The organism is Pseudodesulfovibrio senegalensis (genome assembly GCF_008830225.1).
In the GTDB taxonomy this organism is placed as follows: Bacteria; Desulfobacterota; Desulfovibrionia; order Desulfovibrionales; family Desulfovibrionaceae; genus Pseudodesulfovibrio; species Pseudodesulfovibrio senegalensis.
The window spans coordinates 1,194,769-1,252,439 of the sequence record NZ_WAIE01000001.1; the positions used below are offsets into that span (position 1 = coordinate 1,194,769).

56 protein-coding genes and 1 tRNA gene (2 of these 57 only partly in view) are annotated in these 57,671 nt (G+C 51.6%); 28 read left to right on the forward strand and 29 right to left on the reverse strand.

The annotated features are described in order from the left end of the window. Positions 1–221: the 3' portion of a dGTP triphosphohydrolase gene (gene dgt, locus F8A88_RS05640; protein WP_151150090.1), read on the forward strand. The gene continues 1,060 nt to the left of window position 1, outside the view; only the last 221 of its 1,281 coding nucleotides appear in the window; its start codon lies beyond the left edge, outside the window; its stop codon occupies positions 219–221. Here dgt and F8A88_RS05645 read toward each other — a convergent pair. Genes F8A88_RS05645 through F8A88_RS05665 form a run of 5 tightly spaced genes read right to left on the reverse strand, consistent with a single transcriptional unit; the run spans position 201 to position 5,132 of the window. Further along, complete coding sequence (locus F8A88_RS05645; protein ID WP_151150091.1) at positions 201–1,007, reverse strand: amidohydrolase family protein; 807 nt, start codon at positions 1,005–1,007, stop codon at positions 201–203. The two genes, dgt and F8A88_RS05645, sit on opposite strands and share 21 nt — an antisense overlap. 9 nt (positions 1,008–1,016) lie before the next feature. Beyond that, positions 1,017–1,439 (reverse strand): acyl-CoA thioesterase, encoded by a 423-nt coding sequence (locus F8A88_RS05650; protein ID WP_151150092.1) that lies wholly within the window; start codon positions 1,437–1,439, stop codon positions 1,017–1,019. After that, complete coding sequence (locus tag F8A88_RS05655) at positions 1,439–2,629, reverse strand: cofactor-independent phosphoglycerate mutase (protein ID WP_151150093.1); 1,191 nt, start codon at positions 2,627–2,629, stop codon at positions 1,439–1,441. The genes F8A88_RS05650 and F8A88_RS05655 overlap by 1 nt, the downstream gene beginning before the upstream one ends. 12 nt (positions 2,630–2,641) lie before the next feature. Continuing rightward, entirely contained in the window at positions 2,642–3,952 is a 1,311-nt protein-coding gene (locus tag F8A88_RS05660) for a homoserine dehydrogenase (protein ID WP_151150094.1), read from the reverse strand. Positions 3,953–3,956: 4 nt separating this feature from the next. Continuing rightward, positions 3,957–5,132 (reverse strand): aminotransferase class I/II-fold pyridoxal phosphate-dependent enzyme, encoded by a 1,176-nt coding sequence (locus tag F8A88_RS05665; RefSeq protein WP_151150095.1) that lies wholly within the window; start codon positions 5,130–5,132, stop codon positions 3,957–3,959. A gap of 188 nt (positions 5,133–5,320) precedes the next feature. Here F8A88_RS05665 and F8A88_RS05670 point away from each other — a divergent pair, with 188 nt between their 5' ends. From F8A88_RS05670 to ettA, 8 genes are all read left to right on the forward strand, one after another. Beyond that, positions 5,321–6,247: a branched-chain amino acid transaminase gene (locus F8A88_RS05670; protein ID WP_151150096.1), complete on the forward strand. Its 927-nt coding sequence runs from the start codon at positions 5,321–5,323 to the stop codon at positions 6,245–6,247. A gap of 108 nt (positions 6,248–6,355) precedes the next feature. Continuing rightward, complete coding sequence (dnaX, locus tag F8A88_RS05675; protein WP_151150097.1) at positions 6,356–8,305, forward strand: DNA polymerase III subunit gamma/tau; 1,950 nt, start codon at positions 6,356–6,358, stop codon at positions 8,303–8,305. A 25-nt stretch (positions 8,306–8,330) separates the two neighbouring features. Further along, entirely contained in the window at positions 8,331–8,642 is a 312-nt protein-coding gene (locus F8A88_RS05680) for a YbaB/EbfC family nucleoid-associated protein (RefSeq protein ID WP_151150098.1), read from the forward strand. 8 nt (positions 8,643–8,650) lie between these two features. Further along, complete coding sequence (gene recR / locus F8A88_RS05685) at positions 8,651–9,256, forward strand: recombination mediator RecR (protein ID WP_151150099.1); 606 nt, start codon at positions 8,651–8,653, stop codon at positions 9,254–9,256. 29 nt (positions 9,257–9,285) lie between these two features. Beyond that, the gene (gene recD2, locus F8A88_RS05690; protein WP_151150100.1) at positions 9,286–11,493 is read left to right on the forward strand and encodes an SF1B family DNA helicase RecD2; all 2,208 of its coding nucleotides are present in this window, start codon (positions 9,286–9,288) and stop codon (positions 11,491–11,493) included. Positions 11,494–11,612: 119 nt separating this feature from the next. Continuing rightward, a complete protein-coding gene (locus F8A88_RS05695; RefSeq protein ID WP_151150101.1) occupies positions 11,613–12,116 on the forward strand; it encodes a ferritin in 504 nt (167 codons plus the stop codon). A 9-nt stretch (positions 12,117–12,125) separates the two neighbouring features. After that, positions 12,126–12,473: a DsrE family protein gene (locus F8A88_RS05700; RefSeq protein ID WP_151150102.1), complete on the forward strand. Its 348-nt coding sequence runs from the start codon at positions 12,126–12,128 to the stop codon at positions 12,471–12,473. A 134-nt stretch (positions 12,474–12,607) separates the two neighbouring features. Beyond that, entirely contained in the window at positions 12,608–14,290 is a 1,683-nt protein-coding gene (gene ettA / locus F8A88_RS05705) for an energy-dependent translational throttle protein EttA (RefSeq protein ID WP_151150103.1), read from the forward strand. A gap of 45 nt (positions 14,291–14,335) precedes the next feature. On the opposite strand, the gene F8A88_RS05710 is transcribed toward ettA, so the two are convergent. The 3 genes from F8A88_RS05710 to F8A88_RS05720 all read right to left on the reverse strand — a co-directional run bounded on the left by F8A88_RS05710 (position 14,336) and on the right by F8A88_RS05720 (position 20,482). Beyond that, a complete protein-coding gene (locus F8A88_RS05710) occupies positions 14,336–16,636 on the reverse strand; it encodes a GGDEF domain-containing protein (protein ID WP_241667351.1) in 2,301 nt (766 codons plus the stop codon). 181 nt (positions 16,637–16,817) lie between these two features. Beyond that, a complete protein-coding gene (locus tag F8A88_RS05715; RefSeq protein ID WP_151150104.1) occupies positions 16,818–19,055 on the reverse strand; it encodes a carboxyl transferase domain-containing protein in 2,238 nt (745 codons plus the stop codon). Positions 19,056–19,063: 8 nt separating this feature from the next. Further along, on the reverse strand, positions 19,064–20,482 hold the full coding sequence (locus F8A88_RS05720; protein ID WP_151150105.1) for a biotin carboxylase N-terminal domain-containing protein: 1,419 nt from the start codon (positions 20,480–20,482) through the stop codon (positions 19,064–19,066). A gap of 246 nt (positions 20,483–20,728) precedes the next feature. Between F8A88_RS05720 and F8A88_RS05725 the strand changes: the two genes are divergently transcribed. After that, on the forward strand, positions 20,729–21,991 hold the full coding sequence (locus F8A88_RS05725) for an NAD(P)/FAD-dependent oxidoreductase (protein ID WP_151150106.1): 1,263 nt from the start codon (positions 20,729–20,731) through the stop codon (positions 21,989–21,991). Between the two features lie 51 nt (positions 21,992–22,042). Here F8A88_RS05725 and F8A88_RS05730 read toward each other — a convergent pair whose 3' ends face one another. Together F8A88_RS05730 and F8A88_RS05735 are read right to left on the reverse strand one after the other, a co-directional pair. Continuing rightward, complete coding sequence (locus F8A88_RS05730; protein WP_151150107.1) at positions 22,043–24,247, reverse strand: CHASE2 domain-containing protein; 2,205 nt, start codon at positions 24,245–24,247, stop codon at positions 22,043–22,045. A gap of 87 nt (positions 24,248–24,334) precedes the next feature. Then, on the reverse strand, positions 24,335–25,060 hold the full coding sequence (locus F8A88_RS05735; protein ID WP_151150108.1) for a sulfite exporter TauE/SafE family protein: 726 nt from the start codon (positions 25,058–25,060) through the stop codon (positions 24,335–24,337). Positions 25,061–25,208: 148 nt separating this feature from the next. Here F8A88_RS05735 and F8A88_RS05740 point away from each other — a divergent pair, with 148 nt between their 5' ends. Further along, positions 25,209–25,391: a ferredoxin gene (locus F8A88_RS05740; protein ID WP_151150109.1), complete on the forward strand. Its 183-nt coding sequence runs from the start codon at positions 25,209–25,211 to the stop codon at positions 25,389–25,391. A 6-nt stretch (positions 25,392–25,397) separates the two neighbouring features. After that, entirely contained in the window at positions 25,398–27,428 is a 2,031-nt protein-coding gene (locus F8A88_RS05745) for a cache domain-containing protein (RefSeq protein ID WP_161598344.1), read from the forward strand. A 114-nt stretch (positions 27,429–27,542) separates the two neighbouring features. Here F8A88_RS05745 and F8A88_RS05750 read toward each other — a convergent pair whose 3' ends face one another. Further along, positions 27,543–27,896, reverse strand: a complete 354-nt coding sequence (locus tag F8A88_RS05750) for a NifB/NifX family molybdenum-iron cluster-binding protein (RefSeq protein WP_151150111.1) — start codon at positions 27,894–27,896, stop codon at positions 27,543–27,545. A gap of 159 nt (positions 27,897–28,055) precedes the next feature. Here F8A88_RS05750 and F8A88_RS05755 point away from each other — a divergent pair, with 159 nt between their 5' ends. Further along, the gene (locus F8A88_RS05755) at positions 28,056–28,496 is read left to right on the forward strand and encodes an alanyl-tRNA editing protein (RefSeq protein ID WP_151150112.1); all 441 of its coding nucleotides are present in this window, start codon (positions 28,056–28,058) and stop codon (positions 28,494–28,496) included. Between the two features lie 484 nt (positions 28,497–28,980). On the opposite strand, the gene F8A88_RS05760 is transcribed toward F8A88_RS05755, so the two are convergent. From F8A88_RS05760 to F8A88_RS05815, 12 genes are all read right to left on the reverse strand, one after another. Continuing rightward, complete coding sequence (locus F8A88_RS05760) at positions 28,981–29,877, reverse strand: hypothetical protein (RefSeq protein ID WP_151150113.1); 897 nt, start codon at positions 29,875–29,877, stop codon at positions 28,981–28,983. Between the two features lie 635 nt (positions 29,878–30,512). Then, on the reverse strand, positions 30,513–31,121 hold the full coding sequence (locus F8A88_RS05765) for a BglII/BstYI family type II restriction endonuclease (RefSeq protein ID WP_151150114.1): 609 nt from the start codon (positions 31,119–31,121) through the stop codon (positions 30,513–30,515). A gap of 1 nt (position 31,122) precedes the next feature. Continuing rightward, complete coding sequence (locus tag F8A88_RS05770; RefSeq protein WP_151150115.1) at positions 31,123–32,724, reverse strand: DNA cytosine methyltransferase; 1,602 nt, start codon at positions 32,722–32,724, stop codon at positions 31,123–31,125. Between the two features lie 262 nt (positions 32,725–32,986). Continuing rightward, positions 32,987–33,544 (reverse strand): recombinase family protein, encoded by a 558-nt coding sequence (locus tag F8A88_RS05775; RefSeq protein WP_151150116.1) that lies wholly within the window; start codon positions 33,542–33,544, stop codon positions 32,987–32,989. Positions 33,545–34,000: 456 nt separating this feature from the next. Further along, positions 34,001–34,276: a KilA-N domain-containing protein gene (locus F8A88_RS16115; RefSeq protein WP_421958081.1), complete on the reverse strand. Its 276-nt coding sequence runs from the start codon at positions 34,274–34,276 to the stop codon at positions 34,001–34,003. Next, positions 34,243–34,551, reverse strand: coding sequence for a KilA-N domain-containing protein (locus tag F8A88_RS15960; protein ID WP_338325283.1), 309 nt, complete (start codon positions 34,549–34,551; stop codon positions 34,243–34,245). Before F8A88_RS15960 ends, F8A88_RS16115 begins: the two co-directional genes overlap by 34 nt. Positions 34,552–34,743: 192 nt before the next feature. After that, positions 34,744–35,373, reverse strand: a complete 630-nt coding sequence (locus tag F8A88_RS05790; RefSeq protein WP_151150118.1) for a virion core protein, T7 gp14 family — start codon at positions 35,371–35,373, stop codon at positions 34,744–34,746. A 220-nt stretch (positions 35,374–35,593) separates the two neighbouring features. Further along, positions 35,594–35,821 carry a hypothetical protein gene (locus tag F8A88_RS05795; RefSeq protein WP_151150119.1) on the reverse strand — a complete coding sequence of 76 codons (228 nt, stop codon included), beginning with the start codon at positions 35,819–35,821 and terminating at the stop codon, positions 35,594–35,596. Positions 35,822–36,711: 890 nt separating this feature from the next. Further along, positions 36,712–38,379: a site-specific integrase gene (locus tag F8A88_RS05800; RefSeq protein ID WP_151150120.1), complete on the reverse strand. Its 1,668-nt coding sequence runs from the start codon at positions 38,377–38,379 to the stop codon at positions 36,712–36,714. A gap of 92 nt (positions 38,380–38,471) precedes the next feature. Then, positions 38,472–38,567, reverse strand: a tRNA-Ser gene (locus F8A88_RS05805). 79 nt (positions 38,568–38,646) lie between these two features. Then, positions 38,647–39,147 carry a nucleoside deaminase gene (locus tag F8A88_RS05810; protein WP_151150121.1) on the reverse strand — a complete coding sequence of 167 codons (501 nt, stop codon included), beginning with the start codon at positions 39,145–39,147 and terminating at the stop codon, positions 38,647–38,649. Positions 39,148–39,150: 3 nt separating this feature from the next. After that, on the reverse strand, positions 39,151–39,963 hold the full coding sequence (locus F8A88_RS05815) for a phosphoribosylformylglycinamidine synthase subunit PurQ (protein WP_151150122.1): 813 nt from the start codon (positions 39,961–39,963) through the stop codon (positions 39,151–39,153). Between the two features lie 175 nt (positions 39,964–40,138). On the opposite strand from F8A88_RS05815, the gene F8A88_RS05820 reads away from it, so the two are divergent. The 15 genes from F8A88_RS05820 to F8A88_RS05890 all read left to right on the forward strand — a co-directional run bounded on the left by F8A88_RS05820 (position 40,139) and on the right by F8A88_RS05890 (position 53,141). Beyond that, positions 40,139–41,776, forward strand: coding sequence for a CTP synthase (locus F8A88_RS05820; protein WP_151150123.1), 1,638 nt, complete (start codon positions 40,139–40,141; stop codon positions 41,774–41,776). A gap of 5 nt (positions 41,777–41,781) precedes the next feature. Then, a complete protein-coding gene (gene kdsA, locus F8A88_RS05825; protein ID WP_151150124.1) occupies positions 41,782–42,591 on the forward strand; it encodes a 3-deoxy-8-phosphooctulonate synthase in 810 nt (269 codons plus the stop codon). Next, positions 42,584–43,108 carry a KdsC family phosphatase gene (locus tag F8A88_RS05830; protein ID WP_151150125.1) on the forward strand — a complete coding sequence of 175 codons (525 nt, stop codon included), beginning with the start codon at positions 42,584–42,586 and terminating at the stop codon, positions 43,106–43,108. Before kdsA ends, F8A88_RS05830 begins: the two co-directional genes overlap by 8 nt. A gap of 39 nt (positions 43,109–43,147) precedes the next feature. After that, the gene (lptC, locus tag F8A88_RS05835) at positions 43,148–43,720 is read left to right on the forward strand and encodes an LPS export ABC transporter periplasmic protein LptC (RefSeq protein ID WP_241667352.1); all 573 of its coding nucleotides are present in this window, start codon (positions 43,148–43,150) and stop codon (positions 43,718–43,720) included. A 2-nt stretch (positions 43,721–43,722) separates the two neighbouring features. After that, a complete protein-coding gene (locus F8A88_RS05840; protein ID WP_151150127.1) occupies positions 43,723–44,661 on the forward strand; it encodes an LptA/OstA family protein in 939 nt (312 codons plus the stop codon). A gap of 1 nt (position 44,662) precedes the next feature. Continuing rightward, positions 44,663–45,385, forward strand: a complete 723-nt coding sequence (lptB, locus tag F8A88_RS05845) for an LPS export ABC transporter ATP-binding protein (RefSeq protein WP_151150128.1) — start codon at positions 44,663–44,665, stop codon at positions 45,383–45,385. A gap of 266 nt (positions 45,386–45,651) precedes the next feature. Then, complete coding sequence (gene rpoN / locus F8A88_RS05850) at positions 45,652–47,064, forward strand: RNA polymerase factor sigma-54 (RefSeq protein ID WP_151150129.1); 1,413 nt, start codon at positions 45,652–45,654, stop codon at positions 47,062–47,064. 40 nt (positions 47,065–47,104) lie between these two features. Beyond that, entirely contained in the window at positions 47,105–47,653 is a 549-nt protein-coding gene (gene hpf / locus F8A88_RS05855; RefSeq protein WP_151150130.1) for a ribosome hibernation-promoting factor, HPF/YfiA family, read from the forward strand. A 2-nt stretch (positions 47,654–47,655) separates the two neighbouring features. Continuing rightward, on the forward strand, positions 47,656–48,105 hold the full coding sequence (locus tag F8A88_RS05860) for a PTS sugar transporter subunit IIA (RefSeq protein ID WP_151150131.1): 450 nt from the start codon (positions 47,656–47,658) through the stop codon (positions 48,103–48,105). Beyond that, positions 48,081–48,998 carry an RNase adapter RapZ gene (rapZ, locus tag F8A88_RS05865; RefSeq protein WP_241667353.1) on the forward strand — a complete coding sequence of 306 codons (918 nt, stop codon included), beginning with the start codon at positions 48,081–48,083 and terminating at the stop codon, positions 48,996–48,998. The genes F8A88_RS05860 and rapZ overlap by 25 nt, the downstream gene beginning before the upstream one ends. A gap of 3 nt (positions 48,999–49,001) precedes the next feature. Next, positions 49,002–49,430, forward strand: a complete 429-nt coding sequence (locus F8A88_RS05870) for a PTS sugar transporter subunit IIA (protein ID WP_151150132.1) — start codon at positions 49,002–49,004, stop codon at positions 49,428–49,430. 11 nt (positions 49,431–49,441) lie between these two features. Further along, a complete protein-coding gene (locus F8A88_RS05875) occupies positions 49,442–49,891 on the forward strand; it encodes a PTS sugar transporter subunit IIB (protein WP_151150133.1) in 450 nt (149 codons plus the stop codon). An 8-nt stretch (positions 49,892–49,899) separates the two neighbouring features. Continuing rightward, positions 49,900–50,601, forward strand: a complete 702-nt coding sequence (locus F8A88_RS05880; protein WP_241667354.1) for a PTS sugar transporter subunit IIC — start codon at positions 49,900–49,902, stop codon at positions 50,599–50,601. A 79-nt stretch (positions 50,602–50,680) separates the two neighbouring features. Next, entirely contained in the window at positions 50,681–51,601 is a 921-nt protein-coding gene (locus tag F8A88_RS05885; protein ID WP_151150134.1) for a manganese-dependent inorganic pyrophosphatase, read from the forward strand. 169 nt (positions 51,602–51,770) lie between these two features. Further along, entirely contained in the window at positions 51,771–53,141 is a 1,371-nt protein-coding gene (locus F8A88_RS05890; protein WP_151150135.1) for a bacteriohemerythrin, read from the forward strand. 65 nt (positions 53,142–53,206) lie between these two features. Here F8A88_RS05890 and dapA read toward each other — a convergent pair whose 3' ends face one another. The 6 genes from dapA to prfB form a co-directional block, all read right to left on the reverse strand. Further along, the gene (gene dapA, locus F8A88_RS05895) at positions 53,207–54,085 is read right to left on the reverse strand and encodes a 4-hydroxy-tetrahydrodipicolinate synthase (RefSeq protein WP_151150136.1); all 879 of its coding nucleotides are present in this window, start codon (positions 54,083–54,085) and stop codon (positions 53,207–53,209) included. Positions 54,086–54,098: 13 nt separating this feature from the next. Next, complete coding sequence (locus tag F8A88_RS05900) at positions 54,099–54,980, reverse strand: UshA-like (seleno)protein family 2 (protein WP_420705231.1); 882 nt, start codon at positions 54,978–54,980, stop codon at positions 54,099–54,101. A gap of 1 nt (position 54,981) precedes the next feature. Further along, on the reverse strand, positions 54,982–55,257 hold the full coding sequence (locus F8A88_RS05905; protein WP_151150138.1) for an HU family DNA-binding protein: 276 nt from the start codon (positions 55,255–55,257) through the stop codon (positions 54,982–54,984). A gap of 118 nt (positions 55,258–55,375) precedes the next feature. Then, on the reverse strand, positions 55,376–56,197 hold the full coding sequence (locus tag F8A88_RS05910; protein WP_151150139.1) for a MinD/ParA family protein: 822 nt from the start codon (positions 56,195–56,197) through the stop codon (positions 55,376–55,378). A gap of 2 nt (positions 56,198–56,199) precedes the next feature. Beyond that, entirely contained in the window at positions 56,200–57,015 is an 816-nt protein-coding gene (locus tag F8A88_RS05915) for a GGDEF domain-containing protein (protein WP_241667355.1), read from the reverse strand. A 25-nt stretch (positions 57,016–57,040) separates the two neighbouring features. Continuing rightward, positions 57,041–57,671 (reverse strand): peptide chain release factor 2 gene (gene prfB, locus F8A88_RS05920; RefSeq protein WP_194163271.1) (it continues 486 nt past the right edge of the window). Within the gene, positions 57,041–57,671 belong to an annotated coding region that runs on past the window's edge; the region does not span the whole gene.

The window sequence follows — 57,671 nt, forward strand, 5'->3', positions numbered from 1 at the left end:
GCGATTTGTTCGGTGCGTTCGTCGAGGAATATGTGAACAAGGAAAAACCGGATTTCTGCCTGTTGCCGCCCCATTATGCCGACGCAATCAGCAGGGCAGGGCGTGCGAAACGTTTCCGCATCATTTGTGACTACATTTCCGGCATGACGGACGGGTTTGTGGTGCGTACCTACAAACGGTTGTTTGATCCGGATTTCGGATCAATCATCGACCTTGTCTGATTGCGGGAAAAGAACGGTTGCAGCCCCAAGCATCTGTTCGATGCGAGCTTCGCTCAGCTTGGCCTTATCTCGTAGCAGGGCCATCTCTTCCTGAGGGTCAAAGATCGGATAATCGCTGCCGAACAGGACCTGTTGCCTGTCGTGTCGATTGATGAAATCTCGAAACATTTTTCCGGAAATATGTTGAAGCGTGCTGGATGTGTCCACATGGATGTTCAGCCCGGCAATGTGTTCCAGCGCTTCTGTCCAGCGCCGGATACCTCCCAGGTGCGCCGCAATCATCGTCGGTTTGGGAAACATGCGGCGCAGGGCGGCCATTTTCATGGGATTGGACGGGTTGTGTTCAATCGGCAAGTCCCCGCCAAGATGAAACATCATGATGAAACGGTCTCCAGCCATTTCCATGAGTTCAAAAAGTCGGGGATCATCCATGGACACGTTCTGAAAGTCCGGGTGAAATTTCAACCCCCGAATTCCCTTTCTTTCAAGGCGATTCAGTTCTTCTTCATTGCGGTCAAAGTCCGGATGCACTGATCCGAAAGCAATCAGTTGCGGATGGTCGGCCTGAAGGCTGATTGTCCAATTGTTGGCGGGAATGACCTGAGCCCCGGTGGTGGCAGAGGTGTGCACGACAGCCCGGTCCAGATCGCACACTTCCATGCGTAGCAACAGTTCTTCAACGGTCCCCTTGCCGCGAACAGCAATGCCGTGGGTCTGCAGGAGATATTCGGCAACCCTGGGGGCGATTTTCGGATGAAAGGCGTGGGTGTGGACGTCGATACGCATGGAACGCGATCAGGAAAACATGTCCTTGAGCCATTGCGGCACCCGAAACAATTTGCCGTCCCTGTCGATGCAGGCGTGTTCGGTCATGCCTGTGGCATGCAGTACGGACTTGTCCGTATTGTATAGCTCGTAGACAAAGGTTACCGAAACCCGTTTGAATTCGCTGATGGCCACACGGATATAGATTTCGTCGTCATAACGGACGGGGACGCGATAACGACACTGGGCCTCTCGTACCGGAAGAATGACGCCGCGGTTTTCCACCTCTGCGTAGCTGATGCCTTGCTGACGTATCAGGTGTCCTCTGGCTCGTTCAAAAAGGTGCAGATACTCCGCATAGTACAACACGCCCATGGTGTCGGTTTCGCCATACGAAACAAAATGGTGATACCATGCATCCGGTGAAGGAAAATCCGTGTTTTTTGCCGCCATTACTGCAGTCCTGCCTTTTCAAGTGCAAATCGTATCAACTCATGCCCTTCGTCAATGGTCAGTCCGGTGGAGTCGGCCGTTTTTTCCGTGAAGACGGATAAACCGGAAGCTTCCACTCCCGGAGCGTTGACGATGAAAGGAACCGGGTCCGTGGTATGTGTTCGCTCCTTGATGGGGGTATAGTGGTCGCAACAAATGATCCACAGCACGTCCTCATTGCCCAAGGCTTTGCGGAGCGGGCCGACCACCCGTGAATCGAAGCGGGCTATGGCTTCAGTCTTTTCCTCGGCGTTGCCGCCATGCCCGCACTCGTCCGGCCCTTCGAGATGAACGAATGCAAATTCTCCGTTTTCAAGGTACTCAAGCGCTGCCTGTACTTTGCCTTCATAGTTGGTGTCCAGAAGCCCGGTAGCACCGTCCACGTCCACAACGGTCATGCCCGAGGCAAACCCGAGCCCCTTTATCAGATCCACAGCTGATATCACCGCGCCACGCAGCCCGAAATGCTCCCTGAAGTCGGGCAGGGCCAAAGGGCTGCCTTGTCCCCATGGCCAGATGGAGTTGGCCTTGGTGGGATTGTCTTCGGACAAGATGTCGTGCGCTTCAAAAATAACGTCCCACAATTCGGGATTGCGGGAAAACGCCCGTAGATCGCTCTTAATGGGTTTGTCCGTGATGTCGTGTGGCGGATTGATTGCCAGTTGAGCGTCATCGGTCTGTACGCCGTCTTTCTGGATGAGAAGATGCCGGTACTGGATTCCGGGCACGAAGGTGTATGTGTCCCCGCCCATTGTTTTCTGCAGGCGTTCCACCAGAGGACGCGATTGTTCCGTTTCGATATGGCCGGATGAGTAATCCAGCATCAGTCCATCTTTGTCCAGCTGCGAAACCGTAACCAGATTCAAGCGCCAGACAAGGTCGTTTTCATCCAGTTCTAGGCCTTGGGCTGCCGCTTCGATGGGTCCGCGTCCAGTGTGATAGCGGGCCGGATCGAATCCCAGCAGCGACATGTTGGCCACGTCCGATCCCGGGGCCATGCCCAGGGGGATTGTAGAGCAGCGGCCAACCATGCCGGTATTGGCCAGTTGGTCCATATTCGGGGTGTGCGCAGCTTCCAGAGGAGTCTTTCCGCCCAGTTCATCAACGGGCCAGTCCCCCATGCCGTCGGCTACAAGAAAAAGTACCTTCATATCGGTTTCCCGTTAGAGGATTCTGAAACGGACGCACGGTTCCAGTGAAAAGTCCATGGCATCGATTTCTTTGGCAACGGCTTGTGCTGCCCGGGCTTCCGTGGTGTGCGTGATGATCACCAGCGGCACGGCATCAAGATCGGGTTCACCCTTTTGCACGGCCTGGGCAATGGATACGCCGTGATCGGCCATGGAGCGGGTTATGGCGGCCATGACACCGGTTTTGTCTGCCACCATGAAGCGGAAATAATACCGGGACATGGTTTTTTCCGGCGGCATGATTTGGGCCTGTTTTAGAGGAGCATTGCCGAAGCCGGTGTTGTCAGGGATGAACCCTGAATCCGCTCCACACTGGGTAAGGTGCCTGACAATGCACAGTATGTCGGCAAGAACCGCGCTGCCCGTGGGCCTGTCTCCGGCCCCCTGGCCATGCAACATGACCGGACCGACGGCATTGCCTTCAATGCGTACGGCATTGTAATTGCCGCCCACACGGGCCAACAGGTAGGTATATGGTACAAGCGCCGGATGAACTCCGGCCTCCACCCCATGGTCGCTGCTATTGGCATGAGCGATCAGCTTGACCCGGTAACCGAATTCGCGGGCAAACTCGATATCGAGCGGCGTGACACTCGTAATGCCTTGAATCGGTAGCATGTTCAGGGGATAATCCACACCAAAGGCAAGGCGAATGAGTACGCACAGCTTGTGTGCGGTATCAAAGCCTTCGATGTCGAACGTGGGGTCTGCCTCGGCATAGCCCAGATCCTGTGCCTGTTGCAGGGCTGTCTCGAAATCCATTCCCTTGGTGGTCATTTCCGAGAGAATATAGTTGGCTGTGCCGTTCAGGATGCCGAGCATCCCTTCGATGCGGTCGCCTGCAAGGCTTTCCCGCAGGGTTTGCACCACGGGGATCCCCCCGGCGCAACTGGCCTCGTAGGAAAGAAAACAGTTGTTTTCACGGGCCAGTGCAAACAACTCCGGGCCGTGTTCGGCCAAAAGATGCTTGTTTGCACTGACCACGTGTTTTCCTGCTGCAAGAGCTTTGGAGATGAGCGTTCTGGCGGCTTCCAACCCTCCCATCAATTCGACAACAATGTCGATTTCCGGGTCGTTGACAAGCTTGTCCAGATCGGTAGTCAACTCGGTAGTCTCGGCAAGGGCATGCCCACGCGGCTTGTCCAGATTGCGGACGGCAACGGTCTTGATCTCGATAGTTCGTCCAAGACGCTTTTCGAGCATCGTCCGATTTTCCGACATGATGTCGGCCAATCCCGTTCCCACAGTGCCGAAGCCGGCTATTCCGAGTTTGACTGCTTCCATTCATCTACCCCTTTGCAAAGAATTTTCGCATGTTTCGAATCGCCTGATTTGTTCTTTGTCTGTTTTCCACAAAGGCGAAACGCACATGGTCGTCGCCGTATTGGCCGAAGCCGAGTCCCGGAGATACCGCCACTTCCGCCTCCCGCAGCAGGAGTTTGGAAAATTCGACGGATCCGAGATGTTTGAATTCATCGGGAATTTCAGCCCAAAGGAACATGGTCGCCTGAGGCGGTTCCACGGTCCAGCCGATGCGATTCAACCCTTCACACAGGGCGTCGCGCCGATCCTTGTAGATATCCATGATTTTGCTGACACAGTCCTGCGGACCGTTCAGAGCCTGTGTGGCCGCCACCTGAATGGGGGTGTATATGCCGTAGTCCAGATAGCTCTTGATGCGCGTCAGCGCCTGAACCATGTCGCGATTGCCGCAGCAGAACCCGACCCGCATACCGGCCATGGAATAGCTTTTGGTCATGGAAAAGAATTCCACACCAACGTCTCGCGCGCCGTCAGCCTGCAAAAAGCTCGGGGCCTCGTAACCGTCAAAGGTGAAGTCCGCGTAGGCGAGGTCGTGTATGACGTAGAGGTTGTTTTCCTTGGCGAAATCAACGATGCGCTGGAAAAAGGCCACATCCACGCACTCGGTGGTCGGGTTGTGCGGGTAGTTGATGATAAGCAATTTGGGCCGGGGCCATGTATGTTTTACGGCTGTGGCCATGTCCTCGAAGAAATCGCGACCCTTGCCGATGGGGATTCGGCGCACGTCAGCGCCCGCGATGATGGAGGCGTAGGGGTGGATCGGGTAGGCCGGGTCTGGTGCAAGGACAACGTCACCGGGCGTGAGCATGACCAATGCGAGGTGTGCAAGCCCTTCCTTGGCCCCCATGGTCACACAGACATCCTGATCCATATCCAGAGATACCGAGTAGCGGCGGTCATACCAGTCCGCTATGGCCCGGCGAAGCCCCTTGATGCCTTTGGACGCCGAATATCGGGAGTTCCCCGGCTTGTATGCCGCTTCCGCCAGCTTGTCGAGAATGTGTTTGGGCGTGGGAACATCAGGGTTTCCCATACCCAGGTCGATGATATCTGCGCCCTGATGACGCATTTCCATCTTGAGTTCATTCACCTGGGCGAACACATAAGGTGGAAGCCGGTGAACTCGAGCAAACTGGTGCATGATTGCCTACTCCTGGGGTTGTAGTGGATTCGTAAAGACATTTTGAATAGCTGGGCTGGGTTTTCCTGTCAAAAAGTAATTGTATTGTTCGCTGCATCTTGACCGGAAAGGTCGATTAAACTATTTTTCCGGTTTGATGGAAACGGCATCGATCACGAGCACTGAAAACGATACATGAGGAGAAATTCATGGTTCAGCAATCTGAAACCATATGGTTTGACGGCAAACTGGTTCCCTGGGCTGATGCGAACGTTCACGTCCTTACCCACGCCCTGCACTATGGAACCGGTGTATTCGAAGGAATTCGCGCCTACGAGTGCAGTGACGGCACCTCCGAAGTTTTCCGCCTTCGTGAGCACATGGAAAGGCTGGTGGATTCTGCCAAGATCTTAGGTTTGGGCATGCCGTACAGCGCGGAAGAACTTGTTGCCGCTGCGGAAGAGGTCCTTGTGGCCAACAACCTGAAGGGGGCTTACATCCGCCCGCTGGTGTTCGTTGGCGAAGGCGCTATGGGCGTGCATCCCGGCGACAACCCGATCCGCGTCTGCATCGCGGCATGGTTCTGGGGAGCCTATCTCGGTGAAGACGCTCTGGAGAAGGGCATCAAGGTCCGTGTCTCCTCGTACAACCGCCACCACGTCAACGTGATGATGACCAAGTCCAAGGCTTGCGGCAACTACGTGAACTCCGTGCTGGCCAAAATGGAAGCTGTTCGCGACGGATATGCTGAAGCCGTCATGCTGGACACCACCGGCCATGTTTCCGAAGGCACGGGCGAGAATATTTTCATGGTTCGCGACGATGTCATCTATACGCCGCCGGCTTCCGGCGTGCTCGGCGGGCTGACCCGCGATTCGATCATTACTCTTGCGGGCGACCTCGGCTATGAAGTCCGTGAAACTCCCATTGGTCGCGATATGCTTTATGTCGCCGACGAGGTGTTTTTCACGGGCACTGCCGCAGAACTGACCCCTGTTCGCGAAATCGATTCGCGCCAGATCGGTGAAGGTAAGGCTGGTCCTGTGGCAAAATTGCTGCAAACCGAGTTCTTCAAGATCGTCAAGGGCGAAAACCCCGATTATGAGCAGTGGATGCATCGCTACGAGGTGAAGTAGAAATCCTGCCCAGAAAATGAAAAAGGGGAGTCCGGCACGCTTGTCCGGGCTCCCCTTGTGTTGTATAGCTTTGCTGCCCTTATTTGATAGAAAACAAGCACGGTATCCATGAGCACATCCAGCCTTACCGCCAAATATCGCCCGCAGACCTTTGACGAAGTCGCCGGGCAACAGGCCATCAAGACCATTCTTTCCCGTGCTGCGGCACAGGACAAGGTTGCCCCTGCATACCTTTTCAGCGGCACCCGCGGCGTGGGCAAGACCACCATTGCCAGAATTTTTGCCAAGGCGCTTAACTGCGTCGAGGCTCCCACCGGAGAACCCTGCAACAAGTGCGACCGTTGTCGTCAGATCACTGCCGGGGTTGCCGTTGATGTGGTGGAGATTGACGGCGCATCCAACCGGGGCATCGACGACGCCCGGCGGCTCAAGGAAGACATCGGCTACGCGCCGCTGGAATGCCGCTATAAGGTCTTCATCATTGACGAAGCCCATATGCTGACCAAGGAAGCCTTCAATGCGCTGCTCAAGACGCTTGAAGAGCCGCCGCCGCGGGTCACGTTCATCATGGCCACCACTGAACCGCACAAATTTCCGGCCACCATCATCAGCCGTTGCCAGCATTATACATACAAAATGCTTACACAGGTCGAGCTTGTGACTCATCTGGAAAGCATTTTGGAAAAGGAAGGCATTTCCTATGATCCTGCCGCACTTCAGATAATAGCCAAGCGCGGTGCGGGCAGTGTCCGCGACTCCATGTCGCTGCTGGGACAGGCGTTGGCTCTTGGAGAAGATTCTCTCAAGGAAGAAGATGTACGTACATTCCTTGGGCTTGCGGGGCAGGACGTGTTTTTCCGGCTCATGGAATCCATTCACAGCCAGAATCTTGTTGGGGTAGGCCAAACCCTTCGTGAGGTGTTGGACCAAGGTCTTGATCTGGGATTTTTCTTGCGGGAAATGACGAGTTGCTGGCGCAACATGTTTCTCCTGCGTCAGGCGGGCAAGGCGGCCCTGCCATTGCTGGGATTTTCCGGCGAAGAGGCCGATACGTGGTTGCAATGGGCAAACAAATTCAGCCCCGCGCATATACATGCCTGCTGGCAGATGACCCTTGACGGTCAACGTCGGGTCATGACCTCGCTGGAACCGGCCATGGCGCTTGAATTGCTTTTGCTGAACATGGCATCCCTGCCGGAACTGCTCAACCTTGAATCCGTGGGAAATCCTGCTGCGCCGGTTGCGCCTGCTACGGGAAACAGAAGCGGTGCACCGCAGGGGGGAGGCCCCGGCAGATCTGAGGGAGGCTTTCAGTCTCGTCCAGCAAATAGCCGCCAATTCATTCCTCAAGGTACGCCTTCCGGGCAGGGAAACAGTGCGGCACAACCTGCCATGCGACAGCATTCCGGCCAACCGCAAGTGCAGGGGCAATCTCCTGCCCAATCTGTTTCTCCTGCTTCGGCGGGCAATGTTCATTCCGGAAATCAGACGCAAAATGTTCCACCTCGGCAACAGGGACATCAGACACCCGCGGGACAGTTCTCTTCGGACAACGCCATGCAGTCGGGTTCGTCGGGCCAGCGTCCCAAGGCTTCGGTGGGAAGCGGTGAAGACGCCCCTGCGCCGCCTTCGGAGGTTGAACCACCCGTCAGCACCGCAAATGCCGTACTTGATCTTCCGACACCTCCCAACGGGCCGAAAAGCTGGCAGGGATTCTTGGAGTATGTGCAGGCGTGCAACGGAAAAAGTCATGTCAATTTTCACCATTTGCGCCAAGCCTCGGGAGAATTGCGTGGCAATGTGCTGTTCGTGACTTGTTCCAGCTCGTTTTTGCATAAGCAGCTTACCGCCGGGCAGGGAGTTTTCGAGCTCGAGCAGGTTGCAGGACTCTACTGGGGTATGGATATTTCGGTACGGATTGAAACAGGCCAGCTCAAGGCCGTGAAATCCGAGAAAAGGATGCGTGAAGAAGCGGAAACGAATTCCAGCGTTGAGAAGGTTATGGATGCCTTCGGTGCGTTGATCGTTGGCGTTTCCCCGCGCGATCAACAACATTAATGAAAAATTCCGAGGAGATACTCTCATGAAAGGCATGAATGAAATGGTGCGCCAGGCGCAGATCATGCAACGCAAGATGACCCAGGTGCAGGATGAATTGAAGACTCGTGAAGTGGAAGCCACCAGCGGCGGCGGCATGGTCAAGGTCGTCTGTACGTGTGGTCAGGAAATTGTTTCCGTTGCCATTGAACCTTCTGTTCTGGAGTCCGGCGATGTGGAAATGCTGCAGGATCTGGTGCTGACCGCCACCAATGACGCCCTCAAGAAATCCAAGGATACGATGGAGGAAGAAATGAGCAAGTTGACCGGCGGCATGAAGATTCCGGGCTTGTTCTAGGAGCAAGCGTGCAGAATCTTCCAGCTCCTCTCAAGGAGGTCGTGGACCAGCTGTCCTCATTGCCCGGCATCGGCCCGAAATCCGCGCTGCGCATTGCCTTGACCTTGCTCAAGATGCCCAAGGAGCGAGCCGCAGGGGTCGGACAGGCCGTGATCGATCTTCGCGAAAGGCTGTGCATGTGCGAGGAATGTGCAAGCCTTGCCGAATCCAGTCCATGCTCTTTGTGTGCGGACCCGACACGGGATCATTCCCAACTGTGTCTTGTCGCCGAATGGGATGCCTTGCTGGCCATGGAGGAAATGCGCATGTACCGGGGACGTTATCTCGTGCTCGGAGGGCTGCTTTCCCCGCTGGATGGCGTTGAACCGGCGCACCTCGAATTCGAGCGGCTGCGCATGCACTTGGCCAAGGGCGAGATCCGAGAACTCATTCTTGCGCTGGGCGCGACCCTTGATGCCGAGACAACGGCCTCCTACGTGAAGAACCTTATTGAAAACGAGTTTCCTGATGTTGCCATTTCACGCCTTGCCCAGGGGATACCCATGGGGGGCGAGGTCAAGTTCATGGATCGGGAAACTCTCAAGCAATCATTGGCTTATCGCCAAAAGATATAGGATCATGGGGGATTTCCCCCTGAAAATGCATGTCCGAAAATAAGAAAGCGCGCCTTGACGACGCTGAGGTCGTCAACATTGTCTACCGCAATACGGAAAATGGTTATGTTATCGCACGGGTGAATTCCAAGAATGAGCCCGGGATGATCACTATTACCGGAATTCTGGGCGATGTGCAGGCCGGGGAGTCGCTGACTCTGAACGGCAAATGGAAGGTGCATCCCAAGTACGGGCCGCAGTTTGAGGTGGAGACGTTCGAACAGTCTTTGCCGGCCACGGAAAACGGGGTAATCAAATTCCTGCAGTCGTCCATCAAGGGGGTCGGAGAAAAAACCGCCACGTTGTTGGTCAACGAATATGGTGTTGGCGTGCTGGACATCTTGGACGACGATCCTGAACAGCTTCTTGAAATCAGAGGAATATCCAAAAGGAAACTGAAAGATATCATTGAGTCGTGGGGCAAGCAGCGCGCCGTAAAGGATTTATTGGTTTTTTTGCAGACCCATGGAGTGCCCACCACGTTTGCAGGCAAGATATTCCACCTTTACGGAGCCCAAGCCGAACGCAAGTTGCGGGATAATCCCTATGACCTTGCCTATGAAATTCGCGGTGTCGGTTTTCGTACGGCAGACCAGATGGCCCTGAAACTGGGCTTTGCCCATGATTCGTGGCAGCGGATTGAAGCGGCCATGGTATACACCCTGTTTACCTTGAGCGAGCGGGGTGGGCACATGTTTGTTCCCAAGGAGAAACTGCTGCACGAAGTTGGGCGCATGCTTGAGAACGTAGATGCCGAGCGTCTGGAAGAAGCCATATTTTCGTTGCAGGAAAAGCAGCGCATCCGCGTGGAAGATTTGCCTGAGCAGGACGTTGAACAGGCGGTCTTTCTCATGCATTTCTACCATCATGAAAACGAGATTTCCCAACGATTGTACCAATTGGTGAGCCATCCCACTCCTGTTAGCAGGGAAAAGGTGGGCAAGGCTTTGCCTGCGGTTGAAAAGGTGCTGGGCTTTTCCCTTTCCGATGAGCAGCGCGACGCTGTTTTCGAGGCATGTTCCAACAAGGCGTTCATCATTACGGGCGGTCCGGGAACCGGCAAGACGACAATAACCAAGGCCATTGTGCTCACGCTCAAGGAGCTGGGCCTGAAGATCAAGCTGGCGGCCCCCACGGGCAGGGCGGCCAAACGTCTTTCCGAAGCCACCGGGCTTGGCGCCCAGACCATTCACCGCCTGCTCCAGTATCAGCCGGACGGTGGATTCCAGTTTTGCCAGGACCAGAAGCTCAAGGCCGACGTGCTGGTCATCGACGAGGCCTCCATGGTGGACGCGCATTTGTGCGTTTCTGTTCTTCGGGCCTTGCCGCACACTTGCCGTCTTATTCTCGTGGGTGACATCAACCAGCTCCCCAGCGTCGGTCCGGGCAATGTCCTGGCCGACCTCATCAACAGCGAAATGGTTCCCTGCGCACGGCTCACGCATATTTTTCGTCAGGCGCAGGAAAGCTACATCGTGGTCAACGCGCACCGCATTAACAAGGGCGAGTTCCCGCTCGGACATCCGCAGGAAGCGCCCCAAGCGGATTTTTTCTGGATTCCGCAGGAAGATCAGACCACGGTGCAGAAACTTATTCTGGACAGCGTGTGCGACCGCATACCAAACCGTTACGGGCTGGACCCTTTGCGCGATATTCAGGTGCTGACCCCCATGCACAAGGGGGATGTAGGAACCGGAGCGCTGAACAAGGCCTTGCAGGAGCGGTTGAATCCGTTGCGCAACCGACAGGAAATCCGTCGTTCATTCTGTTCGTTCAGGGTAGGGGACCGGGTTCTCCAACTGCGCAACAATTACGATAAGGACGTTTTTAACGGCGACCTTGGCCGTATTGTCGAACTGGACGCGCAAGAAAACGAACTGTTCGTGGACTTTGAAGGCAATTACGTTACCTACGAAAGTTCGGAACTGGACGACCTGACGCTCGCCTATGCCGTGAGCGTCCACAAGTCGCAGGGAAGTGAATACCCGGCAGTGGTCATGCCCATCGTCACCCAGCATTACATGCTTTTGCAACGGAATTTGCTGTATACCGGACTGACGCGCGCTCGGAATCTTGCGGTTCTGGTCGGCAGCAAAAAAGCTTTTTCCATTGGCCTGAACAACGTGACGGCCGGAAAACGTTGCACCCACCTCGGATACCGTTTGCGCACGTTGTTCTCCGAAAACAGGCTTATCTGATTGTTCCGTTCGCACATCATGTAAATAAAAAACGTTCCGTCTTTCACCGAGGGCGGTTTTGGTGTATTGGTGCATGAAGATTCAATCCTGCCGATACCAATGAGAAAAAGGAGTGCCTCATGTTGAGCGAAAAAATGCAGAATGCCATCAATGATCAGGTTAATTTCGAGATATTCAGCGCCCATATCTATCTTTCCATGGTTGCCTATTTTGAGGAGCAGGGCTTGTCCGGCTTTGCCAAATGGATGCGCGCCCAGTATCAGGAAGAGATTTTCCATGCCATGAAGATGTTCGATTACGTGCTGGAAGCTGGCGGCAGCGCCAAGCTCGGCACCATCGATGCCCCGCCTTTGCAATGGGAAAGCCCCTTGGCCGCCTTTGAAAACGCACTGGAACACGAACAGATCGTGACCGGACGTATCAATGCGCTTATGGAACTGGCTCAGGAAGAAAAGGACCATGCCACGCAGATATTCCTGCAGTGGTTCGTTTCCGAGCAGGTCGAAGAAGAGGCCAGCGTGGGCGAGGTTGTCGGCAAATTGCGCCTGGCCGGTGACGGAGGTGCTTTGTTCATGTTGGACCGCGACCTTTCTGCCCGCGTATTTACACCTCCGGCGGAATAGGAGGAAATCATGGCAAAAAATGCTTTGTTTGCATTTAACGGCGAGATGATGTGTTTTGTCCATGTGCTGCTGAATGCTCTGGATATGAAAGACAGGGGTGATGACGTTGTCATCATCTTTGAAGGTTCGTCCACCGCGTTGATTTCGCAGCTGGGCAAGAAGGAAAATCCCTTTCACGGGCTGTATGCACGGGCCGTGGACACAGGCCTTGTTGTTGGCGCGTGCAAGGCGTGCTCGGCTAAACTGGGAGTCCTTGACGATGTGACCGCAGCAGGAATTCCCTTGCTGGATGATATGAGCGGACATCCTTCCATGGCCGCTTTTCAGGATAGGGGATACAACATCATAACTTTCTGAGACCTTTTGGCATACGTTTCAGGGCGGCCATACATGGCCGCCTTTTTTTGTATGCATGGCAACAAAGTCTGGACAAATCTGTCGTGCTTTGCAAAAGCTCTCGAAACCACGAAACATGCCTGAGGTAAAAAACGATGAGCAATGATCAGGAAAAGATAATTTATTCCATGTACCGCGTTACCAAGCGGCATGGTCAGCGTGAAGTGTTGAAAGACATTTCCCTGTCCTATTTTTATGGAGCCAAAATCGGCGTACTGGGCCTCAATGGTTCGGGAAAAAGCTCGCTTCTCAAGATTCTGGCGGGGGTGGACAAGGATTTTGAAGGTGAAACTCATGTCACTCCCGGTCACACACTTGGCTACCTCGAACAGGAGCCTCTTGTGGACGAGACGCGCACCGTGCGTCAGGTCGTTGAGGAAGGCGTGGGCGAGATAATGGCCTTGGTCAATGAGTTCAACGAAATCAATGAAAAATTTGCCGAGCCCATGGAAGCCGACGAAATGGATGCCCTGATCCAGCGTCAGGCCGAAGTGCAGGAACTCATGGACGCCAAGGGCGCATGGGATATCGATTCCCGGCTTGAAATGGCCATGGACGCCCTGCGATGCCCGGACGGGGACACGCCTGTTTCCGTAATTTCCGGCGGAGAACGCCGCCGCGTGGCCTTGTGCAGACTGCTGCTGCAAAGCCCTGACATCTTGCTGTTGGACGAACCCACCAACCATTTGGACGCGGAGTCGGTTGCCTGGCTTGAACGCTACCTGCAACAATTTCCCGGAACCGTCATAGCCGTTACCCATGACCGCTATTTTCTGGACAACGTGGCTGGCTGGATTCTGGAGCTGGACCGGGGACGTGGCATTCCATGGAAAGGAAACTACTCCTCATGGCTGGACCAGAAACAGAATCGTCTGGCCCAGGAAAAACGGGACGCCAGTGAACGGCGCAAAACCTTGCAACGCGAGCTGGAGTGGATTCGCATGAGTCCCAAAGGACGACGCAAGAAAAGCAAGGCGCGCATCAATGCTTACGATGCCATGGTTTCGCATGAAAGCATGGAACGGGCGAACGAACTGGAGATTTTTATTCCCCCGGGGCAGCGTCTTGGAGATCAGGTCATCGTGGCCCAAGGAGTGACCAAGTCCATGGGGGACAGGTTGCTTGTGGACGGCATGGATTTCATCATTCCTCCCAACGCCATCGTTGGTATTGTCGGCCCCAACGGCGCAGGTAAATCAACGTTGTTCAACATGATCAGCGGTGCGGAACAACCGGATCAGGGGGTGCTTACCGTTGGTGAGAGCGTTGATCTCGCCTATGTGGATCAGAATCGCGATTCCCTGGAAAGCGGAAAGTCCGTGTATGAAGTCATCAGCGGCGGACAGGAGAGCATCTGGCTCGGGACCCGTGAAATCAATGCCCGGGCCTATTGCGGTCGGTTCAACTTCAACGGTTCCGACCAGCAGAAACCTGTGGATGTATTGTCCGGCGGCGAGCGGAACCGGGTGCATCTGGCCAACATGCTCAAGTCCGGGGCCAACGTAATCCTGCTGGACGAACCTACCAACGACCTTGATGTGAACACCATGCGCGCGCTGGAAGACGCCTTGGAAAACTTTGCCGGATGCGTGCTGGTCATCAGTCACGATCGTTGGTTCCTTGATCGTATTGCCACGCACATCATTGCCTTTGAAGGCGATTCCAAGGTCGTGTTCGTGGAAGGCAACTATTCCGACTACGAAGCGGACCGAAAGAAGCGCCTCGGGGCAGAGGCTGAGCAGCCGCATCGGTTGAAGTTCAGGAAATTGACTCGCTAATACAGAAAAGCAAAGGGTGTCGACGCAGGTCGGCACCCTAAGTTTCTAGCGGCCCGGAGGGCTGGTGCCCAACGGTGGACGCCTGTCCTTGGCATAGGCGTTGCCGGGAATTGACTTGGCGTATTTCTTGATCGCGGCAGCTCGTTCGCCCACCTCCATGAGCGTACAGTGGCCGTTGATCTCGATGACTCCGAGCGAAATGGAAACAAGCGGGTATTCGCGCTCCTTGCCGTCCCGCCCCCTGGCCAGAATCCAGCCTCGATCGCGGTCCTGTTCCGAATAATAGTATTTTACAATGCGCTTGAAGCAGCGCAAGGCTGAAATGCATGTCTTTTCAACTGCTTCCGGACGCGTGATCAGAACAAAGTCATCGCCTCCGATATGGCCAAGCATGGAGTTTTCCGGGCAGTGCTTGCGTATGGCCCAACTGAGGATGTGCGCGGCCAGCTTGATGATGGCATCGCCCTTCTGAAATCCGTAAGTATCGTTGTAGACCTTGAAGTGGTCAAGATCAGCGTAAATAATGCTGAAGGCGTTCCCCGCGTCGATTTTTCCCTCAACTTCCTGCTCAATGGCAACATTGCCGGGCAAACCGGTCAACGGATTGGTTCCGCGGGCCATTTCCACCTGCACCTTGGCCAGCGTGTTCAACAATTTCTGAACGGACACCGCACCATAGAGCTTGCCCTTGCGGGTCACGATCACGTCATCATAGGCCTTGAGGGTCTCACGGGCCATTGCCAGACGGGCCGCCTGTTCCACGGGCATATTTTCATCGACGATCAACGGTTCTTCATCCATGACCGAGGAAAGAGGACGTTTGAAAAAGAGCGCCACTCCGTATTGCGAGGAAAGCTGACGGTTGAGGTGATATTCCATGATCAGCCCTCTGGGCACGTCATTTTCGGATGTGACCACAATGCACGAGAACTGCACGTTGTTTTTGAAGAAATCTTGCGCATCCGAAACAAGAAACGATTCGTCCACGGAATAGGGGGCTTCGGCCACCTGCCCAACGGGCATGGAACAGGAAAACGCCTTGCGCGACATGTCGTTGATCGAATTTAGCTCCTTGCAGTGCGGAGCCAAATCCGGGCGAGGGAACTCGGGGTAGCCGAGAAAATAGCCTTGCCCGAAATGGACGTTGATATCCAACAGACAAACGGCCTGTTCCTTGGTTTCAATGCCTTCGGCTATGATTTTGGAGCCTATTTTGTCGGCAAAGGTGACGGTTGTTTCAACAAGAGCCCGTTTGACGGGGTCGCGATGAATATTTTCGATAAGCGCTTTATCGAGCTTGATGTATTCCGGCTGCAGATCCGCAACCGTGCTGAGGCCGGAATAGCCGGAGCCCGTATCATCGAGAGCGATTCGAAAACCCTGATTTCGGTAGTGCTCGAGCGTTCGATAAAAAAGGCTGAAATCCTGTATGCTGTGACGTTCCGTGATTTCAAAAACGATGTTTTCAGCGTTCAATCCGACCTCCTCGAGCAGCTGGATGGTTTTGCCCGGAGTAAACGACGGGTCCGCCATTGTTTTTGGATGAATATTCAGAAAAAGACGCTGATTTTTTGTTATGGGACCGAGGTTTTGAATGGCCTTTCGCCTGCATATTTCTTCAAGCGAAAACAGGCTTCCGAGCTGTTCGGCCATTTCAAACATCATGAGCGGGGATTGAAACGGCGACCCTTGCGGGCCTCGTGCCAATGCTTCCCAACCGTAAACGCTGCCTGTACGGAAATCCAGAATCGGCTGATATTTACAGCTAATATTTTGCTGACGGATTATGGTGTTGAAATGATCAGTTATCTCAAGGTCATTGAGCTTCATGGGTTGTCCGGCACAAAGCTGGGCTTCACGAATTCCTTTCCAAAAGGAATCTTTCCAATCCGATCCGGCTTCAATGATGGAATACCCCATGCCTAGTTCTATTCCCAGTCCGGTCCATTTCAGCATGGTCCGCTTCAGGGCGTTTTGCGCCTTGAGCTTGAACGAATAGGCCAGATCACCAAGCCCTTTTTGCGACATGTCGCCACAAGGCCAGACAAGAGCGTATTTGCCGCTGCCCACTGCCACGACCGACGATGACGCGCATTGCCGTTGCTCATGGGCGGCTTTTTCAAGGGAATCCCGCAATTCCCTGTCTAACTGACCGACAAAATCATTGCCGTACATTTGCTTGAAAAGACGGTAGTCACGAATGATGACCAGCAACAGGTTGGAATTTCTTTTTTCATCCATACTCTGAAGGAGTGAAGATTTTTCAGACAATACGAGATGCATGGGATCGCCTTTCAGGTGTTTATCCGGGTCGTGTTTCCAGAATCGAAAAATGGAATGACTCATTGTAGTTTCCGCCCGCATTACGAAGGTCGTATGTGGTTTGATGTATCCTCGTATGCTAACTCTGCTTGAATTCGTGGTGTTCCAGAATTGTTACGATTGCTCAAAAAAATGCCCGTCCAAATGTAACAAAAAAGGCGGAAGCCGAAGCCTCCGCCTGATGATTCGAATGGTGAACCGGTGATTATCGATAATACAGGTTTCTGCCACCGATTGTCAGGAAAGCCTGATGCAGATTCTTTCTGATGTCCCGACGGTCCCAAACGCCCTGGATATGGCCGCGGGACAACGCCTTGTAGCAGTTGTGATAGTCAGGCGGGATATCCACCCCCGTGGTTTCCTTGATCACTCCCGGACCAGCAAAACCGATTCGTGACGAACGAACCGCATATTGGTAGGGCGAACAACCGAGAAATGAAGCCAGGGGGCCTGCGTAGGAGTTGGTGTCGTAGAGCACGATATACAGCCCGCCAGCGTCAATGTAGCGACGCACGGCCATGGTCACGCGGGGCATTTGGATAAGACCATTGACGCCTTCCTGAATGCGGATTCCGGCAGTACCGTGAATATATGCAAGGAATGGCTGGTGTTTTTTCTGGGCGAGTTCAAGGGCACGGATGAATTTTTCACCCTCGGCAGCTCCGACCGACCCGCCACGGAATTTGGCCACCAGCATGGCGCAGGTCAGCCGAATGCCTTCCAGCGACGTGTTGAACGTCATGCACCCGCTTTCCATGTTGTTTTTCTGTTTGGCAGCCTGAACACGTTCGTCGAAATCGGGGAAATTGGTCGGGTTTCCGGCCGATATGTTTCGGTTGAATTCCAGAATGGAACCAGTATCGAACACGTTGTGGAGATACCACTGATATTCCATAGGAAAGTGGTGACCGCAGTTAGGGCAGACGCCAGCATAATCAGTAAAGAGGTCGCGCGCCCAGATGTCGAGACACCCACGTCGGTCGGAGAAGGGGCAGGATACTTCTCTGTCGATGGCCGCTTGAGGGCTGACATACCCGCGCCCGTTGGTCTCCGGCATTGATTTTTTCGGTTCGGAAAGACCGGTCAGTTCCATTTCCACCTGTTTCGACTTGGAACCAAGTCCTATCTTTTTCAGGATGCCGTGCCATGCCGAACCCAGCTTTCCGGTCACCACGTGAACTTCGTCCGTGACTTCTTCTGCAATGCGGGTGAAACGCTGTTGGGTTGGTTTGACAATGCCGTATGCTATGGCCGCATACGTGGTGGAGATGACACCGGAGCGTGCCGCATTGACGCGTTCCCAAAAAGTTCGCTTGTCTTCATAGGCGTGCCGGGCCAACGCTCTGTATTTTTTGAAACGACGGTCCAGCAGCCGCTCTCTGGCCCTTTCAGTCAGGTTCCAACGAACTATGACATCGGCATCCCGCTTGAACAGACGCATGGACAGTCCACGCAAAAAACGCATGCTACGCACGCTCAGCGTAACTTCGTCCGTGGCATGAATAACCTGTTCGCGCAGCTGACGATAAAAATCGAAATGCTCGGCACGAGCGCCCAGAGGAGGCTCCTGCACGATTTCATCAATATAGCCGTTGGCGAGGTTGTCCTGCGCAGTTATGCGCTGATGTATGGCACAGCGTTCAATCAGTTCCTGCGAGGCCCTTTGCGGAGGACGGATGCGTCCTTCTATCGCTGCCGCGCCTTCGGGTGAAATGACCGAATAATATCCGTGTGAAAGCATGAGACGTTTATCGGCCATGCCGATGGCTTCGGCGCCGCCCGAGCCTCCCTCGGAAAAAATAGCGATAATCGGAACGTTCAGTCCACACATTTCGTAAATGTTCTCGGCTATTTGCTGAGCAGCTCCCGGAAAGTCCTCGACAGGATACGAACCCGGAGTATTTACGTAGGCATGAATGGGAATTTGTTCCCTGGCAGCGACTTTCATATATTTCAGAGCCTTGTAATTCCCCCAAGGCTTGATGGATCCGCCGTTGCGGAACTCTTCGCCGTGCCCCTTTTCCTGTCCCACGACCATGACCGGCTGGTTGATGATGGTCTTACCTTTCCTGCGCGTTACATAGGCGCGCGCAATAACCAGGCCGGGATCGATGCTGTGTTCGTCCTGCCCGCCGATTTCATTGTAGTTGTCATAAACGTTTTCAAGGATATCCTTGAGACTGACCCGTTGCGGATGCCGCACGATACGGACTTTGTCCATGGCCGAGAGGCGCGCATCAAGTGAGACCTCAAGGGTCTCCATGCGTTTTTGCAGGGCTTTGAGCGCATGAGAGGATGCCTCTTCGGAGTCGAAGGCGTTGGGGTCATATTCCACAATGCGACGCATGAGCTCATCCAGTTCGGGACAATCCTTGTCGGCAAGGATTTCACGTGCATAATCAGCTCGCTGCTGCAATTCGGTCTTTTGTTTTTCAAGACTCATATCGGTATCTAGAACTCTAGCAGGTTGTCGGTTTTCTTGATCAGGAAGGGGATATTGGTTTTCATGCCCATTCCGGTGGAGTCCTGGCCGTTCAATTTCAAGGAAGCCAGGAAGTCGAGACCACGCTGTTTGGCCTGGGCAAGATCCTTGCCCCAGATGATGGCCAGTGCCAGATTCGGGTCATATTCCGTAGGGATCTGGTAATCTCTTGTGCGCGGAACATGCGTGTGCACGGAAAGCCATTCATGATCCGGCCAATCCAGTTCCATGATTTTCCCGACCCAGGGGGAAAAGCCGTTTTCCGTGTCTTCGGCGATGATACGATATTCGATGCTTACTCCATCGAAGGTCACGTTTTTTTGCACATAACCGAGTGGCTCACCAAGTGCCGCTCGAATCTGTTCACGAATGAGGTTCACATCCGAGTCGCCCTTGATGGAAGCGATGGATGCCGAAGCTCCATTTTCAACCTGAATCCGGGTGTTCACTTCCATGAGAAAAGGATCACCGTTCGGGGTGACGATCCACTCCCATGTCCCGACGTTATCGTATTTGATTTCGCGGGCCATGGACAGGGAATGTTCCACGATATCATCCAGGACGGACGCAGCATCAAATGTATAGGCCAGATCCGCAGGCCAGAATCCGGGCGCTACTTCAATGCGTTTTTGCAGCCCCGGGCTCTGGACTGAACAGTTGCGGGTGGCAAAATGAACGGGGTTGAGACCTGTTCTGTCTGCAACAATCTGAACTTCAAGGTGATTGAAGTCGAATATGCGCTGTTCGATCAGTACTCCTTCGTCGTTGAATGTACGAAGCGAGTAATTACGAATACGCCGGTATGTTTGCCGAAAGCGGGCCATGTCTTCGACCTCGTCGATGCCCATACCGCCGCCTCCCGCAGAGGCCTTGACCAGCACACGCGGTTTTTTGATTCCCTGCTTTTCCTGAAATTCAAACAGGCTTTGTGCAATGGACTCGGCTTCAAGCTCATCATAAATGGCCCTGTCTGAACCAGGGATGGTGGGGACGCCAAGCTTGCGAGCAAGACGTTTGGTGTTGATCTTGTCACCCAGATCGCGAATGACCCACCATGAAGGACCGATGAACGTCATGGGTCTATCCCGCTCAGTCACTCTCCGAGCAAAGCGGTAGTTTTCGGAAAAGAAACCGTATCCGGGGTGGACCGCCGTGGCCCCGGCGTCATCGGCAACAGCCAGAATGTCTCCGGCATCGTTGTAGTTTTGAATTCTATATAATGATTTGTCTCCGCCCAGTTCGCGAGCCTTGTCCACATGCCCGGAATCGGCATCCTCGGCAGTATGCAAGGCAACGAATGGCAGTTTCAGGTCGGCGCAAGCTTCCATGATGCGCACCGCGATCTCGCCTCTGTTGGCAATCAGTATTTTATGTCCATCAATAGTCACGACTGTGAGTATTCTCCTATCTCTGATTTTCGCGAGCTTGCTAGATAGCGGGTCTCCGGGGTTCTGGCAAATTTTTTTGCATTTTAAAATGTTTATTTCAAACGCATGTTTTCCCTTCTCCGCTGCCGCTTCTTTGGAGTAGCCTTTTTACGAAAAAATCGTTATCAACATTTTGTACGTTGTCGCAACCAAACTCCATTTACAAAAAATGTGAATGTGACATTTTTCTCAAGAAGGTGCGCGTTTATGAATTACGTTATTGTCGGAAATGGTGTCGCCGCCATCGGGGCGGTGGAAGGTATCCGCGAGCATGATACGGAAGGCAACATTCTGATTATCAGTGACGAGGCTGTCCCTACGTATGGTCGTCCGCTCATTTCATATTATCTTGCGGACAAAATCAAACTGGACACGCTTCCGTATCGCCCCGAAGAATTTTACAAAGACAACAATGTAACCATGAAGCTCGGGGCGCGGGTGGCCTCCGTTGATGCGCAAAAAAAAGTCGTGTCGCTCGAAAACGGGGAAGAAATACCCTATGACAAATTGCTTCTGGCTACGGGGGGCTCCCCTTCCACACCGCCTATCGACGGGATCGACGGTCCAGGAATTTATCATTTTACCACGGTCGCTCATGCGGACGCCCTCAAGGACGTCGTCGACAGGGTCAAAAAGGTGGTCGTGATTGGTGCAGGCCTCATTGCCCTGAAGGCAGCAGAAGGCTTTGCGGTTCGCGGCGTTGAAGTAACCATGGTCGTTCGGTCCAGAATCATGCGTTCGTATTTTGATGAAGCCGCGGGCAACATGGTTGTGAATCACCTTGAAGAAAACGGTCTGCATTTTGTGCAGGGGGCAACTATTGAAAAAATCGAACGTTTTGCTGACGGCAACGTCAAGGGCGTTGTTACGGATCAGGGAACGTTTGAGGCAGATGTCGTTGTCGTTGCAGCTGGCGTGCGTCCCAACATGGGCCTTGCCAGGGAATGCGGCCTGAAGGTCAATCAGGGCGTTGTGGTGGATGATTACATGAGCACCAGCAACAAGTCCGTGTTCGCGGCAGGGGACGTTGCCGAGGCCAAGGATATGCTTACCGGCGAGTATACCGTGCGTCCTATCTGGCCCAACGCCTATTCACAGGGGCGATATGCCGGTTTCAATATGGCCGGCGCGGATAAACCGTATTCCGGCGGCCTGAGCATGAACTCAATTACGTATTACGGCTTGCCGACAATTACTGTTGGCGAAACCGTGTTCAAGAATGATGATGAAGTCGAAATGACAATCCACGAAGACGCGGAAGCTTCCGTCTACCGCAAGTTGATTTTCAAAGATGATATTCTTGTCGGCTGTATCCTTATTGGCGATATTGATGCTGCTGGATTTTATACCAGTTTTATCAAAAACAGGTTCGTCCTGGACGCCGAAGCAAAGAAGTTACTCATGGAAGGAGACCCATCTCCTGCCTTGTGGCCTGATGAATATATTGAGGCCATGCTCACAAATCCTTAGTAGTATTAGTTCATTATGAATATAAAAAGCCTTCGGTGTTCCGAAGGCTTTTCATTTTTCTGTATGGGTGAAAATGCCGTCCCATTCAAGCGGCGGGTTCCGTTGTAAGCCCTTGCAACGTTCAAGATACAATGTATACAGCCTGCAATCAGAAAACCGGTCGGTCAACTGTCGAAAGATGCTTTCTGCATGTTCAAAATTGCCTTCATGATAGGCGTTCAGGGCTTGTTGGTACATTTCAAATTCTTCGGCACGCTTTTGCGCTTGTGATGTCGTAGCCACGGTATACACCGTAACAGCCGATTTTTTGCCTTTGACGCGAACACGATCCAATTCCAGAAAGACATGGCTGTTGCGGCATCCGTCCACAATGGACTGGCTGACGACGATTTTCTGGCCATAGTATTTGCATAGGCTTTCAAGACGCGAGGCAAGATTAACCGTGTCACCGATGATCGTATAGTCAAACAAATCCTTGGACCCCATGTTGCCGACCCGAACCACACCGGCATGGAGGCCTATGCCGATTTCCATGGTCAATCCATATTCTGTTTCAAATGCTTTGTTCAACACATCAAGCCGTTCAAGCTGAGCCAACGCGGCCTGCACAGCCAGGTCCTGATGCCCGGGAATGGCTATGGGGGCATTCCAAAATGCCATGATTGCATCGCCGATGAATTTATCCAGCGTGCCGGAATGACGGGTAATGATCTCGGTCATGGGCGTCATGTAGTCGTGGAGCAGGGCGGTAACCTGGGTCGGACTCAATTTTTCTGAAAGGGTCGTGAAGCCGCGAATATCCGAGAACTGAATCGTAACGTCCGTTTCCATCCCTTCCAGGCTCAGGGAAGAAGGATCGTTCACTATCCTGCGTACAACGGCCGGAGCCACATAATGGGAAAAAGCGCCTTGAATGAAACGTTTGTCACGCTCTTCGCGCCAGAACTTGATGACCACAAGCAACGTGAAGCTTAGCGCCAAATTGATGTATGGATATAAGGGGGATACGTATAAGCCTTTATTTTCAAAAAGGGACTTCGCTCCCAACCATAAACCGAGCGCGAGCGCAGCAAGCGGCAGTGGCACCCATATGCCCTTTGCCCATCCCACCAAAAGTGTGGTGATCATTCCCGTGACCACAATTGCCACAAGTACGGCTCCCGGTCCCCAATCCGGATCAACAAGGAATTGTCCGGAAAGGATATTGTCGACGATGGTGGCATGTGTCTCCACGCCCGGATAGTAGGTGTCCAGTGGGGTGGGGCGCAGATCCCGCAGTCCACTGGCGGACGTGCCTATGAAAACGATTTTGTTTTGGATACTTGAGTTCGGAACTGATCCGTTGATGATGTCTGCTGCACTGATATAATTGAAGGTATGGGAAGGGCCGCGGTAATTGATCAACATCTGGCCTTTTTTGTCCACGGGTATCTCCTGTTGCCCCAGACGAATGGACTCCACGCCCAGCGAAGAAAGCTTGACGGCCACGGACCTTGTCCCGAAAGCCTGTTTCAATGCGGCCAACGCAAGACTTGGGTATATCGCGTCTTGGCAGGCAATAAGCAGAGGTACGCGCCGGAACAGGCCGTCCTCGTCAGCAGCAATAGTGATGAAACCGAGAGCGGGCGCATTGTGGGCCAATTGCTCCAGCGGACAGATGATCCCGGTTGCTTCATGCAAAGCCTTATTCAATGGCGGGGCATTGTGCGTCGCAAGTAGAATCACTTTTTCGGCATGTCGAGCACATGCTGATTGGCTTGGCTTTTTTTGAGGCTGTTCAGCAAAATCCATGTCCATGCCGAAAACAAAGGGGCCAAGGCTCAAAAGGTTGGCCAAAACCGTATCGTTGTCCACAAGTTGATGGGGAATACCGGAAAAATGAAGGTCTACATGAAGATCTCGTTTGAGTTGGGCGCGAAGCACGGCAAGAGAGGTATTGTCCGGTTCTGCGAAAATAATATCGGTAGCCACGGATCGGGCGCCCATGTTCTGCAGAGTTCCCAAAAGCAGGGCAACTCGATAGCGGGGCCATGGCCATTGACCGAATTGTTGCAGACTTTTTTCATCAATATCAACAATAACAGGTACGTCTGTGGCTTTTGGGGAGTGGGATGCAATCAGAAGCTGGTCGTATACCTTGTAATCCAGCAACCTGAGAAACGAAGGCTGAATAATAAACAGAAGCACGGTGATGCATGAAAGCATGAACCCTGTGGCGGGAATGAGCATTCGTTCGGTCTTCAGGCTTTTTTTCATGAAAATGACTCTGTTTTCAACGTGGAAACATGTTTTTCATACCGTGTTCTTGAAACTTTTGTCCATGATAGCGCCCATACAGAACGGTCAAAGCAATGATTTTGCAATAAGCATGATGCCCAGAAAACAGATCAGAAATCGAACAAACAAACGGACCTGCTGTTCGTTGAGTCGTTTATAGACGACGCTGCTGAGTATTTTGCCCAGAATGGTTGCAGGAATGCCCACGGCCAGCGCGGATATGACTTTTGTTGTGATCAATCCGCCTGCGTAATGGGAAAGGCAGTTTCCCAAGCCTGCAAAAAGAAAATATGAGACCATGGTTGCCCGAATGCGTTGTGCATCCCACGGCTGCATATAAAGATACATGATAATAGGGGGACCGTTTGCCCCAATGCCGCCACCGCAAATGCCGCCGAAAAAACCAGCAACGTATGACCAGGCAGAATGCAAAATCCTTTTCCTGGCAGGCATGAAGGTCATGAAAGCCAGGTATAAAAGTACCACGGCTCCCAGGATGAAAAGCAAAACGTTGGCCGGGAGATATTTGAGCCCATATACTCCAAGGGGCAGTCCGAGGCATGAAGCGGCCAGCATGGACAAAACGATTTTCAATTGGATGCTTTTCTGAAGTTGAAGACTAATCAGGGCATTGAGAGCCAAGGCGCACAGACTAATAAGCGGCACGAGAAACCTGATGTCGAATTCAAGGGCCAACAAGGGAAGCGACACGAGAATGATTCCGAACCCGGAGATCCCTTGAACAAAGCTACCGAACAAAATGACGGCAAAGAGGTATGCATATTCCGGCATGAGAAGAGCAGGCTACTGAATGGACTGGCCGTTGACAACTGAAGATGTAAAGAATCCAACAAAGAATCCTTGCCATAAAAACTCGAAAGGGAGTATGGATGAGTATCGTGTAATTGTATTGTGGATTAACATATCTTGGAGGTTTGCCATGGCTATTGTCATCGACGAGGAAGCCTGCATTGGCTGCGAAACCTGTGTTGAACTCTGCCCGAACGTTTTTGAAATGGATGATGACGGTGAAAAGGCTGTTGTTGTCGCGCCTGATTCCGACGACGAATGTGTGGAAGAAGCCATAGACACCTGTCCGGGTGAGGCGATTTCAAGAGAATAACGTTCTTTGTATTGTTTAAACGAGAAAAGCCGCGATATCGCGGCTTTTTTTATAATACCACGGCAAGAAGAGCGGGGTAGGATAAAAAGCAAGGAACAATTAGCCATGCCTCAAAATCGAAAAAAACAGATAATATCAAGGCCGCTCTGGTTCCGTGTTGCCGTACCCACTGTCATTTCCCTGCTACTTTTTTGTTACGCACTGTTTTTTATTCATTTCCCTTCGATAAAGACCAGTCTGATGGATCATAAACGAGCTGCAGTCAAAAACCTTGTGCAGGCTGCCTGGAGTATATTGGAAGAGCAATACCTCCTCGAAAAAAAAGGACAATTGTCGCGCGATGAAGCACAAAGGCAGGCGTTGGGCATTATTTCCTCCCTGCGTTACGGCAATGAAAACAAGGACTATTTCTGGATCAACGACCAAAACGGGATCATGCTTTCACATCCGTATCGCCCGGATCTTGTTGGCAGCAATGTCCTGCATATGCAGGATTCACGGGGCAAACAGTTCATTCTGGAATTTGTACAGACGGTCAAAAAAAAGGGGGCGGGGTTTGTCGAATACATGTGGCAGTGGAAAGATGATCCAGCTCGGGTCGTACCGAAGATATCGTATGTCAAGGGCTTCAGGCCGTGGGGATGGATTATCGGTTCGGGGCTGTATGTTGATGATGTGGAAGCACAAGCCCAGAAGCAGGTGGAAGAGTTTGGGGCGGTCATTGGTTTTGTCCTGAGTATCGGCTTTTTGCTGGCCATGATTTCGGTTTGGCAGGGGAAACGGGCAGACAGGACTTTGGCCGCAAGCCGGGAAAAATTTCAAGCCATATTCAACCAGACATTTCAGTTCATAGTGATCCTTTCACCTTCGGGAATCATTCAGGAAATCAATAAAACCGCTTTTGAGTTCTACGGGGGAATTGAGGAAGACCTGCTCGGCAAGCGCCTTTTCGAAACAACATGGTGGAGTCCCGTTCCTGAAATGCGGAAGCGGTTGTCCGAGGCCGTAAACAAAGCTACCTCAGGCCAAATGGATCGTTTTGAATACAAGCGGTCGGATTCCCATGAAGATATGCGTGTCATGGATGTTTCCGTAAAGCCGGTTCATGATTATGAGTCCGGGGAAATCGAATATCTTGTGGTTGAAGGTCGTGACATAACGGACAAATGGAACGCTGAGCAGGAACTGCGCTGGCTGAATGAGGAGTTGGAGATGCGCGTTCAGGCGCGCACCATGGCTTTGGAAAAGTCGTTATCCTCACTCAAGGAGACGCAGGACCAGCTTGTGGAGTCGGAAAAAATGGCCTCGCTCGGTGGGCTTGTTGCCGGAGTCGCGCATGAAATCAATACCCCGCTCGGTATAGGCGTGACTACGACTTCGTATTTGGATCAGAAGATAGATGAAATGCTGGAAAAGTATGAAAACGAAACTATTACGAGGGCGGATTTTGAAAAATTCCTGCACGTGAGCAAAGAGTCGGCAACCTCATCTCTGCTCAATCTGACACGCGCCAGTGAACTCATACACAGTTTCAAGCAGGTGGCTGCGGATCAATCTTCCGAATCAAGGCGTGAGTTCGAACTCAAATCATATTTGGACGAAATACTCCTGAGCTTGCACTCCATGTACAAGAAGAGCGGACATGAAGTCACGATATATGGTGAAGAAATCGAATTAAAAAGCTATCCCGGGGCCATAATGCAGATAATGACGAATTTGTTGAACAACGCGCTGCAACATGGATTTGAGGAAAAGAAAAATGGAAAAATTACGATTACGACAAGCCGCAGGGATGGCATGGCCGTTATCAAATTTGCCGACGACGGGGCGGGCATGAACGAGTATGTGCTGAAAAGGATTTATGAGCCGTTTTTCACCACCAAGAGATCACAGGGCGGAGCCGGGCTGGGCATGCATGTGGTCTACAATCTGGTCAACCGCACGCTCGGTGGAACAATCCAATGTTCCAGCACACAGGGGCAGGGTACCGTGTTCAACATTTCCATCCCTGTGGATGCACCACGAAACGACACGTGATCAAGGCGCGACGCTCAGGCCCTCTCTTGACCTGATGCAACGCGGCGTCCATGAAAAAGGCCCGTCTCGAAACGGGCCTTTCTCTATTATCTTGTAATGGGCAATCGGCCGGAGTCAGTGATTGCCGCAATCATGGTGGTCGCACAAAATGTGCTGGTCCTTGACCTCGCCTTTGATCCAGCGTTGAACCAGCTCGTCGATGTCGCCGGAGCAGCCGCGAACCACGGTAATGTCACTGGCGTTGAGCACGTTCACGGCTCCCTGGCCCATGTTTCCGGCCAGCATGACGCCAACGCCTTTTTCCTGTAAAATGGACGCGATATTGGACTTGCAGCCGCAGCCGGTGGGTGAGTCCAAGCGCTCCTTTGACTGCACGGCATTGTCTTCAATGCTGTACACTGTGAAAAATTCGCAATGGCCGAAGTGGTCGTCAACGACCGTGCCGCGGGTGGGTACAGCGATCTTCATTACCATTATCCTCCTCAAGTGGTTTGGTTTGAACGGCACCGTCTACACGACAAAACCGTTTCTGAAAAGTTTTTCAAAACATTTGCAGACCACCAAGGTATATAAACATGCTTTACGAATCCGCAACCGCTGGCTATGACGGCGCAAAGGAGAAAGCCAATGGGCAAATCGCACGATCCGCGCATGCACAGCGCGGAGCACATTCTCAACGGCGTCATGGTCAAGACATTTGGATGTGAACGCTGTTTCAGCGCACACATCAATCCCAAAAAGTCGAAGTGCGATTATCGCTTTGAACGTGCACTTGCGGACAACGAGGCCGCAGACATTGAACGGGCCGTGAATGAACAGTTGGCGCGCAATCTGGACGTGAGCGAAGAGACGATTTCACGGGAGGAAGCCGAAGACCGTTACAACCTCATGCGCCTGCCACAGGGCGTGGACAGCGTACGCATCGTCAAGGTCGGAGATTTCGACGCCTGCCCATGTATTGGCGAGCATGTGAAAAATACCGCGGAGATAGGACGGTTCGTGCTCGGATCGCACGATTTCAAGGATGGAGTGCTACGCCTGCGTTTCAAGCTGACCGCGCCTTGCTGACACGAAGGCTTTTTGTCTACATGAATGCTGGTTACCACAATCTATGCACACTCAATAACCTTCAAAAATACAAATGATTACCATTGGGACCCACCTGATTAAGATAAGCCGATTTCGATAGAAAACATGAGGTCGCAACACGACGAGGCGTAACGATTAATTCGATATTGTGAAAGAATACGAACGGGATTTTGAAAAACAAAAAAAGGGTTCGGATTTTTATCCGAACCCTTTTTTTGAAATATGGCGGAGAGGGTGGGATTCCAAAAAAGGAACCATCAGCCATTGTTATCATTGATGTTTTTGTCTTCGTATTCTGGCTCTAGTGTAGCAGTCTGGTGTGGCAGTTAGCAAGATTGTATTGGCGTGCTTTGGTGGAGACTGGGAGAGCTGATTGCCCCCACCAAAGTGAAGGATAACTCCCTGTAATCGTTTGGCCGCATCTTTGGCCCGATGTGAAATAGCAGTTGGATTTGTATCACTCCTATGTGAAGATGTTGTCAACATGCCTGTTTGGAGAATCATTTTGGGCTTCCTGCCAATCTTTAAATCGTTTGTTTTGTGCTTGTATTTCTTTATCGGTCATTGCCGCATATGGTGGAAGCATGCGAAATGTGGATAAGGCAACTTGGGGGAGTTTGAGTTGCCCCTTTGTTTGAAGTTCTGTTCTATTTGTTTCACACCAATTAATCAGATGGTTGATGTCAGCAAAGTCAGTTTTTTGTAGGTTGAATAAATATACTCCCAAATATGTTTGCCTTGGCATTTCGAGTTGAATGTCTAATTTGTGAATATTGTTAATGAATTTCATCTTATCAAGAAAGTTACCCAAAATGGAATGGATGTATCCGTAAACTTTTGGATCTAGATGGGTGACATATTTATCAAGTAGTTTGCTGCATTGTTCTTCAAGATTTACTCTACTGTCTTCAAAATGTGTAAACCAACTTGTTTTATGAAGAACATTGGCTTGTTTACTAAGATCGAATCGGGCCATTTTATTGAATGATTCTGGGCAGAAAAATTCGGAGAGTTGAGTGGGGCGTTCTTCGGAAACAGAAGCATCGTAGACAGTTTCCCACAATGAAATAAAATTAGATATAAATGAGTGGATATCTCTATAAATTGCGATGTTGAGCGGAAGATAGTTGAGGCGTTTTTGGCGATCAATTATGTTCTGAATTACGGCGATTGTTACGATTACCCCTAAGAGCTCAGTAAAGAAATTTAAGCCGAAGTCCTTAAGTTTTTCAGTGAAAAGCCAGCACAGTAGGGATATGGTGAGTAGGGTCAATATTATTATGGATACAGTTATTTGAACCTTGCTGAGGCCCGTATACCTGTAGATAACCCATTTTATAATTTCGTCTAAATGATGCATCTATTTCTCTCAATTTTTATTAGTATATCATTTTCAACAAAGACAGGTGCACCCCAAGACAAGAACACGCAAAGAGAAAGCCTGTCCAGCAATGTAAGCAGGGTGGGCAATTGCGGACGTTGTACAGGCTATCTGATTCGGCTCCTCGCCCAAGAGACCGGCTAGGATGCGTCAGAAGCGAAATATGCAGGCCGAATCCAGTCTATCTTTTGATGATCCGGTACAAAGTCTGGTGGCAGATGCCGAATTTGAGACGCCTCGTTTCGTTCAACAAGAAAGCCCTTGAAGATTGTTTCAAAGGCTTTCTGATATCCTGGCGGAGAAGGGGTGATTCAAGAAACCTGTCACAAAAAAGCTGTAATCATTGATGTTTTCCCCTTCGCATTCTGGCTCTAGTGTAGCAGTCTGGTGTAGCAGTGGGCAAGAGAAAACCCCTGTCACCATTGAGTTTTCAATGATTACAGGGGGCTTTTGTTCTCGTGGCGGAGAGGGTGAGGTTCCAGAAATGGAACCTGCAACCTTTGTTATCATTGATGTTTTTATCTTCGTACTCTGGCTCTGGTGTAGCAGTCTGGTGGTGTAGTTGGCAAGGATTTGAAATACGGTGCCTGAGTGGTGATGCCTCTTGTAACTCCTTACTCAATTCCTACAATAATCAACGGGACTGCTGGCACTCCTCTTCCTTGGCGTACAAGGTCGTAAAGTGCTCCCTCGTAATAGCCTGGTCCAGAAGACATCTGGCTCTGCATGGACTTCATCGGAAGAACCTCGATGCCTACGTCGATTTTGTCACCAACGAAGAAGGCCATGTGCTTTACGAAGAGGTCGTAGGCGATGAAACTATATTTTCCGAACTGTACTTCGATCGCTACTCGATCTTTTTGAAAATCAGTCTGGTTGTACGAGCGGATTGGGTCTAAACCTGCATCAGCGATGATCTGTTTCTGCTCGTCCTGAGGAAGGTGTAGCGTTTTTCGAATGAGTTTGGCGTCCTTTGTCACCCAATAGCTGGTCCTGCTTTCTGCCCAACCTTCCTTCTCAAGCTCGTTTTTGAACGCACCGTTGATTTCAATCGGACTGAAGAGTTTTTTTCCCTTCATGGTCTTTTCCTTGCTGACCTTGGTCCGATACTTCTCTGCATCAATAGCTTCAACCGCAGTCTCTATCTCCTCCCAGAGAGCCTTCCTGTGGTACATCATCCATTCAAAACCGTTCAGGTGGGAGTAGGTTTCAACGATCTTCATATCAGCTCCGTGAGAAATTCTGCGTGTTAAACCAAGCACCAACAAGCAAACCTGCGAGGATGGCATGAGAGTTCAGTGCAATTTTTCTAGTTCCGTTACCTGCGGGGTTTTCATAGCCGTAAATGGCTTTAAGTACAAGTCTTTCTATTTTTATGCTGTCAGCCTTACGTACGTGTTTAGTAATCTTCTCTGATACGTTGCCAAGGAGGTCAACCACCGCAAAGGGGCCAAGACCATCAGATCGACGTGTCCAGGAAGCTTGAAGCTCCTCTGCGGACGTTTGGGTCAGTATCTCGGCTAATGCCTCGGTTTCATATTCGAATAGCTTGTTGATCGTGTCATATATTGGTGTGTCAGCAATGGAGTGCAATAACTCCTCATTTAACTTGACTTTTTTATATGCCTTGGAAGGTCCATGATAAAAATCAACAGCCCACTGCGTGTCGGGCGAGAACGAGTTGGTCAGTTCAAACCTAACCCCACTCCCAAACCTCAACCCAGGCAAGGCAGCTCGGAATTTTCGTTTGACAGGAAAACGTCTGCCGTTGACATCTGGACGTGTTACCTTAGGGAGTTGTTCAGGCGTTTCCAACGGTTTTCCGGAGAGGACCTCGGGAAGCATCAAATCATCCCGTTCAACCTCTTGAAGAGCCTGTGCAAGGAAATATGTGAAATATGGAGGAATAGCGTTTCCAATCATCTTCAGCTTGTTCGAGTAGCTGCCGCCGTAGAACTGAAAATTAATCGGAAAACCTTGCAGCATCGCTCGTTCCCGAGGATTGAGCCTTCGGACGCAGTCATCATTCTCCCCATCAGGAACAACGATGCTCTCGCGGGAAACTCTGGTACAAGTTGCGGTTATAGTTCTGCTTGGCCGATCCAATTTATCTGGGAAACTCATCAGGTTGTAGACGGGATGATATGATTTAGCCTCCCTGTTCATCCGAGCTTCCTCTTCATCGAGGCACGGTTCGGCTTCCAGTTCCGTCACCTGATCCCGAGGCAACGAAAAACCGTATAGAAAATCATGAACGTCCTTCTTCCTACATGTGTCTAAGACATCGCCTAGCGTACGCTCTACGCACACCGTGCGGTAGCTTTCAAGCAATTCTAATGGGAAATCACCAACCAACGCTCTACGGCGTTTTTGCGGTACGCCATATTCGGACATATCAACAACGGTCACGACCTTGATTAAATGAGCGAACTTGTCGAGGGCATCGCCATTTTTAAGTTCTTGACGGACGATATTTGCAAGTCTGGGGACGTTCTCAAAAATCCAATACTTAGGACGGATATGATCGACAACTTCAAGAAATTTCCAGACATCCTTCATACCCTCATTCAGGTTACCACTGCCGCCTCTATTCGAAAAAGAGAACTGGGTACAAGGAGGGCTGCCAACAACGAAGTCTATATCTTTGGGCAGACTTTTTACGTCGATTTGGCGGACATCAGTACAGGAGTGGGTTGTCCCGAAATTCTGATTATGAGTATCAATGGCTTTGTCCCACCATTCGTAGGAGGCTAAGACATCAACGCCTGCCAATTTAAGGCCGAGAGTCCAGCCGCCTATTCCGCTATAAAGATCGATCGCATTCATTATTTTCACAGTAGTAATAGTTTTGGTTGAATTATCTATTAGGTCTAGTCAAGTTTATCCTTGATTGGAATCGCGTGCTGGGGCCGAAAAAGACAGATACACCCCAAGACAAAAACACGCAAAGAGAAAACCCGTCTAGTAGCGTAGGCAGGGCGGGCATTTGCAGACGCCGTATGAGGCGCGTTATCTTTCGATATGATGTCAGTGTAGTGAGACTGCGTCAGGATGCGTTACAGGGCGAACCTGGAAGCCATATTTCCTGCTATCCCTGGGCAATGACACGATAAAGAGTCTGACGGCTGATACTGAACTCTGTGGCAAGAGCTTTCTTCTCCTCACCTTCACCGCAACGCTTCCTGATCTCCTCCATCTGTTCCTGGGAAAGCTTCGGCTTCCGTCCCTTGTACTTACCAGCCGCCTTTGCTTTGGCGATCCCTTCGGCTTGACGTTCTCGAATGATGGCTCGTTCAAACTGTGAGACCGACCCCAGCACCTGGAAGAGGAGAGTCTGCGTTGCGTCCATCTTGCCAGCCGAGAAGGTCCAGCCTTCCTTGTGGAATTTGACCGTGACGCCTCTTTGGGTGAGTTCTTGGACTGTGTCTTCAATATCCCTCATAGAACGCGCCAGACGGTCCATGCTGTGGACGTGGAGAGTATCACCATCACGGAGGTAGTCCTGGCATGCTTGAAGCTGTGGGCGCTTGGTGGTCGCTCCACTGATCTTTTCTTTGTACGTCTTGTCCAAGGTCACCCCCTCAAGCTGTCTGTCCGTGTTCTGGTCTACCGTGCTGACTCTGATGTATCCAATGTGCTTGCTCATGATTCGTGTCTCCGTATGAAGTCGTGATTCGTTGTTGTGTCTCAATTGGGTTTAAAGCCAAATGAGAATCGTGTCAACAAAATGGTATTGACTTCAATGTGACACATAGCCACTGGCTTCCTGGCTGGTCGGCCTGTGTTTCATATGGGTGTACCCTATTGAGACATAGGGCTAATGGTGCATATTTGCATATTTAGAATTGTTCAAAGCTGATTATCTTCATCTTTTATAAGTGACCGGGGTGTATCCTCCGGTCTTTCTTGTCTTAGGCAGGATTTCAATTGTGTGATATTCCCACCTTTAGATTCTAATATTTCAATGGAGTACTTGGTGTAAGCCAGAGCGATCTGCCAGTGGGTAAGAGTGCCGCCGTAGCGTCCCTTGGTGATCTTAAGGTACATATCTGTACCTTTAGAAATGTCACTGTGAGTGACCTTTGGTTCAGCACAAAGAGTATCAATGAAGTTGTGGAAGGCAAAAGGTCATATTTCCGACCAATAAGCTCTTTGGTGATCTTAATACAATCCTGAGTTGCATTATTCTGATGTACCGCTTGATGATCTTGTTGGCAGCGATGTGGAACTTAGGGGAGAGGTACTTCGCGTAGGCCAGAGCGATCTGCCAGTGGGCAAGGGTGCCACCATAACGACCCTTGGTGATTTTCACTAATTGTGCTTGAGAAGCACATTTAAGTTCTTTCACCAACGCATTGATGAAGTTGGTAGTATCCACCTGACGGAGCCACTCAGCTGGTTTATGCTTGTTAAGGCCAAGGCGATCTGCCAGTGACCGAAGGTGCCGCCGTAGCGTCCCTTCACGGATTTCAAAAGCAGGATATTCTGGCTTTTAGATTTGAGGGTTTCGATGAACTCCACGGTAGAGGGAAGCACAAGCCAGTTATTGGGGCGTTTGGAGTGGTCGGAACCCTGTGCTTTCCACAGCGTGGTCAGGTTCACCAGTTCTCCGTCGAAACGAATCTCGACGCCGTTGATGGTTGCGGGGGCAATCCCCTATAATTAGAAAGTGGTCATAGTAAGCGCATAATTACCGCGAGAAGGGCGTTTAGCTGAGAGAATGGCGGATGTGTTGGGTTGAGGGCAAAAAATGTCTTAGAAAGGAAAATACACTAAAGATATAGCCGAGGTCCAGTTGACTGACAGAACGAAAGACCGTGGTGATAGTTGTAGAAGGGATGACCACTAAGTTTGAAGGCTCTCTTTGCGATACCTCCTATAGTTATCCAACGTGCTACCAGCAAACCCAAGACCAGCGGCCAGTGCGCTTGGCGTGTTCACAGGTGCAGGGATGTAGTTCTGCTGCGACTTGCCTCGGTTCTCTGCGGTCTGCCAGTAGCCCTGGACAGCGATGTCACGGGACACCTTGTCGTTGTCGAGCTGGTCTTTGAGTGAACCACGGTATCGAGCTTCCTGACGGTAGTAGTCCGACAGGAGGAAATTCAGGGATTGACCAGCCCCCTCCGAGGAGGCCATGGCGGTACCTACGGCTTCCTTGCGTTCACGCTCGATGCGTTGGATTTCTTCGGAGGCCGCTTCTTCCTTCTGGATGAGGGCGATGTTCTCAGCGGCGGTCTGGTCGATGTATTCCTGCACAGCGAACTCAGCATTCTGCTCTGCGGCGGCATTGTGAGCCTCTGCCATCTTGTTCTGGTAGCTGGCTTGAGCTGACGCCTGTTCAGACTGCATCATGTAGTTGGTTGCGGTTGAAGCAGCGGTGACAGCCATGGAGGTCCAGAACATTTGTGCAGCAGTTAATCCGGCGGCTGGGGCGCACATAGTGGTGATGCTCCTTATGGTTTGGCCGCCAGACATGGCGACTACAGTGGGGTTAGTTGGTCGGGTTGGTAGAAAAAAATAGGGAATGACCATCGAGCATAAAAGCTGTGGGCATTCCCTATTAATTATATGATGGAGAGTCGGTACGAGAAGACGAACACTAACCGGGGTGAGATCAGTTCCAGGTTGTTGTTCACTGACTGTCCTTCATTATGAGTTGTGTATTGTAATTTTATGAAACGTCACCATCTATCTTTTACATAAAAGATGGTAGATCGTCGTAAGCCTCGTCCTGACCAATCATATCAACAAGGCCATTACGAAGGGTGAAAGCTTCCTCCACCTCTTTGTCCAGTTCATCCTGCTTTGCTTGTAGAGAGGCTATCTGGTCTTCGATTTCAAGTGATTCTCGGTATCGATTGACCAGGGTCTGATCAAGGCGGCGTATGAGATTGAGAGTAGTAGATTCAGTTGTATTGAGCATAGCGGCTTCCTTCATGTGGTTAAATGGTGAACAGAAAGCCGTAACCTTACCACGCTTTAGGTGCCTGTCAATTCATACGTTCCCGGATTTATTGCACTTGCGTAAGTGTAAGGCTTTCATTCTGACAATGGACACCCTTCACACTAGATAGGGTATAATCCTACTCGCGCCGTTATTGAGAAGGTATCAAGGCAGTTCTCTCAAGGAAGGTAGGGGCATGGGGGGAAAGTAAGAATCTTTCATAACTATACAATCGCTCAGATTTTTGAACCAAAATAAAATGGTATGGTTGGATGGTAGGAGGAGGATTGGAAGGAGGACCATGACCATCATACCCTATGAAAATCTTAATGACAGGCTAAAGATAACCTTAAGTAATCCTAATGATAACCCTATAGTAAACCTATAGAACATCCTTCGGGGTTACCCTGTAAGTGAGGGTTAATTCTATCCACCCGGAATCATTGGATTAAAATCAAGCGCCTCCAGATGAATTTTCTCTGTAATTCTCGATACCTGCGATAACGGCCATATCGAGCGCACCTTTGCCCTGGTCAAGGAACAATTCCAGCTCCTTCTCAAGGAGTTCTTTCTGGTGCTGTTTGACTCGCTGATCTGCATCCTGGGCCAGGAAGCCACGGTAAAGCGTGGTAAGCGGTCTGGTTGTGTGAGTATGGAGAATCACGCAGAAACGCCCACTTGAAGACATGCGCCGTCAGTGTAGATCATAACCGTGCTCATCTTGTCTGGGGTCTTTGATTATGATCAAGGGGACAATAAATCCCCGGTGTCTACCACTCAACGCGAAACAGGTTACATTCTGGCCTTTCAGAGTGTCGTGTCACGCGCTATCGTCTATAACACTCCGTATTTTAAGGCTTTACTTTAGTTTACTTGTTTTGCAACAAATGGCCGAGGTCCAGCCCTGGGTACACCAGCTTCTCAATACCCGCTGCCAACTGAGTGATAGGGTAAGCATCGCTGCCATATTTGCGCCCCTCAGTCCTGGGTGCATGTCCGGTTAGTGCATCACTGATTTGTTCCTCAACTCCACCTTCACGGAAGCCGTCCTTGGCTGCATGCCGGAAGGAGTGAAATACCTTGCGCTTGTCGGTGATGCCATGCTTTCTCGCGTATCTTCCCCACCACTGTGAGAATGACGCAGTGATCTGACCCTGGTTCGATCTGACCTCTGGAAATAGTCGGCCTTTCTTCATTGAGTTGGCGTACTTCAGGATACCAAGTTTAACCAGTTGAGGATGGATAGGGACGCGCCTCTTGGATGATTCGGTTTTACGCCGTTGACCTTCTCCAACCGTGGTCATGTCGAAGAAAGTGACGCCTCGCTCTTCCTTAATGTCCTCGACGGTCAACTGACCAATTTCCTCAAGTCGTGCGCCTGTGAATGCAGCCAGAAGGGGAAGCCAGTATGCTGCCTCACCACGTCCACCTATGGGGCGTTCTCCATTAGTGTAGACCGGGAAGCGAAAAATCTTGTTCATGTCCTCCACGCTGTATGGAAGGCGTGTCGTTCCTTTCACTTTGGCTGCTTTGACCTTTACCTTGGATGCTGGGTTGTGATCGATGTAGCCGTTGTCCACAGCCCAACTCAGAATCGCACCTATTGCGCCGAGAGCTTTGTCATTGACGGTCCTGGGAGATAGTGTCCTGATATTTTGATTCTTGGCGGCGTACTCCAAAGCCTTTGGTACGGTCATGCCTTTGAGTTTGCCTGTAAATCTTGAGGGTAACCGGAGCATGGCATCCTTGAAGTCTCTGACATGGGGCTTGGTAATCTCACCCACTGGAAGGTCTCCATGGAGTTCAGCGAATCGTCTGACATAAATTGCGAAATCTGTAGCTGTTTTTTTCGGTCCTCCTCCTGCAAGATGCTCTTTGGCCCACATTTTGTGAATCTCGGTGATGGTAGGCGTGGCGGCCAGGGGGTGATTCTTTTCTGCTGTGGGCATGGGGGCGGGTTTGGTAGGAGTCGGTATAGGCTGCCCACGGTGTCTTTCCCTCATGACTTTATTGGCTTTCACGAAGCCTTCCAACAGTTTCATTGTCAGCTTTTTGAAATCCTCTGTGTCTTTGTCCAAGCTAATGCCTTGTTCAGCTAGGAGTTCTTCGGCGTAGTCCTCAATGCTCTGTGTATCGCCTCTGGCAAGCCGTTCTCTTCCTTCTGACTCTAGGGTCTCCAGGAGTTCCTTGTAATCAGCATGCTCAATCTCACTCAGGCCGTTAGTCCGTTTGTCTTCATCTTCTTTGAGTTCATCGTAGTAGGCAATCGCTGCAAGCCGCTCAATCTCGATCTGAGAGAGTTCCCTGATTTGAACAGTGGCATGCTTGCGGCGTTCTTCTGCAAACTCCTGATCAAGCTTCATGGTCTCAATACGGTATTTCTCCACAGCATCATGGTAGTTGCTTGTGCGAAGACTGCGTGTGATTTCCTTCTTGCCGTACTGCTCTTGAAGGTCGACAGGCACCTTACGTCTGAGTTGATAGTTGTTGGTGCCTTTTCGCTTAGTCAGCCCTGGGTATTTTGCCATGTCTTCCATGCCCTCTGGTGTAGCAGTCAAGTGTAGCAGTGGGCAAGAAGAAACCCCTGCTATCACTGGTCTTTCAATGATGACAGGGGCTTTTGTTCTCGTGGCGGAGAGGGTGGGATTCGAACCCACGTACGGGCTATTAACCCGTAACTCGATTTCGAGTCGAGCGCGTTACGGCCGGACTTCGCTACCTCTCCACATTGGCTCGGCACATGGCTGCGCTGAGCGGAGGATGTTTATAAACATACTCGCCGCAGGATGCAAGCGGGAATTGGCTCATTGTTTCCGGCGCTTGAGAAAAAAACGCTTGAGCGTATCCGCGCATTCGTTTTCCTGAACGCCACCCACATACCACATCCGGTGGTTGGCAAAGGGCAGGGCATGTCCCGAAAGGTTGGACACCAACGCCCCGGCGCGGGGGTCAGTAGCTCCGAACACCACTCCGGCCACGCGGGCGTGGATGAGCGCACCCACGCACATGATGCACGGCTCCAGTGTCACCGCCAGTATGGTATTGCTCAATCGGTAATTCCCTATGGATTCGGCAGCATGTCGCAAACATAATACCTCGGCATGTGCCGTAGGGTCATGCAGGCTAATGGGCTGATTGTGCGCACGAGCCAGCAGTTTGCCGGAATGGGAAAACAGGGCCGCGCCAATGGGTGCCTCGCCTACAGCGGCCGCACGGAAAGCCTCTTCAAGGGCAACATCCATGAAACTTCGCCATGAGCAGTCCTGCGGCGGCTCGGGTACGGCCATGCGCTGCACAGAGTCCATGTTCTACTGCGCCTTGAGGTATTTCACGCCAGCCTCCAGCAAGGCCATGCCGATTTCGTCGGTCACATCTCCACGCGTCCAGTGCGGATGATTGGTCGGATGGTTGAACGCCTCGGGGTGGGGCATGAGTCCCAGAATACGGCCCGAAGGGTCGGTCAGACCCGCGATGGCCAGCGGTGATCCGTTGGGATTGTATGGAAATTCCTGAGTGGGCTCCATGGATTCCGGATCGATATATTGCAAGGCAATCAAGTTGTTTGCCTTGATTTCTTCAAGTAACGCTTCATCTTTTGGGATGATCTTTCCTTCGCCATGACGAACCGGAACATAGAGGGAGTCAATACCTTTGGTAAATACGCACGGAGAGTCCGCATTGGGCTTCAGATGCACCCAACGGTCTTCATACCGCCCGGAATCATTGTAGGAAAGGGAAACCTGTCGTTCAAAATACTTGCCGCCTACGGCCGGGAGCAAGCCGAGCTTGACCAACAGTTGAAAACCGTTGCAAATGCCGAGGATAATGCCGCCGCGATCGAAAAAGGCCTTGAGTTGATCCAGCAGGGCCTTGCCGTCATCGGTTTCGGACCACCGCCACCTGTGTGCTGCGGCCTGGGCCGCCCCGAGGTCGTCCCCATCCAGAAAACCGCCCGGGAAGATCAGGTAATTATAATCATCCATTCGCGTATGACCGGCGGAAAGGTCTGAAAAATATACGATATCTGCGGAATCAGCACCGGCTTCGCGAACAGTATGTGCGCATTCCTGTTCACAATTGGTGCCATATCCGGTAATAACAAGCGCGTTGACGCGGGCCATTAAAGTTTCCTCCCGATATTGACATTGCTGAGCGGCCTTGCAAAATAAGCGAAGTGCCTCGTCGTTGGGCAAGTACATACTTGTGCCCAAGGCGTCCGTCAACAAAGCAGTAGTACACGCCGCCACGCGGCTTTTTGTTTATTTTCAAAGGATTAACCAAGGAGCATACCTCCAGATGAAAACCAAGTTCATATTTATCACCGGCGGCGTCCTCTCTTCTCTCGGCAAAGGGCTGTCTGCCGCATCTATCGGAGCGCTGCTTCAGGCCCGGGGCATGAAGGCCACCATCCAGAAACTCGATCCCTATATCAACGTGGATCCGGGGACTATGAACCCTTTCCAGCACGGTGAAGTATTCGTAACCGACGACGGAGCGGAAACCGACCTGGATCTGGGGCATTATGAGCGCTATCTGGACGTTCCCATGAGCCAGCGCAATAACTACACCTCCGGCTCCATCTACAACACGGTCATTGAAAAGGAACGGCGTGGTGACTATCTGGGCGGAACTGTGCAGGTTATTCCGCACGTGACCAACCAGATCAAGGAATCCGTGTTGAACATGCCCAAGGATGAAGACGTCGCGCTCATCGAGATCGGCGGCACCGTAGGCGACATCGAAGGCCTGCCGTTTCTTGAAGCCATTCGCCAGCTCAAGAACGATATCGGCAAGGAAAACGTCCTTTACATCCACCTGACGCTGGTGCCGTACCTCAAGGCTGCAGGCGAGTTGAAGACCAAGCCCACCCAGCACAGCGTCAAGGAGTTGCGCAGCATCGGCATCCAGCCTGATATCATCCTTTGCCGCTCCGAGGTTGAGTTGGATACGGACCTCAAGCGCAAGATAGCCCTGTTCTGCGACGTTGACCCGGATGCCGTGTTCAGCGCGGTGGACGTAAAGAGCATCTATGAACTGCCCCTGAAATTCTATGAACAAGGTGTTGACCAAAAAATCGCCATTTTGCTCAAGCTCCCGGCTAAAAATGCAAATCTGCATCCTTGGGAAACGTTGGTGGACACGCTCAACAACCCGCAAGATACGGTCAAGATCGGCATCGTGGGCAAATATGTTGACTTGACCGAAGCATACAAATCCCTGCATGAGGCCTTGATCCACGGCGGCGTGGCCAACAACGCCAAGGTTGAACTGGAATACGTGAACTCCGAAAAGATCACGGCCAAGAACGTGGAAAAGAAGATGGCCGGACTGGACGGCATTTTGGTCCCGGGCGGCTTCGGTTCCCGCGGCGTGGAAGGAAAAATCCTTTCCATCAAGCACGCCCGGGAAAACAAAATTCCGTTTTTCGGCATCTGTCTGGGTATGCAGTGCGCCTGCATCGAATACGCACGCAACGTGCTGAACATGGAAGGCGCCAACTCCGAAGAATTCGACCTGAGCACGCCGTATCCCATCATCTACCTCATGAAGGAATGGTACGACTTCCGTACCAAGAAAACAGAGGTGCGTGATGAATCTTCGGAAAAGGGCGGAACCATGCGGCTCGGCGCCTATCCCTGCAAGCTCAAGAAGGAAACCAACGCCTTTGCAGCCTACCAGACTCCGAACATCGAAGAACGCCACCGTCATCGCTTCGAATTCAATAACAAATTCATAGAAGATTTCTCCAAGGGCGGCATGGTTCTTTCAGGCACGGCTCCGGATGAATCTTTGGTGGAAATTGTGGAACTGCCGGATCATCCGTGGTTCCTCGGCTGCCAGTTCCATCCGGAATTCAAGTCCAATCCCATGCGTCCGCATCCGCTTTTCCGCGAGTTTATCAAAGCCGCCAAAACGGAAAAAGGAAACAAGTAATTCGCATGAACAGCGCGAAGCTTCACGAAAAATGCACGCAGAGACCGTTCATCATTGCCGGTCCCTGCGTGATCGAAAGCCGGGAAATGGCCCTGAGCACCTCCCGCGTCATCAAGAGCATTGCCGAAAAAACGGGCTTGACCATCATCTACAAAAGCTCGTTCGACAAGGCCAACCGGACCTCCGCGTCCAGTTACCGCGGCCCCGGCATTGAAAAGGGGCTGGAGATTCTTGCCGAGGTCAAGCGCGAAACCGGCCTGCCCATTATCACGGATATCCATTGGCCGGAACAGGCCAACCAAGTAGCCGAAGTGGCCGACGTGCTCCAGATTCCCGCATTTCTTTGCCGACAAACCGACCTTCTGGTCGCAGCGGCAAAAACCGGCAGCATCATCAATATCAAGAAAGGACAATTCCTTGCTCCCTGGGACATGGAAAATGCCGTGGAAAAGGTGCGCGCTGCGGGCAATGAAAAAGTCTGGCTCACGGAGCGAGGCTCCACCTACGGATACAACAACCTCGTGGTGGACTTCCGATCCATACCCATAATGACGGGATTCGGCGTCCCAGCCGTGTTCGATGCAACGCATTCTGTACAGTTGCCGGGCGGACAGGGCGGTTGCTCGGGCGGACAACGCGAATACGTTCCGGTGCTGGCTCGGGCCGCTGTTGCCGCCGGAGCCTCGGGTGTGTTCATGGAAGTGCATCCGGACCCGGACAATGCCCTATGTGACGGCCCCAATAGCCTGCCGTTGGACCAATTCGAACCGTTACTCGGACAACTCAAGGCCATATGGGAGATTGTTGATGCGTAGTCCAGAAGATCGAGCGAAAAGCATCAAACTGCTCGTTCTTGATGTGGACGGCGTTCTCACGGATGGGGGCCTCTATTACGACGACGATGGTTTGGCCTTCAAGCGTTTCAACGTGCAGGACGGCCTGGGCATTAAACTGGCTCAGGCGGCCGGCCTTGAAATCGCCGTTATCACCGGTTTGGACCAGAAACCCGTGGAAAAGCGTGTTCGCGAACTTGGCATTGAGCATTACCATGCGGGTAACCATAAGAAAGTACCACTTTTCAGGGAAATATGTGATTCGGTCGGTGTTTCTGAAGAACAGGCCGCCTTCATGGGCGACGACTGGATTGATGCTGGCGTCATGCGACGTGCTGGCTTGGCCATGAGCGTTCCCAACGCCTTGCCGGAAATTCTGGAATTGGCACATTGGGTGTCGGACCGCAGTGGCGGCAACGGGGCCGTGCGCGAAGCCATCGCCTTCATTCTCAGGCAGCGCGGCCAATTCGACGATCTCTGGCAGGAGTGGGCCGAATAGATGAATTTGCGTCCGATCTTTCTCTGGGGAGCCGTTTTTTTGTGCGGACTGATTTTTGGCTATCTTGTCAAAGAATTTGTTCACACGGAAACTAAGGATATGCCCGCCACAAGAACCGCCCCGGCAGAACGCACGGAACGTCCTGTTCTGGAAGACGCCGACGTGGAAGCAACGGATATTGAGCTGGTACAGGGGAAAGATGGCGCCCTGCAGTGGAAACTTCAGGCACGCGAGGCAAAATACGATCAGGACCGAAAGCTCGTTACCGTTGAAATGCCTCAGTTGACCGCCTTTTTTGGGGAAGACCGGCAGGAAGTATTCATCCGTGCGGATAGCGGCGACATTGATCAGAAAAACGACAACCTCACGCTGTGGGACAACATTGACGGACGATTCGGCATGTTTGCCCTCAAGGCACAGCATTTCGATTACATAGGCGCCATCGGCAAAGTCTTTCTCAAAGGCGGAGTTTCCGTTCACAGACCGGATCTTTCCGTAAACGCCACAGCTGTTGAAATCGATATCGTAACGCGGGAACTGATTGCAGCAGGCGGCGTCGAAGCCACCATTATCCCCCAAAGTCTGGAAACAGGCTTCGAGCAGGAGAATTGAACATGAAATCGTGGACAGGCTTTTTCCTGAATATCGCCATTGCTTTTTTGGCTTTGACAATTCCGGCCATAGCCGCAGACTGGGGTGTTGTCCGTCAGGCTGACAGGAACCTGAACGTTCGCAAGGGACGTACCCCAAAAGCCGAACATGTTGTGACCCTGAAAAAAGGTGAACGGGTTCGAACAGATTTCCTCAAAAACGGATGGGTGGCCGTGTTCAGGATGAATCAGGCCGAACGCAAGGAATCTGCGGCTTTGGGATATGCCAACGTCAAGTATCTCAAACCCGTCAAAATGACGAAGCCCGCCGTTACCCCAAAAGCCAAACCGGCAGCCAAGGTCGCCAAAAAACCAGTGGCAAAGCAGGCTCCGGCCCAAAAACAACAAAACACGCCTGCCAACCAAAAGAAACAGGTGGTCATGAAGCCGGGCAAACCTGCTTCTGGTGCCGGACAAGTCAAAGCTCCCGTGGATACGGTTCCGCCCGCAAATGACGAGGCTGTTTCCACGCCTTCCGGCGTTCCTGTGTCCATCACGGCCGAACGCATGACCTATGACGAAAATCGCAAGGTGGTCGCTTTTGTTGGAAACGTTATTGCCAAGCACGAAGGCCTGACACTCTGGGCTGATAATATTTCCGCGTATTTCTCCTCCAAGGACGGAAAGAAGTTTCAGGTGGACAGCATTGATCGGATCGTGGCCAGAGGCAATGTTCGGGCAAAAAAGGGAAAAACCTCCGGCTCCTGTGGCAAGTTGACCTATGATGTGGGCAAACGGGTTTTGTACATGGAGGAAAAGCCTGTGCTCAAGGACGGTCCCAACAGCATCACGGGCGAGGTCATCCGTTACTATGTCCGGGAAAACAGGAGTGAAGTTGTTGGCGACAAGGGAAAGCGCGTGGAGGCCATCTTTTTCGCGCCCAAGGGATTGAAGGTACAATAGCATGGAAGGTCTGGTCGCCGCGAACCTCAGCAAACGATACGGACAAAAAGAGGTTGTCCACAGCGTGAACCTGAACCTGGGCAAACAGGAGGTGGTGGGACTTCTCGGTCCTAACGGCGCGGGCAAGACCACGACCTTTTACATGCTGGTGGGGATCGTCAAGCCCAACACCGGGGATGTTTCCTTCAACGGCCAAAACATAACTGACCAGCCCTTGCATGAACGAGCCCGCCTTGGCATCAGCTATCTGCCACAGGAAAGTTCTATTTTCAAAAAACTCACGGTTCGCCAGAACCTTGAAATCATCCTTGAACAGACCTCCATGACGCCACGCCAACAAAATGCCCGGGCCGAAGAACTCATGGATATGTTTACAATTTCCAAGTTGGCTGACCAGCCCGCCATGTTTCTATCCGGTGGCGAGCGGAGACGGCTGGAAATCGCCCGGGCTCTCATCCTCAACCCCAGCTTCATTCTGCTTGACGAACCGTTTGCTGGTATCGACCCCATTGCGGTTATCGATATTCAGGAAATCATTTCCGTACTCAAAAGTATGGGCATCGGAATTTTGATTTCTGACCATAACGTGCGTGAAACGCTGAATATTTGTGACCGCGCATACCTCGTATACGAAGGTACGATTATTCTTGAAGGCACGCCGGAAGTCATTGTTCAGGACAGTCAGGCCAGACAGATTTATCTGGGCGAGGATTTTTGCCTCTAAATCCATTCTCCTCCATTCCCTGTACCGGCTTCGTCCGGATTGTTCCCTTTTTCCCGAATTCCCGATTTACAGCGGCTGTGAACATTGGTACATTTTTTTCATGTAAAGAGTTTGATTTGAGGAAAAATAAAAGTCACAATAGGTTATGTTGATTCAAATTTAGTATAATTCGTTCCTGCTCATTGCGGATTGCACGAAATCCATGCAGGATAAATAAAAAATAACAACAAGTTTTTCCCAACAGGAAAAATCGGAACGGTACGTATATGGGACTTGAACTCAGGCAACAACTCAAACTTTCTCAACAGCTTGTGATGACACCGCAATTACAGCAGGCAATCAAGCTGCTGCAATTGTCGAGGCTTGAGCTGGTTGAAACCGTACAGCAAGAGTTGCTGGAGAATCCGTTTCTTGAAGAAACGGAAAATGAAGCCGTGTCCGAAGTCGAAGACGATCGCTCCGCCACAGAAGATGCCAACGACGCCCTAGTCAAGGATGCAGACTGGGAGAACTATCTTGGTGAGTTTTCCAGTACTTCGAAACAATCACACTCCCGGGACGCAGAAATCCCGGAAGAGGGTATGTCTTTTGAGGCACGGCTGGCCTCCAAGCCTTCGCTCGAAGGACATCTGAGCTGGCAAATGCGCCTTTCCAATTTTACGGATGAAGAAATTGCCGTAGGCGATGTTGTCGTTGGCAATCTCGACCACAACGGCTACCTCAAGGCCAGTGTGGACGAAATAATGTCCATGATCCCTGTGGAAGCCGAACTTGTGGAAAAGGTGATCCGCAAGATGCAGCTGCTCGACCCTGTGGGCATAGCGGCTCGCACCCCCCAGGAATGTCTGCTGGTCCAGATGAAGGTAGCAGGGTTTGACAGCGATCCTGTTTTGGTTTCATTGGTCACCGATCATCTCGAGGACCTTGAAAAGCACCGGTACAAGCCCCTTGTGCGCAAATTCAAGATATCCATGGAGGATCTCAAATCCTATCTTGACCTCCTCCAAACCTTGGATCCCATGCCGGGGACGAATTTTTCCTCCACAGAACCACATTACGTCAGCCCCGATGTTTTCGTATACAAGTTCGGAGACGAGTTCGTCATCATGCTCAACGATGACGGCCTTCCCAGTCTTCAAATGAACTCCTTTTACGTGGATAATCTCAAGGCCAGCAACGAAAAGGAAAAGGATTATTTTTCCGAAAAAATGCGATCTGCCGCATGGCTGATGAAAAGCCTGTACCAACGGCAACGTACGTTGTATAAAGTAGTTGAGAGCATTGTCAGATTTCAGAGGGACTTTTTTGAAGAGGGTGTGACCAAACTCAAGCCACTCATCCTGAAAGAGGTTGCCGAAGACATCAGCATGCATGAATCCACCGTGAGCCGGATCACGACCAATAAATACGTATCCACTCCCCACGGTATTTTTGAATTGAAATTCTTTTTCAACAGTGCTTTGGACTTGGGGGATGGCTCTCAGGTCGGCTCCGAGAGCGTCAAGGCACTCATCAAGCAACTTATAAGCGAGGAGAATCCGAAAAAACCGCTCAGTGACGAAAAAATCGGTGAAATTCTGAAAGAAAAACTCGATGTAAACATCGCACGAAGAACCGTGGCAAAATATCGTTCTGCAATGGGCATTGCCTCATCTTCAAAGCGAAAGGAGTTTTTCTAACAGGGCTTGTCAAATACCCACAAACTCAGGAGGGTAGTCCATGAACATCAGCTTCACCTTCAAGAACTTCGATCCGTCCGACCATCTCAAGAAGTATGCTGAAAAGCGCTTTGGAAAACTCGGCAAGTACGTGTCCCATTCTGACACGGCCGAGCTCAAGGTCAATCTCATGGTTGAGAAGTTTCGCCAGAAGGCCGATGTTGTGCTCAATGCGGACAATATTCATTTGTCTGCGTTTGAAACATCGGAGGACATGTATTCAAGCATCGACTTGGTGCTGGACAAGCTGGAAGCGCAATTGCGCAAATTACGCGAAAAGATGAAGGATCGCGGCAAGAAGGCCCGAGCCAACAAGGTCGTCCAGATGGACTATCTGTCTTTTTTGGAAAAGGAATCCGGCAACTGGACCCCGACAATCGTCGGCAGTGACTCCTATGAGCCCAAACCCATGTCCGTGGACGAGGCAGCCATGCAGCTGGACACCACGGACGGCGAATTCCTTGTCTTTCGCAATGCCGACACCGAAGGCATCAACGTCATTTATAAACGAAACAACGGCGATTTCGGATTGATCGATCCTGGACACTGATCATGAAACTTGGTGATTATCTTCAAGAGGCCTACATCGTCCCGGAACTTTCGGGAAGCAGCAAGAAACAGGTTCTGACAGAACTTGTGGCCCCCCTTGAAAAGGACAATAATGGAATGGACACGGACCAGGCGGTCCGTGTCCTTCTTGAACGGGAAGAACTCGGAACCACGGGAATCGGCGACGGTATAGCCATTCCCCATGGAAAACTGGATGCCATCGACAGGATTTCTGTGGTTGTGGGCAGAAGCACCAAAGGCATTGAATACGAAGCGCTGGACTTCAAGCCCTGCCACATTTTTTTTCTTGTCATGGCTCCGGAGCAGGTGGCCGGAATGCACCTGCGACTGCTGGCCCATATCTCTCGTCTGCTCAAGGATGAACACTTCCGTCAGGAATTTCTCAAGGCCGAAGACGCCAAGGCTCTTTGGCAAATCTTGAAAAACGCCTAACCAACAAGGATTTCATTTTGTCTTCAACATTTCCGGTCATCCTTGTCACCGGTTTATCCGGATCGGGAAAAAGTACAGCTCTCCGGGTTTTTGAAGACCTTGGCTATTTCTGTGTGGACGGCCTGCCCACAGCAATGCTCCCGAAGCTGGCCGAGATGTTTCAACCCAAGACAACCCAGCATCGTGGTCTTGTACTTGGGATGGATCTCCGTCAAAGCGATTTCATTCAGGAATGGGAAGAAGCCAATCAACAATTGGAAAAAATGGGCATAGACCTGACCATTCTGTTTCTTGAATGCCGCGCGGAAACTCTGGTCACACGCTATGCCACCACGCGGCGCCTGCATCCTTTGGAATCCAGGAACCTCGGGCTTGAACAGGCCTTGGAAATGGAAAAGGAAGTACTTGATCCCATAAGGGATTCCGCCGATCTGGTGTTGGACACCACGGACTATTCCATCCACGATCTGCGAAGAATTCTCCAAGAGAAATGGACTGATATTGAAAACAACCCGCGCGGAATGCGTGTGCGTGTGGTGACGTTCGGGTTCAAGTATGGCGTTCCACTGGAGGCGGATCTTGTTTTTGACCTCCGCTTTCTTCCAAACCCTTATTTTGATGAAAAACTACGGGAGCTTTCCGGCAAGGATGCACAGGTGTCTGATTATGTGCTCAAAACCGACCCCGGATCGACGTTCATGCAACGCTTCACGGACTTCATGATCTACCTCCTGCCTTTATATGCCGAAGAGGGCAGACACAGGATCACTGTGGCCATAGGCTGCACAGGAGGAAGGCACAGGTCCGTTTCCGTCGCGGAAAGTCTTTTCAGCCAATTACGCGAAGCCGGATATTCCTCTACAATCGAACACAGACATCTGGAGTTGGGATAAATCATGTCCGAATCAACCAAGTCCATTGGCGTTGTCGTGGTCACACACGGTAATTTCGGAGAAGAACTTGTGCGTGCGGCTGAAACAGTCCTCGGTGAGCAGGAGCGATGCTTTGCCGTCAGCGTCGACGTCAACAGGGAAGTGGACGCCACAGTGGAAACCATTCGCGCCAAGGCCAAACAAGCGGATGTCGGGGCAGGAGTCCTGCTCTTGACCGACCTGTTCGGCGGCTCTCCCACAACTCTCAGCCTTTCACTGCTGAAAGAAAACGAAATCGAGGTGGTTGCCGGCGTCAACCTGCCCATGATCATCAAGGCGTTGCAGGGACGGGATATGAAATTATCGGATATGGCCGCCGCTGTCAGGGATGCAGGCCTGCAGGGCATCGTGGTGGCCGGAGAACTGCTGCGCAAACGTACGGCAAAAAAATAGGATTTATGCCAATGGATTGGGTTCGTATAGACAATCGCCTCATTCATGGGCAAATCATCGAGACATGGTTGCCGTATACAGGCGTTAAAACCATAGTTGTCGCCAATGACCAGTTGGCTGCCGACATCATGCAGCAGCAGATCATGACCCTGGCAATTCCGGGTAACATCGAAAGCATATTTGTTTCGGTTGGTGCGCTCGAAACCGCGATTGAAACGCTCAACTCGGATTACCTCATCCTCTTCAACAACTGTGCGGACGCACGCCGGGCCTATGAACAGGGCGTTGCCTTTGAAACGCTCAACATCGGTAACGTGCATTACAGCCCGGGCAAACGGCAATTGTCCCCCAGTGTGGCGGTCAATGAAGAAGACGAAGCCTGTTTGCGTTTTTTTGCCAAAAACGGAATCGACCTCGACTTCAGGTGTGTCCCCAACGATACTGTGCAGGTCAAGTGGTGAGTATGTCTGTGGGAACTGTCGGCTGGTTTGCGCTCGTATCGCTTTTTTTTGCCGTCTTTTCCCTGTTCAGGAATACAATCAGCCTTGGCCTTCTCGAACGTCCGCTGGTTATCGGTCTTTTTTGGGGCGCTTTCTCGAATAATTACGAAATGGCACTGAGTATCAGCATTTTCTTTGAACTTTTCTGGCTCGACCTTATTCCGGCAGGAACCTATATTCCACCACATCTCACGGCTACGACCTTTGCAACCCTCAGTCTGTGCACATGGCTCAATGCTTCCGCTCCCGGTCAGGTTCTGGCCATCATCTTTGCTTGTATGCCTTTGGCATGGGCCGGAGCCCGGCTCGAAGGCTTGCTGCGCGAAAAGCAACGCAAAAGCTACAACCAACTGTTGAATTGGTCCAGAAAGCCGCTGGACCCAAGACTTCCGGGCCTGTTGATCGCACGCTCCACACTGACCGCATTCGCAGGATCCTGGGTTTTGTTTTTTATAACGATCCTCGCCCTGTACTGGGTACTGGACTGGTTTCTGTATAATTTTTCAAGTTTTCTCCAAAGCCTCGACATTACATGGCCCCACCTCTGGATAACGGCAACATTGGGAGGCGTCATGGCCCTCCGTCTTCGCCGGGCCTATGTCGTGCTGAGTATCGGGATCGCTTTTGTTCTTTTTTTCTCAATCTGGCCCGGAATAGCTTGGCAGCCGTAAGAGATTGTGATAATCCGAACATTCTGAAAATGACTTGATCAACAATTTTTCTCAAGTAATTTCAATAGGAGGACTTGATATGGCTATCGTAGTTGTTGGACACAAAAACCCGGATACCGACACCATTGCTTCCGCTATCGCGGTTGCTGATCTTTGGACCAAGCGCGGCATGGAAGCCAAGCCCATTGCACAGGGTGAAATTGCTCCCGAATCCGCTTTTGTTCTGGAAAAATTCGGTTTTTCCGCCCCGGAAGTGGTGACTGACGCCACGGACAAGCAGATCATTCTGGTCGACCACACCGACCTGTCCCAGTCCATGGACAATCTGGAAAAGGGCGAAATCGTCGCCGTTGTCGACCACCACAAGCTGGGCGACGTGACCACTCCCAACCCGCTGGAAATGTGGGTTTGGCCTGTTGGCTGCACCGGCACCGTGATCAAGGCAATGTATGATTTCTACGGCGTTGAAGTTCCCAAGAACATCGCCGGCATCCTGCTCTGTGCCATTCTGAGCGACACCGTCATGTTCAAATCCGTGACCTGCACCGACGCTGACAAGAAAGCTGTCGACGAACTGGCCAAGATCGCCGGCGTTGCCGACGTGATGGCTCTGGGCATGGAAATGTTCAAGGTCAAGTCCGCTGTTGACGGCGCTTCCGCCAACGAACTGGTCTTCCGCGACTACAAGGACTTCGACATGTCCGGCAACAAGGTCGGCATCGGCCAGCTGGAAGTCGTGGACCTGTCCATGCTGGACTCCCACAAGGAAGGTCTGCAGGCTGAAATCGAAAAGGTCAAGGCCGATGGCCGCCACTCCGTTTTCCTGCTGCTGACCGACATCATGAAGGAAGGTTCCGAAATGCTGATCGCCTCTGACGACGTTTCCGTTGTCGAAAAGGCTTTTGGCAAGGCTCCCGAAGGCAAGTCCATCTGGCTGGAAGGCGTCATGAGCCGCAAAAAGCAGGTTGCTCCCAACTTCATCAAGGCTTTTGAAGGCTAATATCTGGTCGGTAATGACTGTTCAGCCCGCCGGCAGCAATGTCGGCGGGCTTTTTGTTTATTCAGGGGTATGCCCATACGTTATTGTGATTTTTGTCACATGATGATGGGCCATTCAGACAGATCAAACTCGAGTTGCCTTCTCGCAACGCATTTTGTACTCGCTCTATATGACGTCACAACCGCGCCAACACATACAGCTTCTGATTGCCATTTTTATCGTACTTGCCGCAGGCACGATGGGGTACATGTTCCTGGAAACAGGGTGGAGCCTACTTGATGCCCTGTACATGACCGTCATAACCATCACCACCATCGGCTTTGGTGAAATACACGAACTCTCCACAGCAGGGCGCATCTTTACCATAGGACTCATTTTTACAGGTCTCGGCCTTGCTGCCGTCTTTGCAACACAGGTGGCCAAGGTAATCGTGCAAGCCGGGGCTCGAAACCTTTATGAGAAACGCAAGATGAAAGACAGAATCAACAAAGTGTCATCCCACACGCTTGTTTGCGGATATGGCAAGATCGGCAGGGCCATCTGCCTCAAACTTTTCGAATTGGGGCTTGATTTCGTGGTAGTGGATTCAAAGGAAGAGCAATTGGGGGAAGCCAGGCAACGAGGGTATTTGGCACTGTGTGGCGATGCTGCTGTCGATGGCGTATTGCTTTCCGCAGGTATTCGCAAAGCCGAATACATAGTACTGTGCATTAACGACGATGCGGCCAACATCAATATTTCCCTGGCTGCACGAGAACTGAATCCAGACATATACATCGTTGCCCGGGGTTCGGACCCGGCCATTGAGTACCGTATGCTGCGGGCCGGAGCCAATACGGTGGTTTATCCGCTGGCACTGGGAGGAGAGCAGATTGCCCACATCCTTGCTCGGCAGGCCGGTGTCACCGAATCCCCGGCGGTGGAAAATGGCCACAACGCTGTCATGGGGCATGGCCTGAAGATATTTCGCAACCTGGGCGACGCTCCGGTTTCCGTCAAGGATGCGCTGCAACAGACAGCAGGCATTGCCGCCATTGCCCTGAAACGAATCGACGGCGCGGAAACCGAAAACCCGTCAAATGAACTCCTTCTGGCGCATGGGGATTCCTTGCTCGTACTGGTCCGCTCGGACGAATGTTCAGACTGCCATCTTGCAAACGCCATACGCTGGTCCGACAAACTCTTGCTCGGCATACCAAGCATTGACTCGGAACATCGTGTTTTGGTCAAATATGCGGAGGACTTCCAAAAAGCCATCAATGAAAATGCCGGACATGAAGCGATCGCACGCCTTTTTGACCGTCTTCTCGAATACACCACCAGCCACTTTGCCCGCGAGGAAGCGCTCATGCAGAAACGGGAATATCCTCATATGGAAGAACACGTAAACGAACATCGACGCATCACGCGTGAGGTCATGGAATTGAACAGGGACAAACGGTACGTGTTTCCGGCCAGTGTGGACAGTTTTCTTGAAGACTGGATAATCAACCACATTAACCAGACAGATCGGCAATATGTGGAATATTTAAAAAAATGAGCGAAACTTAACAAAAAACACCCCGATCGTGTAAGCGACCGGGGTGTTTTTTTCATTGATAAAGACTAGATAAGATTTGCTTCACGCAAGACCTGATCAAGCTTCGCATCAGTTTCCGATGTTACCGGAACCATGGGAAGCCTGAACTCAAGATTTTTGAAAACACCCATTTTATACAGGCTGGTTTTAACCGGCATTGGGTTGGTTTCAAAGAACATGGCCCTGTTCACGGGGGCCATTTTCAGACTCAGGTCCAGAGCTTTCTTTCCGTCGCCCGCTACATACGCTTTGCACATTCCGGCCATATCGGCAGGCATGATGTTCGAAATTACGGAGATAACACCGGAACCGCCAACGGAAAGCAACGGCAGTACCGTAAAATCATCACCGGACAGCATGTCGAAATCTCGACCACATTCCTCGATGACTTCGGCACACTGTCTGAGGTTGCCTGTGGCTTCCTTGATGCCCACCACGTCAGGAACCGCATCCTTGATGCGTTTGAGCGTCTTGGGCAGAAGATTCAGTGAAGTTCGACCCGGCACGTTGTAAATCACAAAAGGCATGGAAACTTCGTCGCCAATGGCCTTGAAATGCGCGATGAGTCCTTCCGGAGTCGGTTTATTGTAGTAGGGGGTAATCAGGAGTGCTGCATCAGCCCCGGCATCCTTGGCCATTTTGGTCAGTTCAATGGCTTCCTTGGTGCTGTTGGAACCGGCACCAGCAATGACCGGAACACGTCCTTTGGCCTGTTCCACACACATGCGGATGACCTGTCCCTGTTCGGCATGACTCAAGGTCGCCGCTTCGCCGGTGGTTCCACAAGGAACAAGTCCGTCTATTCCCTGTTCAATTTGCCACTCGATAAAATCCCTGTAATTCTGTTCATCGACAGCACCATCGCGAAATGGCGTCGACAATGCGGTAAACGCGCCGCTAAACATTCTGCACTCCTTCTTAGTTGTTGCTCACGTCGACTTTGCTGAAAATTTGATTAATTATCAAGCTCTCGCTGAAACCGTCATCAAGAACAACGAGCTCGGAAGTAATGTTTTTCTTTCGAATCCACTTGAATTCATCATTTTTTGCGGGCCAGCTCAAAACCGAAATACATGTGACGGCTTTTCCCTTCTCGTAAGGGCGGACATAGTAGACACGACCATCGGCCAAAACCTGACCGACAATGCCACCTCCCCGGCCGCTGCCGAGAAAAATATCCGGGCAGGGATCATTACCGATTCCGGCCAGATAATCCCGCTCAGGTTTGATCCCCCAATCACTGACGGCAATGACAATATTTGCCTGAGTGCGCGCCTGTGAAAAGAGGTTCGCAACCTTTTTTTTCATGTCTATTCCCACAGTATCCGCATGCTGCGGCAGGGCAGGTACAAACACCAAGGCCGCGATTTTTCCTTCAGGCAATGAAATACGATAAATGGAAGGAGCATCGTGGGTAAACCATCCCTTGGGCAAGGACAGATCCCTCGCAGCAAACGCCTTGCGTTCCCTGTCTGACAGAAAGCCTACATCATAGTCCATGCTCACAAAGGCTGTGCGCATGGCCGTCAGGAAATCAACCGTCGGTAAATCTCCTGCTCTGTGCGTAAACTCATAGGGGCCAGCGACCGTTAGGGTCGAGGCGTTGCGATGTGCGACATCAAGCAGATATGTGGCCCGCCGGGCCACTCCTCCAATGGTCTTGTTACTTCAGGAGGGGCATGGCCGGACCGTGCCGTATGTATTGGCCGTATACCGTATGTTCAAAACGGATTCTGCCTTGCATACAACCGGAAACGCCAGGCCTATGGCCAAGGCTAAGGACAACAGAATCCGTGGCATTCTAATTATTGATGTATTCTTTCAGTTCCTTGCCAGGACGGAAAAAAGGCAACTTTTTGGGTTTGACCTGTACAACCTGTCCGGTCTTGGGGTTGCGCCCGGTATACCCTTCATAGTCCTTGATCTTGAAGCTGCCGAATCCGCGAATCTCGACACGGTCACCACGAAGAAGGGCTTCCTTGACGGAATCAACGAATGCTCCCACAATTTTGGTGGACTCATCAACGTGCAGTTTCTTTTTTTCCGCCAGCGCCTTGATCAATTCGCTCTTGTTCATGGGTTTCTCCCAATTGCGTTGGATGTGTACACAGAGAACCGCTGAAGGCAAATCGTAGCGGCATCCTTACGAATACTCACTAACTATGCCGAAAAAAAACTCTTTTCGTCAACCCCAATCATCTTGGGTCGGGAAATTTTTTCAATATGGGACGTTCTGCAATCCGTTCGGCATTGTCTTCCCGATAACGCATAAGGCGTTTTGCCAACAGCTTTATATCCTTTGATGCCAGTGAATTAGGGGCCATTTTCATCAGGGGCGTCTGACGTCTGACAGACTCAATGACCATAGGATCGTGCTCAATATGACCAAGAAAAACCAGATCAATTCCCAGGAAATTGCGGCATGCGGCATTGAGTCGGTCAAAGGTTGTCTTGGCTTCAGACTGCGAAGTCGCCTGATTTACAAGAACAAGAAAATCCTTGATGTCATACTGAGTGGCGAGCACCTTGATGACGGCATAGCTGTCCGTCAGCGATGTGGGCTCCGGAGTGACCACCATGAGCCGCAGCTGGGTTGTGGATGCGAATGCCATAACCGTAGGACTTATACCTGCTCCGAGGTCCAGCAGCAGAAAATTGTAGTCTCCGGCCAGGGAAACCAGTTTCTTGAACAATATTTCCCGCATGTCCTCGTCCATTTCCACAAGTTCGGGAACACCGCTTGTGGCGGGCAGGATATCCAGCCCGTCATCTTCGATAGCAACCAAAACATCATCGACAGGAGTGTCTTCATTCAGAAGATCCTGCAGATTCATTTCCGGTGAAATCCCCAACAGGACATCAAGGTTGGCAAGCCCGAGGTCGCAGTCCATCAGCATGGCCGTTTTTTGCGCCATGTACAGTGCATAGCCGAGATTGAGCACGATGTTGGATTTGCCGACGCCGCCCTTGCCGCTCAAAATCGATACACTCAACGTGTTGTTCTGATTGTCGCTCATATCTACTCCGCCGTTTTACCGAACAGGAATTGTTTTTCGTTGGCCTGGACAAGGGTATCTTTGGAAACAAGATCAACATCGGGAATCGACGCGACCTCGAGACGGTCCTTGCCGGATTCCTTGGCCTTGTAAAGAGCGTTGTCGGCCAGGTTCACCATTTTTTTAACATCCATTTCCACGCTCCCCTTGTAGCAGACCATGCCGGCAGAGCATGTGACGGAAAAACTCCCGACATCATCGACGGAAAAAACGTGATTTCTGAATTCGCCCAAAAGACGGCCGACAACACGACGGGCCTTGATAACGCCTGTTCCCGACAGCACGAGAGCGAATTCCTCACCTCCGAGCCGTGCGGCGAGATCATAGCGCCTTGTAGTCTCATGGACCATACGGGAAAATGTGGTCAACACTTCGTCTCCGACAAGATGTCCATAAGTGTCATTGATCTCCTTGAAATCATCCAGATCCATGATGATCAACGAAACTGAGGAGCGCGAACGTCTTGAGCGCTCTATTTCTATGTCGAGAATCCTGTCGAACGCCCTGCGGTTGGCAAGGCCGGTCAGTGGATCATGATCCGTCTGATAGGCAAGATGTTCCAATGAATCCTGAACATGCTTGAGATGCGGGTAGGCATCACCATCAATGGGCAGCGTCAACCACTGCTTCAAATCCAGCCTGGTGCTGAGTTCCTCCCATTGTTCGAGGCTGACCCCTTCAAAAGCCCGGAAAAGCCATAAGGAGGACTCCGGCCCGGTCGACAGGCAAAAATCATTGGCTCTCGTGCACAACTCCTTTTGCAAGGCGTTGAGTTCCATGAGAATCTCCTGTTCCGTAACGATATTATCCGTTTTGTTGGCCATGCACATACAATAAGTGGTTGCGGATGAGTTTATCCAGATCACCGTCCAGCACGGCGTCGACGCTGCTGACTTCCAGATTGGAACGATGGTCCTTTACCAGCCGGTAGGGCTGTAGGGTGTATGTCCTGATCTGGCTGCCCCAGGCTATGGCGTCCTTGGACGCGTAGTCCTGCTTGCGGCTTTCATCCAGTTTCTTTTGCTCCAATTCATACAGACGGGCCTTGAGAATCTTCATGGCCGTCTGTTTGTTGCGCAGTTGGGATTTTTCATTCTGGCACTGAGCAACAATATTGGTGGGCAAATGGGTAATGCGAACGGCAGAGTTCGTCTTGTTGACGTGCTGACCGCCCGGACCGCTGGAACGAAACACGTCGATTCGCAAATCTTCATCACGTACGTCAATTTCGATTTCTTCAGTTATGTCCGGATAGACATCAACGGAGGCAAATGAAGTATGCCGTCTGCCTGACGCGTCAAAGGGAGAAATGCGTATGAGCCGATGCACTCCGGCTTCGCCCCTGAGTTGGCCAAAGGCGTACAGGCCGTCAATCTGCAAGGTGACGCTTTTGACACCGGCTTCGTCACCGGGTTGAAAATCCAGTTGCTGCAAA

Excerpts from the sequence above, each read along its gene's own strand:
- F8A88_RS05645 (WP_151150091.1), bottom strand. The coding sequence starts at position 1,007 with ATGCGTATCGACGTCCACACCCACGCCTTTCATCCGAAAATCGCCCCC.
- F8A88_RS05650 (WP_151150092.1), bottom strand. The coding sequence starts at position 1,439 with ATGGCGGCAAAAAACACGGATTTTCCTTCACCGGATGCATGGTATCAC.
- F8A88_RS05655 (WP_151150093.1), bottom strand. The coding sequence starts at position 2,629 with ATGAAGGTACTTTTTCTTGTAGCCGACGGCATGGGGGACTGGCCCGTT.
- F8A88_RS05660 (WP_151150094.1), bottom strand. The coding sequence starts at position 3,952 with ATGGAAGCAGTCAAACTCGGAATAGCCGGCTTCGGCACTGTGGGAACG.
- F8A88_RS05665 (WP_151150095.1), bottom strand. The coding sequence starts at position 5,132 with ATGCACCAGTTTGCTCGAGTTCACCGGCTTCCACCTTATGTGTTCGCC.
- F8A88_RS05670 (WP_151150096.1), top strand. The coding sequence starts at position 5,321 with ATGGTTCAGCAATCTGAAACCATATGGTTTGACGGCAAACTGGTTCCC.
- dnaX (WP_151150097.1), top strand. The coding sequence starts at position 6,356 with ATGAGCACATCCAGCCTTACCGCCAAATATCGCCCGCAGACCTTTGAC.
- F8A88_RS05680 (WP_151150098.1), top strand. The coding sequence starts at position 8,331 with ATGAAAGGCATGAATGAAATGGTGCGCCAGGCGCAGATCATGCAACGC.
- recD2 (WP_151150100.1), top strand. The coding sequence starts at position 9,286 with ATGTCCGAAAATAAGAAAGCGCGCCTTGACGACGCTGAGGTCGTCAAC.
- F8A88_RS05695 (WP_151150101.1), top strand. The coding sequence starts at position 11,613 with ATGTTGAGCGAAAAAATGCAGAATGCCATCAATGATCAGGTTAATTTC.
- F8A88_RS05700 (WP_151150102.1), top strand. The coding sequence starts at position 12,126 with ATGGCAAAAAATGCTTTGTTTGCATTTAACGGCGAGATGATGTGTTTT.
- ettA (WP_151150103.1), top strand. The coding sequence starts at position 12,608 with ATGAGCAATGATCAGGAAAAGATAATTTATTCCATGTACCGCGTTACC.
- F8A88_RS05710 (WP_241667351.1), bottom strand. The coding sequence starts at position 16,636 with ATGAGTCATTCCATTTTTCGATTCTGGAAACACGACCCGGATAAACAC.
- F8A88_RS05715 (WP_151150104.1), bottom strand. The coding sequence starts at position 19,055 with ATGAGTCTTGAAAAACAAAAGACCGAATTGCAGCAGCGAGCTGATTAT.
- F8A88_RS05725 (WP_151150106.1), top strand. The coding sequence starts at position 20,729 with ATGAATTACGTTATTGTCGGAAATGGTGTCGCCGCCATCGGGGCGGTG.
- F8A88_RS05730 (WP_151150107.1), bottom strand. The coding sequence starts at position 24,247 with ATGAAAAAAAGCCTGAAGACCGAACGAATGCTCATTCCCGCCACAGGG.
- F8A88_RS05735 (WP_151150108.1), bottom strand. The coding sequence starts at position 25,060 with ATGCCGGAATATGCATACCTCTTTGCCGTCATTTTGTTCGGTAGCTTT.
- F8A88_RS05740 (WP_151150109.1), top strand. The coding sequence starts at position 25,209 with ATGGCTATTGTCATCGACGAGGAAGCCTGCATTGGCTGCGAAACCTGT.
- F8A88_RS05750 (WP_151150111.1), bottom strand. The coding sequence starts at position 27,896 with ATGAAGATCGCTGTACCCACCCGCGGCACGGTCGTTGACGACCACTTC.
- F8A88_RS05755 (WP_151150112.1), top strand. The coding sequence starts at position 28,056 with ATGGGCAAATCGCACGATCCGCGCATGCACAGCGCGGAGCACATTCTC.
- F8A88_RS05760 (WP_151150113.1), bottom strand. The coding sequence starts at position 29,877 with ATGCATCATTTAGACGAAATTATAAAATGGGTTATCTACAGGTATACG.
- F8A88_RS05765 (WP_151150114.1), bottom strand. The coding sequence starts at position 31,121 with ATGAAGATCGTTGAAACCTACTCCCACCTGAACGGTTTTGAATGGATG.
- F8A88_RS05770 (WP_151150115.1), bottom strand. The coding sequence starts at position 32,724 with ATGAATGCGATCGATCTTTATAGCGGAATAGGCGGCTGGACTCTCGGC.
- F8A88_RS05775 (WP_151150116.1), bottom strand. The coding sequence starts at position 33,544 with ATGAGCAAGCACATTGGATACATCAGAGTCAGCACGGTAGACCAGAAC.
- F8A88_RS05790 (WP_151150118.1), bottom strand. The coding sequence starts at position 35,373 with ATGTCTGGCGGCCAAACCATAAGGAGCATCACCACTATGTGCGCCCCA.
- F8A88_RS05795 (WP_151150119.1), bottom strand. The coding sequence starts at position 35,821 with ATGCTCAATACAACTGAATCTACTACTCTCAATCTCATACGCCGCCTT.
- F8A88_RS05800 (WP_151150120.1), bottom strand. The coding sequence starts at position 38,379 with ATGGAAGACATGGCAAAATACCCAGGGCTGACTAAGCGAAAAGGCACC.
- F8A88_RS05810 (WP_151150121.1), bottom strand. The coding sequence starts at position 39,147 with ATGGACTCTGTGCAGCGCATGGCCGTACCCGAGCCGCCGCAGGACTGC.
- F8A88_RS05815 (WP_151150122.1), bottom strand. The coding sequence starts at position 39,963 with ATGGCCCGCGTCAACGCGCTTGTTATTACCGGATATGGCACCAATTGT.
- F8A88_RS05820 (WP_151150123.1), top strand. The coding sequence starts at position 40,139 with ATGAAAACCAAGTTCATATTTATCACCGGCGGCGTCCTCTCTTCTCTC.
- kdsA (WP_151150124.1), top strand. The coding sequence starts at position 41,782 with ATGAACAGCGCGAAGCTTCACGAAAAATGCACGCAGAGACCGTTCATC.
- F8A88_RS05830 (WP_151150125.1), top strand. The coding sequence starts at position 42,584 with ATGCGTAGTCCAGAAGATCGAGCGAAAAGCATCAAACTGCTCGTTCTT.
- F8A88_RS05840 (WP_151150127.1), top strand. The coding sequence starts at position 43,723 with ATGAAATCGTGGACAGGCTTTTTCCTGAATATCGCCATTGCTTTTTTG.
- lptB (WP_151150128.1), top strand. The coding sequence starts at position 44,663 with ATGGAAGGTCTGGTCGCCGCGAACCTCAGCAAACGATACGGACAAAAA.
- rpoN (WP_151150129.1), top strand. The coding sequence starts at position 45,652 with ATGGGACTTGAACTCAGGCAACAACTCAAACTTTCTCAACAGCTTGTG.
- hpf (WP_151150130.1), top strand. The coding sequence starts at position 47,105 with ATGAACATCAGCTTCACCTTCAAGAACTTCGATCCGTCCGACCATCTC.
- F8A88_RS05860 (WP_151150131.1), top strand. The coding sequence starts at position 47,656 with ATGAAACTTGGTGATTATCTTCAAGAGGCCTACATCGTCCCGGAACTT.
- F8A88_RS05870 (WP_151150132.1), top strand. The coding sequence starts at position 49,002 with ATGTCCGAATCAACCAAGTCCATTGGCGTTGTCGTGGTCACACACGGT.
- F8A88_RS05875 (WP_151150133.1), top strand. The coding sequence starts at position 49,442 with ATGGATTGGGTTCGTATAGACAATCGCCTCATTCATGGGCAAATCATC.
- F8A88_RS05885 (WP_151150134.1), top strand. The coding sequence starts at position 50,681 with ATGGCTATCGTAGTTGTTGGACACAAAAACCCGGATACCGACACCATT.
- F8A88_RS05890 (WP_151150135.1), top strand. The coding sequence starts at position 51,771 with ATGACGTCACAACCGCGCCAACACATACAGCTTCTGATTGCCATTTTT.
- dapA (WP_151150136.1), bottom strand. The coding sequence starts at position 54,085 with ATGTTTAGCGGCGCGTTTACCGCATTGTCGACGCCATTTCGCGATGGT.
- F8A88_RS05905 (WP_151150138.1), bottom strand. The coding sequence starts at position 55,257 with ATGAACAAGAGCGAATTGATCAAGGCGCTGGCGGAAAAAAAGAAACTG.
- F8A88_RS05910 (WP_151150139.1), bottom strand. The coding sequence starts at position 56,197 with ATGAGCGACAATCAGAACAACACGTTGAGTGTATCGATTTTGAGCGGC.
- F8A88_RS05915 (WP_241667355.1), bottom strand. The coding sequence starts at position 57,015 with ATGGAACTCAACGCCTTGCAAAAGGAGTTGTGCACGAGAGCCAATGAT.